Here is a 56,158-nt window from a genome sequence, read left to right on the forward strand (position 1 = left end):
TCCGAGCGCAAATGCGGCCGTCGGCGGTCCGCCGCGGTGCGTCGGTCACTCGAGCGGAGCCAACTGCCCCGCGGTGGGCTCCGATCAGCAGAACCAGGACTCGGTGAGGCGCGGGACGCGCCGGCGGTCCGGAGAGAGCACGCGGACGTGGCCGTCGGGGAGCCCCGCCGCCGCGAGCGCGAGCGACCGCACGCGCGCGATCGTGGCGAGCGCTGGCTCGCCCGCCCCGACGCCGGCCTCGACCGCCGCCGCGACCCGCGTCTGCAGCGCGTCCATCCGCGGATCGGGGTGGCGCCACCGCCAGGTGAGCGCGGCGGGGTCGAGCCCGTCGAACGGGATCGTCGGATCGCCCTCGAGCAGCGACCCGGGCGGCACGAGCAGCCGGATCGTGAGCTGGACGGGGTCGAGGTTCTCGAGCCAGGCGCGCGCCTCGAGCAGCTCGAGGAGCTCGAGGTAGTCGTCGAGCGTCGCCCAGGGGGTGAACGGCAGGAGCGAGGGGCGCAGGGGCACGCCGGCCGCGTCGGCGAGATCGAACGCGGCGAGCGCGTCGGCGCGGGTGTGACCCTTCGCGAGCCTGGCGAGCACCTCGTCGGAGAGCGACTCCACGGCGGAGGTGACGAAGAGCGCGCCGAGGCCGGCGAGCTCGCCGAGCGCGTCCCCCGCGCGGAGGAGGTGCTCGACCTTCGCGGTGAAGTCGAACGTGAGGGCCGGGAACCGGGCGTGCATCGCGCGCGCGACGCGGAGGGCGTGCTCCGGGCCGTTCAGGAAGTCGGGGTCGCCGAAGGTGACGTGCTCGACGCCGCGCGCCACCTGCTGGGCGACGTCCTCCACGACGGCGTCGACGGGAACCGCGAAGAACCGCCCGTCGTAGACGGCCGGGAGCGGACAGTGCCGGCAGCGGTGCTTGCAGCCGCGGCTCGCCTCCGCGTAGCCGGCGAGCCGGAGCGAGCCGTCCGCGGCGGCGAGCCGGGCGTAGCGCTCGGCCGGCGGGAGCCCCTCGCGGCTCGGGATGGGGTAGTCGAGCCGGCGCCGGAGGGCGGCGGCGCCGCCGCGCTGGACGAACCGCGCGAGCGGCTCCCCCCGCTCGACCGCGCGGGCGAGCGAGACGAGCTCCTCGTCGGACTCGCCGCCGAGCACCGCGGCGGCGCCGGCGGCGAGGAGGAGGTCGGCGTGGAGGGGCGCGTACACGCCGTGGAAGCAGAGGACGGCCTCCGGCGCGAGGGTCCGGATCCGCGCCGCGGCCTGCAGGCCGAGCCGGAGGGCGGTGTGCATCGGGACCGACAGGGCGACGAGCCGTGCGCGCCGCACGCGGCTCGGGTCGAGCGGCTCGACTGCCAGATCGAGCGCCGCGGGGGAGAACCCGGCGCGCTCCAGGAACGCCTTCGGGAGCGCCACGCCGTGGGGCGCGTGCCCGAGCTCGTAGGTGGAGACGAGGAGGATGTCGCCGGGGGATCGCACGCGAGGAGGCCCGCCGGAGCCCTCGGGGCCCGCCGACGGGCGCTAGCCCTTGGAGCGGGGGGGGCGGTAGTCGGGCGGGAGCTGCGCGCCCTCGCTGAAGAAGAACTGCTCCGCCTGCTGGTACAGGATCTCCTGCGAGCGCGGATCGGCGGGAGAGAGCCGGTACTCGTTCATGATCATCTTGAAGTGCTCGAGCCAGAGCTTCCAGGCGTCCTGCGAGACCGAGTCGTAGATCCGCTGCCCGAGCTCGTTCGGGAACGGCTTGAAGGTGAGCCCCGGCAGCTCCTTGCCGAGCTTCTTGCACATCACCATGCGAGCCATTCCGTCTCCCTTTTCCGGTGGGTTCGTGGACCGTAAGAGGCTGGGAACATAAGCGATCTCCCGGTGGGATGCACGCCCGCGCGCTCCGGGGCGTGTACCGGGCCTCACCGGAACGCACCGCGGCCCCGGCCGAGCGCCCGATTGGCGCTCGGCCGGAGCCGCGGGAAGGCGACCGTCTTCAGGAGAGCAGAGAGGTCGGCGAGACGGCCAGCGCCTTTGCGAGCGACTCGAGCGTGTCGAGCGGCGGCGTGCGCTGCCCGCGCTCGAGCATGGAGATGTAGGAGACCGAGAGGCCTGCCTTGGCGGCGAGGGCCTCCTGGGAGAGCTTGCGGCGGAGCCGCTCGCTCTTGAGGTTCACGGCGAACTTGTCTGCGAGACCAGGCATCTATGCGACTCCTGCGAGCTGCCCCCGGAGGTGAGTTGCGGATTCCGCAACGCCGAATGGCGCGTTCCGCAGCGTCAGCCATACCATTCCACGCCGAGTCTGGCCAGCGTCGTTCCCACGCATAGTGTGTCCGTGTACTTGCGGCTCCCGGAGCGGCGGCGCTCCCGGAGTCACGGACGGCCGAGGCGAACGCGCCGCGCCGCGCGGTCTCTCGCGAGCGACCCGCGGTGCGTGCACGCGCACCGGAAGACGCGGAGCGCCTCGCCTGCCGCTCGAGCGCGGCCGGACCTCCCCCATCATGGCTCCGGGGGAGCCTGTAGCAGCACGGCCTCGATCTCGGTGCCGCGGGCCAGCCGCGCGCGGCCGGCGGGGAGCACCGCGAGCGCGTCGTGCCCCGCGACCGAGGTCAGGTGGCCGGAGAGCTGCGTCGGGAGCGGCTCGACCACGAGGCCGGTCCGGCTCCGCCGCACGCGGGCGCGGACGAACACCGCCAGCTCCGCCGGCTTCTCCTGCGCGACCGCGAGGCGCGCGGGGACGGTGACGCGGCCGGTGCCCGCGAGCCCGGCGAGCGCGCGGAGCGCCGGACGGGCGAACAGCTCGAAGGTGACGAGCGCGCTCGCCGGGTTGCCGGGGAGCCCGAAGACCGCGGTCCGCTCCCAGCGACCGAAGGTGAACGGCTTGCCGGGGCGCATCGCGACCTTCCAGAAGTCGAGCCGGGCGCCGGCCCGCACGAGCGCGTCGCGGACGAGATCGCGCGTCCCGACCGACACGCCACCCGTGGTGACGAGCGCGTCGAGCCCGCGCGCCGCCTCCAGCGCGCGCGCCAGGGTCTCCGGGTCGTCGCCCGCGATGGGCAGGAGCACGGGATCCCCGCCCGCCTCTCTCACCGCCGCGGCCAGCGCGGGGCCGTTCGACTCGTGGATCTGCCCAGGGCCTGGGACCCTGCCGGCGGGCACGACCTCGTCGCCCGTCGGCAGGATCGCCACCCGCGGCCGTCGCCGGACCGCGAGCTCGGTGCGGCCGAGGCCGGCCGCGAGCCCGATGACGCCCGCGTCGATGACGGCCCCCGCGGCCAGGGCGACCGCGCCGGCGGCCACGTCGGAGCCGGCGCGGCGCACGAAGCGGCCGGCCTCGGCGGCGCGCCGGAAGGCCGCCGGACCGCGACCGGCGCGGCGGACCTCCTCCTGCATCTCGACGGCGTCGGCGCCCTCGGGCAGGGGCGCGCCGGTGAAGATCCGGCAGCAGCTCCCGGGGGGCAGCGGCGCCGGCGCCGGCCGGCCGGCGTACACCTCGAACGCCACGGGGAGCCTCGCGCCCGCGCGCGGCGCGTCGGCGGCGCGCAGCGCGTACCCGTCCATCGTCGCGGCGTCGAACCCGGGGACGTCGCGGGCGGCGGTGAGCTCCTCGGCGAGGGCGCGGCCGAGCGCGTCGGCGAGCGGTACGCGCTCGGCGGCGAGGGGGGCGACGTCGGAGAGCGCGGCGAGGATACGGGCGCGGGCGGCGGCGGGCGTGAGCACGACCGCGTTATACCGCGCCGGCGCCCTTCTTCCCGCCGTGCGCGCCTCGCCGCGCGTGTACACTCCCGCGCCATGACGTGTCCCTCCTGTGGCGCCGCCGCGTCGAGCGGTGCCTACTGCTCAGCGTGCGGCGCGCGCCTGGCCCCCGTGTCCACGGTCGGCGAGGGCGCCGTGCTGACGACGACCACGGCCGGGTCCGCCTTGCGTTACCAGCTCGTCGGCGGCAGCGCCTTCGCCGCGGCGCGCGTGGAGCTCGCGCCCGACCAGGCGATCCGGGCCGAGGCCGGCGCGATGGTGTCGATGAGCGGCAACGTCGACCTCCAGTCGCAGCTGCAGGGCGGGCTGCTCGGCGCGCTCAAGCGGGTGGTGTCGCGCGAGTCGCTGTTCGTCTCCACGTTCACCGCGCAGGGCGGCGCGGGCGAGGTCATCCTGGCGCCCCCGGTGCCGGGCGACCTCGTGGGCGTCGAGCTCGCCGGCCGCGCGCTCCTCGTGCAGTCGTCCTCCTGGCTCGCCTCGGAGCCGGAGGTCCAGCTCGACACCGAGTTCGCCGGCTTCCGCGGGCTGTTCGCCGGCGAGGGGCTCTTCTTCATCCGCGCGTCGGGGCAGGGCACCGTCCTGCTCTCGTCGTTCGGCGCCATCGTGCGCCGGCCGCTGCCGGCCGGCGCGCGGTACGTGGTGGACACCGGGCACGTGGTGGCGTTCGACGCGCGCATGCCGTTCCAGGTGCGCAAGGCGAGCCGCCGCGGGTGGATGCGCTCGCTGCTCTCGGGCGAGGCGCTCGTGGCGGAGTTCACCGGCCCTGGCGAGGTTTACCTGCAGACACGCAACCTGCGCTCCCTCGCGGGCGCGCTCTTCCCGTTCTTCCCGACCCAGCAGAAGGGCGGGGGGCTCGGCCAGCTGTTCGGAGAATAGGCATGGGGCACGAAGGCCAGGAGCGGCGGCGCACGGCGCTCGTCGAGGAGCTGCGTCGCGCGGCGGGAAAGCCGCTCTCCATCCGGGAGCTCATGCAGCGGGCGAGGATCCACCCCGGCGAGCGGACGGACGTGAAGCGGGCGCTGCGCGACCTCACGCGCGAGGGCGTCCTGCTCCGCGACGGGAAGCGCTTCTCGCTGCCCGGCGCACGCCCCGCGGCCGCGCCGGCGGCCGCGCTCGCCCCCGTGGGCGAGCGGCGCGGGATGCGCCGGGCCGGCCGCGGCAACGAGGTGGTGGGCACCCTCAAGAAGCACCGGGACGGCTACGGGTTCGTCGCCAGGATCGACCGCAAGGGCGACGACGTGTTCGTCCCGCCCGGCGAGGCGGCCCAGGCGCTGGACGGCGACCTCGTGCGGGTCGAGATCGTCCCCGCGCGCGGCGGGCGCACCGCCGGGCGGCTCGTCGAGGTGATCGAGCGGCGCCGGCGCCTGCTCATCGGCACCTACCACGCCCGGGGCGCGCGCAGCTTCGTCGTCCCGGCGGACGAGGAGCTGGGCGAGGCGGTGCCGGTGCCGGAGACCGCGGCGGCGCAGGACGGAGACGTCGTGAAGGTCGCGCTCGAGCCCGGGACGGCGCGGCTGCAGGGCGCGGTGGTGGAGGCCATCGGGCGTCCCGGCGAGCCGCGCGTCGAGGTGCTGAAGGTCGCCTACGCGAAGGGCTTCGCCGACGTGTTTCCGGAGCCCGTCCGCGCCGAGGCGGAGGCGACGCCGGATCGGGTCCGCCCCGAGGATCGCCAGGGCCGGCGCGATCTCACCGCCCTCCCGCTCGTCACCATCGACGGCGAGGACGCGCGCGACTTCGACGACGCCGTTCACGTCGAGCGCCTCGAGGGCCGGAAGGGGCTCTACCGGCTGGTCGTCGCCATCGCCGACGTGGCGCACTACGTGCGACCCGGCGCGGCGCTCGACGCCGAGGCGGGGCGGCGCGGGACGAGCGTGTACTTCCCGATGCAGGTGCTGCCGATGCTGCCGGAGCGGCTCTCGAACGGCATCTGCTCGCTCAACCCCGACGTGGACCGCCTGTGCATGGTGGCGGACCTCGTGGTGGACGAGCACGGCGAGACCCGCTCGGCCGAGGTGTACGAGGGCGTGATGCGGAGCGCCGCGCGCTGCACGTACACCGAGGTGGCGAACGTCGTCGCGGGCCAGTCGGTCCCCGGCCGCGATCGCTTCCGGGAGCGGTTCCTGCTCATGGCGGAGCTGCAGGAGAAGCTCACCGCGATGCGCGGCCGCCGCGGCGCCCTGGACTTCGACCTGCCCGAGGCGAAGATCGTGCTCGGCGAGGGCGGCGAGGTCGTCGCCATCGAGAAGCGCCCCCGCAACCGCGCGCACCGGATCGTCGAGGAGTTCATGCTCGCGGCGAACGAGGCCGTCGCGCGCTGGTTCGGCTCGCGCGAGCTGCCCACCATCTACCGGATCCACGACGTGCCGGACGAGGAGAAGCTCCAGGCCTTCCTGGACCTCGCCGAGTCGCACGGCTTCGAGGTGCCGGAGGTGCCGGGCCCGCGCGCGCTGAACGCGCTCCTCGGGCGGTTCCAGGGCCACGCGCAGCAGCGCGCGCTGAACCAGCTCCTGCTGCGCGCGATGATGCAGGCGGTCTACGCCACCGAGAACATCGGCCACTACGGGCTCGCCGCCCAGCACTACCTGCACTTCACCTCGCCCATCCGCCGCTACCCGGACCTCGTCGTGCACCGGCTCCTGAAGGAGGAGTGGGCGCGGCGGCAGGGGCAGCCGGTGCGCGAGCCGTCGCCCGCGGCCCTGGCGGAGATGGCGGCGGTCTCCTCGGAGCGCGAGCGCGCGGCGATGGAGGCGGAGCGGGACATCGCCGCCTTCTACGCGGCGCTGTTCATGAAAGACAAGGTCGGCGAGCGCTACGAGGGCGTGATCTCTGCCGTCGTCGAGTTCGGGCTGTTCGTCGAGCTGAAGCGCTGGTTCGTGGAGGGGCTCGTGCGCCTCGAGGACCTCGGGGGCGCGCCGGAGCTCGACACCGAGCTGCACGCGCTCGTGGATCGCACCACGGGTCGCGCCTTCCGCGTGGGCGACGAGGTCACCGTCGACGTGGTCTCCGCGAGCCCGATCCGCCGCCGCATCGAGCTGAAGCTCGTCGAGGAGGCGAAGGCCATCGGGAAGCCCGCGGCGAAGGGTCGGCGGCGGCGCGAGGCGGAGCCGGTCCTCGCAGAGGCGGGGCCGGAGGAGGCCGATGCCCGGGGAGCCCGCGCCCCGCGACGCGGGAAGCCCGCCCCGGCGAGCGCGCCGCCAGCGGCCGGTCGCCGGCAGCGCAGCGGCGAGGGGCATCGCGAGCACGGGGTGAAGCAGGGACCGCGGGCGCGCACCGGCGGAGGGCGGGAGCAGCAGGGCGAGCGGCGTGGCCGGGGAGGAGAGGGGCGCGGCCGCGGAGGTGAGGGGCGCGGTCGCGGAGGAGGAGAGGGGCGCGGTCGGGGAGGAGAGGCGCGCGGTCGCCGAGGTGAGGGGCGCGGTCGGGGAGGAGAGGCGCGCGGTCGGGGAGGAGAGGCGCGCGGTCGGGGGCCGTCCGAGCGAGCCGGGGGTGCGCCGGGCAAGGTCGGCTCGCGCCGCGGTCCTCCCGGCAGGAAGGGTGGAGCCGGGAAGGGGGCCGCGAAGCCGTCCAAGGGTGCCAAGGGCCGGGGCGGCGGGCGGCGCCGGCGGGGGCGGTAGAGCGCTCGGCTCGCCGCAGGGCGGCGACACGTCAAGCCGAAGGCGGCTTCCCGCGAAGCGCGGCGAGGAAGCGTCGCGCCTCCTCGAGCGGGCCGGGGCCGTGCCCGAGGTGCGGCTCCGCCTCGGCGCGCGGGACGAGGCGCACGTCGCCCGGCGCCTCCGGGTCGAACGCGACCGCGAGGTGCCGCGCGGAGAGCGCCCGGAAGAAGGGCTCCCACCCGCAGCGGCCGGAGACGTCGCCGTGCCCCACCAGGAGCGGCGTGCCGTCGCGCACCGCCGGCGAGAGGCGGCTCCGCCCTGCGGCGTGGATGATCTCGCCCCGGTCGACGGTCGTACGCATCGGGACCTCCGCGCGGGATCTGCCGCGGCTCGCCGGCGCCTGCAATCGCCCTGCGGGGGCTGCGCGCCAGGCGCGTTCCTGTTACTCACGTAGCGTGACGCTCGGCGACGGCTTCCTCGTGACCGCCTCGGCCGCCGCCGCCGGCCTCATCAACGCGGTCGCGGGCGGCGGGACGCTCCTCACCTTCCCGGCGCTGCTCGCGGCAGGGCTCGGCCCCGTCCACGCCAACGCGACGAGCACGGTCGCGCTGTGGCCAGGGCAGCTCTCCTCGGTCTGGGCCTACCGCCGCCACGTCGGCGAGGAGCGGCGGCGCGCCGTGGTGCTCGGCGTACCGGCCGTGCTCGGCGGCGCCATCGGCTCGACGCTGCTCCTCGCGCTCCCCGAGACGGCGTTCGCGGCGGTGGTCCCCTGGCTCATCCTGTTCGCCTGCGCGCTGCTGGCGCTGCAGCGACCCATCGGGCTGTTCGTGCGGGGGCACGCGGTGGGGAATCACCCCGTGGCGCACTGGGTGATCCAGCTGCTCATCTCGATCTACGGCGGCTACTTCGGCGCGGGCATCGGCATCCTGATGCTCGCCGCGATGGGCATCCTCGTGCCGTCCTCGATGCAGCACGCCAACGCGCTCAAGGTGCTGCTCGCTCTCCTCACGAACGGGGTGGCGACCCTGCTCTTCGCCGCCAGCGGGAAGGTCGATCTGCGCGTCGCGGCGCTGATGGCGGTGGCGTCGCTGGCGGGCGGCTGGATCGGCGCGCTGCTGGCGCAGCGGCTGCCCCCCGCCGGGATGCGCGCGTTCGCCATCGCCGTCGGCCTGTTCGCGGCGGGGAAGATGTTCTTCCGGTAGGGGCGGACTCGACCCCGACCCCGACCTTGTCATTCATCACATCGGCACGCCCCGGGCTCGGGACGAGGTGCCGACCGCGCGACCGCGGTGGGCACGCGAGAGGGAGCAGTACGAGCGAAAAGATGCGGGCACGAGGGGCCGGAGAGGCGGCGTCGCCGCGCGTCCGCCGCGTCGCCGCGCCGCGCTGCGGTCGGCTTAGCTCTCGTTCCGCCGTCAGCGGTCACGTTGCCCACAAGCCCTGCTGAATGGCAGCTGGGGCGGTGCCGGCATGCCCCGTCCGCTCGGAGACGCTCTCACGCCGGAAGCGATCCATGTGCTCGCGCCCGTAGGTCTGTTCGGCGTGCAACAGGTTGTGCGACTTGCAGGCGACTCGGAGGTTCTCGACCGTCGAGGGTCCGCCCAGGGCCTGCGGGTGGATGTGGTCGAGCTCCAGCTGCCAGCGGCTGTTGCAGCGCCGCCCGTCCGGAGCGACCCAGGCGCAGCGTCCGCCGTCGCGCTTCCAGACCTCGCGCCGCACTATCGCCGGGATCGTGCTCGTGGGCGCGGCGGACTCGGCGGAGGGACGTGGCTCCCGGTCGGTCCCCCGCTGCCGCTGCGGCGCGACCGCGCCCTTGCGCCTGCCGTGCTTCTCGATGGCGCAGCGGATGGCCTCCCGGAGCACCCCCGCGAGATCGCCGTCCGGGAACTTGTGCGAGAGCAGCGCGGTGAGCGTCTCGAGGTCCTCCTTGCAGGCCCGGTCGATGGTGACCCGCAGCGACCAGCCGCTCTCGCTCACCGCACGGGTGACCGCCCGCGTCCTCTGGCGAGACGGGTCGGACGGCGCGGGCATCGTGGCGGGGGACACCCCGGCAGCAGCGGCCGACGACGGCGGCGCGAGCGGCGACTCCTGCGGCTCGGCAGGTCCGGCATCCACTGCCGCCAGCGGCAGCGCCGGGGCGCTCGCGGCTGCAGCGCGGTCGGGCAGCTTGCGCAGGCCCGCCCGCGGAGCGGTGCGCGCCTGGAGCGAGGCGACGAGGTGATCCACCTCCGCCTTGGTGCGGTACGCGGCCCGGCCGACGAGGTCGGGCAGGTTCTCCTCGGTCAGCACCTGGCCGAGCAGCTGGACGGTGGAGATGCAAAGGCGGCCATCTCGCAGGGCGTCCTCGAGGCTGGGGAACCGGCGCAGCACCCGCATCGCCTGGATGCGTCGCCCGGCCGCGCCCTCGCGCAGGTGGAGCACCTCCAGGCAATACGCCCAGAGCGAGGGGTAGCCGGCGTCCACGTACGCGCGGCGGCGATCGAACACCTCGAGGTGGAGGAGGAACTCGACCTGGACGTCGCGCTCCTGGCCTGCGAGCTCGCGCAGGCGCTGGGCGAGGAGGGTCGAGTCGAGGGCGGAAGGGGCGATCGCGGGCATGGTGCACCTCCTGTGCACCCTTCGTAACACGCGATGTGCGGCTCGCCTGGAACGCACCAGGCTCGCGCCTGCGCTGCGTTCCGGCCCCGCCCCTTCGCCGTCCATGCGGCGCGCCGGACGCGCACGGCGCGGCCTGCCTGCGCTCGCGAGGTACGTGCTCTCGACGTACCGCGGACGTCGAAGCGCGCTTCGCCTCGAACCTCGTCAAGAGGGCGACGTTCACCCACCGCAACTGGGACTCGCGGGGCTCGCAAGAGCTGTCGCTGGAGATAGCAGGGACTATTAGTGAATGCCGCTAGACGGTTGCGCGACCTTCCTCGGACCTGCTCCGCCCGCTCCCCAGTCCTCGCGTCGACGGCGACGAAGACCCGCCCGTGCGATGCGCGAGGCGCGCCGGGAACCGAGCGCCTCTCCCCTCGATGCCCGAGCCCTCTGCGTCGAGCGGCGGCACACAACCCCGCGCGCGCGCGTGCTGTCGCCGTGGGATGTGACGAATGAAGAGACCCCGACCCCGACCTTGTCATTCATCACATCGGCTCGTCCTGGACTCGGGACGAGGTGCCGACCGCGCGACCGCGGTGGGCACGCGAGAGGGAGCAGTACGCGCGAGCGAAAGGCGGGCGGAGTCGCCGCGCTCCGCCGCGTCGCCGCCTTTTCCTACGGCGCGCGCGCCGAGAAATGAATGAGCGCCTCGAGCGCGTTGGTCGTCGTCAGGATACCGACGAGGTCGCCGCGGTCGTCCACCACGATGACGCCGTTCAGCTTCCGGTCGTGGAGGAGCTTCGCCGCCTCCGAGAGCGGTGTCCCGACCTTGACCGCGTGCGGGCTCGGGTTCATCGCCGCGGTCACGGGCGTCTTCGAGAGCAGGTAGTGGAGCTCCCACTGGTCGAGACTCGTCGCCTTCGCCGGCATGTAGCCGAGCAGCATCTTCTCCGTGACGAGGCCGACGAGCTTGCCGCCCTTCATCACCGGCAGGCGCCGGATGTTCTTCTCTCGCAGGAGGTGGATCGCCTCCACGATCGACGCGTCGTCCCCGATGGTGATCGGGTTCCGCGTCATCCAGTCGCCGACCGTGAGCTTCGTGTCCGCCATGATCACATCCCCAGGAAGGCCTTCTTCACGTGCGCGTTGTCGAGCAGCTCGGCCCCGGTGCCGGAGAGTACCACCCGGCCCGTCTCGAGCACGTAGGCCCGATGGGAGATGCGCAGCGACTGGAACACGTTCTGCTCGACGAGGAGGATGGTCGTCCCCTGACGGTTGATCTCCTTGATGATCTCGAAGATGTTCCGCACGAGCAGCGGCGACAGCCCGAGCGAGGGCTCGTCGAGGAGCAGGACGCGGGGGTTGCCCATGAGCCCGCGGCCGATCGCCAGCATCTGCTGCTCTCCGCCGGACATCGTGCCGCCGAGCTGGCTCTTGCGCTCCGCGAGGCGCGGGAAGAGCGAGAACACCCGCTCCATGTTGCGCTCGCGGTCCTTGCGCGTGGCCTTCACGAACGAGCCCATGCGCAGGTTCTCGGTGACCGTCATCTCCGGGAAGATGCGGCGCGCCTCCGGCACCTGCACGATCCCCAGCTCCACCACCTTGTGGGAGGGGACGTGCGAGAGCTCGTGACCCTCGAACATGATGGACCCGTCCGTCGGGCGGACGAGGCGGGAGACGTTCTTCAGGATGGTCGACTTGCCGGCGCCGTTCGAGCCGACCACCGTGACGATCTCGCCCTGCTTCACCTCGAGGTCGACGTCCCAGAGGACCTGCAGGTCGCCGTAGGCGAAGTTGAGCTTGCGGATCTGCAGCATGGGGTCTCCCGTCACTCGACCCGCTCGCCCAGATAGGCGGCGATGACGTCGGGGTTGTCGGCGATCTCGCGGGGCCCGCCCTCGGCGAGCTTCTCGCCCGAGTTCAGGACCACGATGCGGTCGGAGATCCGCATGATGGCCTTCATGTCGTGCTCGATGACCATCTGCGTGAGCCCGCGCTTCTTGAGCTCGAGGATGAGCTGGATGATCTCCTCCGACTCGGCGGGGTTGAGGCCGCCCATCACCTCGTCGAGGAGCAGGAGCTCGGGCTTCGTGGCGAGGGCGCGCGCGACCTCCAGCTTCTTGCGGTCGCCGATGGGGAGCCCGCCCGCGGGGAACTCCGGCTTGTGCTCCATGCGGACGACCTTGAGCTGCTCCATCGCGAGCTCGCGCGCGACCTTCAGGCTCGAGGTGCGGGCGAGGGCGCCGACCATCACGTTGTCCAGCACCGAGAGCTTCGCGAGCGGACGGACCTTCTGCCAGGTCCGCACCATGCCGAGCCGGCAGACCTGATCCGGCTGGAGCCCGTTCAGCCGCGTGCCCTTGAACGTCACCTCGCCCTTCGAGGGCGGGTAGTAGCCGGTGATGCAGTTGAAGAGGGTGGTCTTGCCCGCGCCGTTCGGGCCGATGAGGCCCATGATCATCCCCTGCTCCATGGAGAAGGAGACGTCGGAGTTCGCCGCGAGCCCGCCGAAGAACTTGGAGACGTGCTTGATTTCGAGGATCGCCATGGTCGCCTCCGTCAGGCCGTCGCGGCCGGCTCGGTCCGTCCCCGCGCGGCCGTGCGGCGCACGCGCGCCGCGATGCGCCGGATCACGCCGAGCACGCCCTCGGGGGCGAAGAGGATCACGATCACCACGAGGATGCCGTACACGAGCAGGTGCGCGTTGGAGAGGTTCGCCTCGACGAACCGCACGAACCCGGAGTCCGAGGAGAGGATCCCGAGCTGAACGAGCCCCTTGGGGTTGCGGAGCACCTCGGAGAGGGGGACGAGGACCATGGCGCCGATGACCGGCCCGAGGATCGTCCCGATCCCGCCGATGATGCAGATGAGGACGAACTGCACCGAGACGTCGAGGCCGAACACCGTGTTCGGGTCGATGAACTTCACGAACATCGCGTAGAAGCCACCCGCCCACGCGGTGAACGCCGCGGAGATGGCGAGGGCCACGTTCTTGTAGAAGGCCGGGTTGATGCCGAGCGAGTGCGCCGCGTCCTGGTCCTCGCGGATCGCCTGGAAGTAGTACCCGAGCTTCGAGTGCTGGACGAGGTAGTTCGCCACGATGGTGATCACCGCGAGCCCGAGCGCGGCGAAGTAGAACGGCCGCTTCGTGAAGAACTCGATCTCGGTCGCGCCGATCTTCAGGGCAGGGATGTCCGACAGCAGGAAGCCCTCGGCGCCGCGCGTGAAGTCCTTGAAGTGGAGGGCCGCGAGCCGGATGATCTCGGCCACCGAGATGGAGGCGAGCACGAAGTACGGGCCGCGCAGGCGGAACGTGATGCTGCCGATGACGAGCGACAGCGCCACCGCCGCCGCGATCGCCGCCCAGATCCCGATCCAGGGGGCGATCTTGTTCAGCTCGAGCAGCATCGTCGTGACGTAGGCGCCGATGCCGAAGTACGCGGCGTGGCCCACCGAGTACTGGCCGGCGTAGCCGCCGACGACGTTCCAGGCCTGGCCCTGGATGATGGCGAGGAACAGCACGACGCCCATGTGCAGGACGTACGGCTTCTTCACGAAGCTCGGGAACGCCCACAGCGCCGCGACCGCGGCGACGAACAGGACGAGCCCGAGGACGGAGAAGCCGCGCGGTGCGCGGGAGAGCAGAGGAGGCCTATCCATGGAGTGCTCCCTTAGGCCCGGGTCTTCCCGAGGAGGCCGGACGGCTTGAACAGGAGGAGGCCGAGGAACAGCACGAAGGTGACGAGCTCCTTCAGGCCCGACGCGATGTACACCGCCGAGAGCGACTCGGTGACTCCGATGATGAGGCCGCCGAGCGTCGCGCCGATGACGCTGCCCATGCCGCCCAGCACCACGATCACGAACGCCTTCAGCGTGAACGCGCTGCCGACCTGGGGGAAGATGTAGTAGGTGGGCGAGATGAGCGCGCCCGCCACCCCGGCGAGCGCGGACCCCAGGCCGAACGCCAGCACCGACATCGCCTTCACGTTGATGCCCATGAGCTGCGCCGCGTCGCGGTCCTGCGCGGTGGCGCGGATCGCCTGGCCGGTGTCCGTCTTGAGGAGGAACCAGTAGAGCGCGCCGGTGATCGCCGCGGTGATGAGGAAGGCGTAGAGCAGCGGCTGCGAGATCGAGATCCCGCCCACGGAGAAGCTCGAGGACGAGTAGGAGGTGGTCAGGATCCGGTAGTCGGACGTGAAGGCCAGCATGATCGAGTTCGACATGATGAGGCCGAGCCCGATCGTGAGCAGGATCTGGTTCTGCGGGAGCGCGTTGAGCACGCGGTTGATGATCGTCTTCTGCAGGAACGCGCCCCACAGGAACAGGAGCGGGGCGGTGATCACGATCGAGAGGAACGGATCGATCCCGAGCCAGGAGAAGACGATCCAGGTCGCGTACATCCCCAGCATGAGCAGCTCGCCTTGCGCGAAGTTGATGATGCGCATGACGCCGAAGATGATCGTGAGACCGATCCCGATGAGCGCGTAGACGCCGCCCACGAGGATCCCGCTGATCACCGATTGCATGAACACGGTCATTCGGCTGGCTCCGCGATGCTCCGTTCGAGGGTGAGACACGGACGAGAAGGCGGGCGAGCGTACCCAAACAGGCGCGCCGACTTCAATATCCGTCGGCTCGCCGCGCGCCGAAAATTCGCGACCGGCGCTCGGCGGAAGGTGACCGGCGCCGGAAAACGACGGGGCGGCGGGCCCGCGTCCGGCCCGCCGCCCCGAGAGCTTCAGCTTCGCCAGGCGCGGCTCGTGCCGCGCCGCGGCGGGACGATCACTTCCAGGTGAACGGGAAGACCGCCTTCTTCTTCGCGAGCTGCTTCGGGTAGACGGTCACCGACTTGCCGCCCTGGTACTGGATGACCGGCATGATGAGCTTGTTCTGGTTCGTGAACCCCTCGTAATCCTGGAAGTCCACCTCGCCCATGATGCCGGTCCACTTGCCGGCCTTGAGCTCCTCCTGGATCTTCTTGCGGTCGCCGCCCGCCTTCTGCGCCGCCTCGCCGACGACCATCATGGCCGCGTACGCGCAGGCCGCGTGATAGGTCGGCTTCTTGCCGTACTTCTGGCGATAGCGGTTCGCGAACTCCTCCGCCCCCGGCGTGCTCTCCGGCGTCCACTGGGTCACCGAGAAGACGAGGTTGGAGATGTCCTTCTCGCTCTCGAACTGTGCGGTGTCGAACCCGGCGCCGCCGCCGAGGAACGCCTGCGGCTTCAGGCCGACCTCGCGCGACTGCCGCATGAGCAGGATGGCGTCCGCGACGTAGGACACCATGAAGACGAGGTCGGGGTTCGCCGCCTTGACCTTCGTGAGGGTCGAGCGGTAGTCCGGCGCGCCCTTCTGGTAGGCCTCGTCCCCGACGACCTTGAGGCCCTTCTTCTGCGCGTAGTCCTTCCCCGCGGTCGCCACGGAGGTCCCGAAGTCGGTGGACTCGTAGATGAAGGCGATCGTCTTCGGCTTGCCGAACTCGAGCGCCGCGTCGAGGAGCGACTGCGCGTACTGGTGCGCCGGCGCGTTGAGCCGGAAGACCCAGTCGTACCCCTGGCGCGTGATCTCCTCCTTCGCGGCCGCGGGCACGACCTGGGGCACCTTGTACTGGTTCGCGAGCTTCGCGACCGCGTTCGCCGTCGCCGAGGTGTAGGGGCCGACCACCGCCGCGACCTCGTCACCCGTCGCGAGCTGCTCCATCGCGCTCATCGACACCTGGGGCTTGCCGGTGTCGTCCTGCTTGATGAGCTGTACGTTCACGCCCTTCTTCTTGAGATCCTCGACGGCCATGTCGACGCCGTTCGTGAGGTTCTCGCCGATGGGGGCCTCGGGGCCGGTGATGGAGTTGATGAACCCGATCTTCACCTGCGCCTGGCCCGCGCCCGGAAGGGCGAGGCTGAGCGCGGCGAGGGCCGGGGCGAGCATCTTCTTCATGTGCCGCTCCTTGCGAGAGGGTGAAACCCTTTGACGTACGAAGGCGTCCGCGGAATTCAACCTCCGCGGACGCCCCCGATGTGACCCCGACTAGAACTTCAGCTGCGAGGAGACCGCGATCTGGCTGGCGTCGAAGTCGGCGCCGTTGCCGTACGTGGTCTCGGTCCGCATGAACTCCACGCCGAACCGCCAGGCCTTCCCGGCGTTCACGAGCGCGCCGAAGGCGAGCTGCGTGTTCTCCTCGCGGGCGGTCGCGGCGGTGACGAACTCCGGCTCGTCGCTCTCGGCCGAGCCGTAACCGGCGGTGAGCCAGAGGTACGGGACCGGCTTGATGATGGCCTGCGCCCACCAGCCCTTCGTGTCGAGCGCCTCACGCGCCCCCGCGTCGCCGCGGGTGCTCGGGTCCGGGGCGTTGTACGTATCGCTCGCGCCGGAGCCCATGTAGTACTCGCCCTTCGCCGCCAGGAACTGCGTCAGGTTCAGCTCGGCGTCGACGCCGAACATCCAGGTGTCGAGCTCGTCGTCCGTGCCGCCCGTGGCGTTCAGGTACTTCCGCTCCTGCCGGTGGTAGCTCACGCCCACCGTGCCGCCCATGTCCGGGGCGAACTTCGCGTTCACGGCCGCGCGCGCCTCGAGGTCCGGCACGCCGGAGGCGTTGCCGGGGCCGAAGTCGGTGCCGTGCGGCCCGTCGCCGTCGGTGAAGCCGTCGGCCGGCGAGAGCACCGCGCCCTGGAGCGTCAGGCCCATGTCACCGAACTTCCCGTTGAACGTGGCGCGCACCTGGGGAGAGCGGCGCCACAGGTTGCCGGCCTGCCAGAAGAGCGGATCCGCGACCCAGGCCAGCGACTCCGCGAAGAGCGGGTTCACGAGGCCGTACTCCTGGCCGGCGAGGACGGCGAACGAGGAGCCGTTCGCGAACTTCCAGCTCGCCGTGGCCGCGGCGAGGCGGAGCCGCATGACGCCGTTGTACCAGTTGGTGCTCGCCGCGTTCGCGCCGGCGATGTGACCGGCCTTGAAGTCGAACTCGATGACGCCGGACAGGTCGGCGCCGGTGAGCATGGTGTCCTTGCCGCCGAGCCGCACGCCGAAGCGGGACTGGCGCGCGCTCATCAGGAACGCCTCGCCGGTGTCCAGCGACGACGCCTGGCCCGGGTAGTCCTTGGTCGCGAACGCGTCCAGGTCGTAGAACGCGTTCAGCAGCACGAAGCCGTACGGGGTGACCTTGATCGCGTCGTCTGCGGGCTTCGTCGCCGGGACCTTCTCGGCGACGGGGGCACCGGCGGGCGCCGCCTGCTCGGCGGGCTTCGCCGGCTCGGCGGGCGTGGTCTGCGCGAGCGCCGAGAGCGGCAGCGCGAGCGCGAGGCCTGCAGCGACCAGCTTCTTGAAAGCCTTCATGCAGTTCCTCCGGAAATCGACTTGCTTTGCGTTTTGCGCGAGAGCCCGGGCCGGTTCAGCGGGGAGCGCCAGCTCGGACGAGTGCCTCCTCTCTACCACACCGTGCGGACCGCCGAGCGCAGAAAAGTTCGCTAGCCCCGCAGGAATTGCGGACTCGTGAAGACGGGTTCGGCGGTCCCTCGCACGAACGAGGCAAACGCTGGCCCTGGATCGACCGGGCGCCCGCACGGCCGGAGCTCCCGCCGTCGCGCGCGATTTGCGTGCGCGGGCGCACGCCTGGCAGCGGCGCTAGCGCCGGAGGCTGACGACCGTCACCGCGTCGCCGCCCTCGTGCCGGTCGCCGGCGCGGAAGGCGCCGACGTAGGGCGAGGCGGAGAGGTGATCGCGCAGCGCCTGCTTCAGCGCGCCGGTGCCGTGGCCGTGGAGGATGAGGCAGTCGGCCTCGCCGTCCGAGTAGAGGCGATCGAGGAATCGCTCCACCTCCCGGAGCAGCTCCTCGACGCGCAGGCCGCGCACGTCGAGCCGCCGCTCGAGGCCGGGCGGCGCGCTCGGGCGGGCCTCCGAGGCCGCCTGGAGCTTCTCCGAGCGCGAGCGCCCGAGCTTCGCCGCGTCCTTCGCCTTGCCGAGGAGCGGCACGAGATCCGCGACCGGCCGGCGGACCTTCAGCGGCCCGGCCCGCACGAGCGCGTCCTTGCCGTCCACCTCGACCACCTCGCCCTCCTGGCCGAGCGAGACGATCCGCACGCGCACGCCCGGCCTCACCTCGCCGCCCGGGAGCGCCTCCGCGCCGGCGTCGGCGCGCGCCTGCGTCGCCTTCGCCGCCTGGGCGACCGTCGCGCGCCAGGCGTCGAGCTGGCGGGCGGCGTCGGTCGCCGCCTTCACGGTGGGCCGCGCCTGCAGGCCGGCGAGCAGCTCCGCCACCTCCGCGCGCGCGGCCTCGAGCTCGTCCGCGAGCGCCTCGCCCATGCGCGCCGCCGCCTCGCGCTGGGCGCGCCGCGCGACCTCCTCGGCGGCCCGGGCGCGCTCCTCGGCCTTCCGCGCCGCGTCCCGCGCGCTCTCCGCGGCGCGCCGCTCCTCCGCGAGCCGCGCGCGCTCGTCGTCGAGGGCGCGGAGCGCCTGCCCGAGCGCGCCGCCGTGCCCGGTGAGCGCCGCCCGCGCCCGCTCGACGAGCGGCGCCGGCAGGCCCACCCGCGCGGCGACCTCGATCGCCGACGAGCTGCCCGGGCTCCCGAGGTGCAGCTGGTAGGTGGGCGCGAGCCGCTCGGCGTCGAAGCCGACGCGGGCGTTCGCGTAGCGCGGGTCCGTGAGAGCGAGCGCCTTCAGCTCGTCGAGGTGCGTGGTCACGAGCACCGCCGCGCCGCGCTCGACCAGGGACTCCAGGATCGCCGCGGCGAGGGCCGCCCCCTCGCGCGGATCGGTGTCGGCGGCGATCTCGTCCACGAGGATGAGGGAGCCGGGCACCGCGCCCGCGAGCATCTCCTTCACGGCCGCGAGGTGGGCGGTGAAGGTGGAGAGGTCCTTCGCGAGATCGCCCCGCTCGTCCACCGCCGCCTTCACCTCCAGGAAGAACGGCAGCCGCGACCCCTCGGCGGCCGCGACCGGCAGGCCGGCGCGGAGCATGAGCGCGGACAGCCCGACCGCGGTGATGGCGACCGTCTTCCCGCCGCCGTTCGGCCCCGACACGATGAGCGCGCGCGCGGGCGCGTCGAGCCGGACGTGGCTCGGGACCACCTTCTTGCCCTGGAGGACGAGCAGGGGATGGCGGAGCGACAGCAGCTCGAAGCCGGCGCCAGCGCCGCCCACCCTGAGCCCGTCGAAGGGGGAGAGCACCTCGGGGGCGTGCGCGTCGAGATCGGAGGCGAGCAGCGCCGAGCCCTCGAGCACGTCGAGCGCGGCCAGGATCCCGAGGTCGCGGGCGAGCGCGCCCGAGTCGGCCATGAGCGCGCCGGTGAGCTCGCGCAGGATGCGCTGCTCCTCCTCGGCGGCGACGGCGTTCGCGATCGAGAGCTCGTTGCCGAGCTCGACCATCGAATCCGGCTCGACGAAGAGCGTCTGGCCGGACTGCGAGGCGTTGTGGACGATGCCGGGGACGGCGCGGCGCGCGCTCGCGAGCACCGGGAGGACGTAGCGCTCGTTGCGGATGGTGAAGTAGGTGTCGCGCAGGTGGCGCTGCATGTCCGCGTCCGCGAGGAGCGTCTCGACCTGGGCCTTGAGCGCGCGGTGGAGGCCGCGGGATCGCTCGCGGGCCTGGGCGAGCTCCGCGCTCGCCCGGTCCGAGATCGCGCCCGAGGGCTCGATGGCGCGCTCGATCCGATCGGCGAGCGCCGCCGAGGGCGACAGCGGCTCCGCGAGCGCCCACAGCCGCGGCGTCTCCGACGCCCGGGCCTCGAGCAGGCCCCGGGTCCGGGCGGCGGCGCGTGCGAGCGCGGCGCACTCGCGCAGCGCGAGCGGCTCGAGGACGCCCCCCTTGCTCGCCCGCTCGAGGTGCCCCTCCACGTCGCCGACGCCCCCGAGCGGCAGCGCGAGGGCGAGCTCCGACAGTCGCCGCGCCTCTCCCACCAAGGCGAGCGCCTCGCGCGCGGCCTCCGCGGTCGGCTGGAAGGGGAGGGCGAGCGCCCGGTTGCGGCCCGCCGGCAGCCGGCAGCGGGCCGCGAGGGCGTTGAGGATCTCGGGCCAGCCGAGCTCTCGTTGCGTGCGGTCGGTCATCGGTCGGTGCTCCACTTACCCGTTCCGGGCGCGACGCGCCACCGACCGGATTACCGGCGCGTCCGCGTGGTTATATGACCTCGTGAAGCGCCTGCCCCTCGCCTCGTCCATCGCGCTGGTCGCGCTGCTGCTCGCCTGCGCCTCGACTCCCCCCCTGCCGTCCGGGCCCCTGCCCGCCGCCGCGGTCCCGGCCGCCGTCCCGCTGCCGGGCTCCGACGCGCTCCTCGCCGAGGGTCGTGCCCTGCGCGAGGCGGGCGACGTGGCCGGCGCGGTGGCCCGGCTCGAGGAGGCGCACGCCGCCGCGCCAGCGCGCGACGACGTCCGGATCGAGCTCGCCGAGCTGCTCGTCGCGGACGGCAAGGAGCTCGACCGCGCCGGGGCGGTCCTCGCCGGCGTGCGCCGGAGGACCGTGGACGCGCGATGGGACCTCGCGAGCGCTGGCCTCGCGGAGCTGCGCGGCGACGACGAGGCGGCCCAGGCGGCTTACGGGCGCGCCCTCATGGTCCGCGAGGATCCCGACGTGCGCCTCCGCCGCGCGCGCGCGCTCGAGCGGCTCGGACGCGTCGCCGACGCGGCGCAGGAGCTGGAGCGGGCACGCTCCTCCCGGCCTCGCGACACGGTCGTGAGGGCACGCCTGGCGGAGCTGTACGAGGCGGCGGGTCGCCTCACCGAGGCCGAGACCGAGCTGCTCGGCGTGGCGCGCGCGGCGCCCGAGCGGTCGGCAGGGTGGACCCAGCTCGCGCGCTTCTACGAGCGCAACGGCCGGACCGCCGACGCCGAGAAGGCCGACGCGAAGGCGCGGGCGACGGGGCGGCCGGGCCGGAACCTCAGGCCGCTGCTGCCTTCCCGCCGGTGAGCCTCGCACGGCGTCGTGGCAGCCCGGCTCCCGCTCCCGATGGGGGCGGTCGCCTCAAGGCTCGTTCAGAATGCCGGGGACCGAGCCAGGCGAGCGAAACGCGAGCAACGCAGCGATGCGACGCGGATCGTTCGCCGCGGCGACGGGACCGGCGTTCTGCGGCCCTCATCGCCTGAAGCGCTCGGCCAGCCAGGCGACCGCGAACGACCGCGGGATCCCAGCGGCGAGACTCCCGGCGAGGATCCCGAGGGGCGCCGACAGATAGATGAGCGCCAGCAACCCGCCCGACAGCCCCCACAGCGCGGAGAGGAGCAGGCCGAGGCCCCGCACCCGCCGAGCGGCGTCGTCCAGGGCGGCCGCGAGCGTGGCCGTGATGAGGCCGTTCACCGAGGAGGCCGCGATCGCCACGGCGATCGAGACGGCGGTGCGGTCGATCGCGACGATGTCCCGGAACGGGCCCGCCACGTAATCCACCAGGAGGTAGGGGGGGGTGGTCCAGGGCAGCCGGGTCGACAGCACGTCGAAAGCGAGGTGCGCGGCCGCCGCGATCACGGCGGTGACGGGCACCCTGGTGCGGAGGGTCCGCTCGGACATCCGCGCGTGCTTAGCAAAATCCGGCCACTGGGCGCCAGCGGACCGAGCGGGCCCACCGCCGGGGCCGGTTGGCCGGCTCGGGAGCGGGTGTCTACGTTGGCCAGAGGAGGAAGTCCTCGTGCCTCACTCTGGTCCGACCGTCTCACGAGGCCACCTGCGCCTGGCCAGCGCCCCCGCACCGCATCGCGTCGAAGGGCGCGCGGTCCTGCTCGTCCGTGCCGCCGGGGCGGCGCTCGCGCTGCTCTGGCTCACAGCCGCGGCGTGGATCTCCGCAGCCCTCGCCCTCGCGCCGCTGGCGTGGCGCCGCGCGCCGCTCGGAAGACGCGTGCGCCCCATCCCGCCGCGCGAGGCGCGCGTCATCCCGTTCCAGCCACGCCGCCAGGCGCTGACGCGCTGAGCGGCTCCGCCCCAGGAGGCGGCCCTTGCGCATCGGCGTCGTCACCGAGGAGTACTACCCCAGCCTCGGCGGCATCCCCGAGCACGTCCACAACTTCGCGCGCGAGGCCCGCCGCCTCGGGCACACGGTCAAGATCGTCACGAGCGTGATGCCGGACGTGGCGAAGGGCGCGCCGCCTCCCACGGAAGCCCAGTCCTCTGACGTGCTGCGGGTAGGGGCGAGCCGGCCGCTCGCCCAGCGCGGCGCGGTCGGGCGGGTGACGGGCGGGACGGGCGTGGGGGCAGCCCTGCGCGACCTCTTCGCGCGCGAGCGGTTCGACGTGGTCCACGTGCACGCGCCCCTCTCGCCGGTCCTCCCGCTGCTCGCGATCCACCACGCGACCGGGCCGGTCGTCGGCACCTTCCACCCCGGCGCGCGCCCCGGGCTCCTGTTCCGGCTCGCGCGCGGCGTGCTCCAGCGGTACGTGGATCGGCTGGACGCGACGATCGCCGTGTCGCGGGCCGCGCTGGCGCCTTACGGCGATCGGCTCGGCGCGGACGTCCGGATGATCCCGCACGGCGTGGACTACGACCGGCTCTCGCGCGGACGGAGGCTGCGTCGCTTCGACGACGGCAAGCTGAACGTGCTGTGGCTCGGGCGCGTCGAGCCGCGGAACGGGCTCGACTGCATGATCGGCGCCTTCCACCGGGCCTGGCGGCAGATCGACGCGCGGCTGATCGTGGTCGGCGACGGGCCCGGGCTCGCCCGCGCTCGCGCGCGCCTGCCGCGCGAGCTGGAGGAGGACGTGGTCTTCGTGGGCCGCGTCCAGGACGAGCGGCCGGACTGGTACGCCACGGCCGACGTCTTCTGCGCGCCGTCGCAGGCCCCGAGCGCCGGGGTGACGCTCCTCGAGGCGATGGCGGCCGGCAAGCCGGTCCTCGCCTCCGACGTCGAGGGGTACCGCGAGATCGTGCAGCACGGGCGGGAGGGCGAGATCCTGCCCGCGACCGACGAGGCGGCCTGGGCGCGGGCCCTGCTGCGCCTCGCGCGGGAGCCCGCTCGCGGCGCGGCGTACGGCGAGCGCGGGCGTGTGACCGCGCAGCGGTTCGCCTGGCCGTCCGTCGCGCGCGAGGTGCTCGGGGTGTACCGCGCGATCGGCGTCCGCGGGTGAATCCCCGGAGCGCCCTTTCGCTCCGGCGGATCCGCGGCTAGTCTGTCGCGCCGTGTCCGCCCTCTGGCAGCGCCTCCGCGGCATCGCCGCCACGCCCGAAGGGCGCCCCGGACGCCAGCGGCTGCTCCGGCTCGCCGGCCTCGCGATCATCGCGGCGTTCGGCGCCGTGGCGCTCGCGCGGGTCGACCTGCGCGAGGTCCTCCGCAGCCTCGCCTCCGCGCGGCCCGAGGCCTTGCTCCTCGCCATGGGCGCGAACGTGCTGTCGCAGTGGCTGCACGCCGGCCGCTGGGCCGCGGTGGTGCGGCCGCCCGGCGTTCGGGTCCGGGCGCGCGACGCGTTCGGGCCCCTCGTCGCCGGCTACGCGGTCGGCGTCGCCGTGCCGGCGCGCGCCGGCGACTTCGTCCGGTCGCACCTCCTCGCCCGCCGGACCGGCCTCGCCACCACCTCGGTGCTCGCCGCGGCGATCCTCGACTACGTGGTCGGGACGGCCACCCTCGTGCCGCTCATCGCCGGGCTCGCCTTCGCCGCGCCGCTCCCGCCGTGGGCGCGCCAGGCGCTGCTCGCGTTCGCGGTCATCGCAGGAGCGGGGCTCGCCGCCTCGTGGCTCGCGCGGCCGCGCGCCGGTCACGACGCCTCGGGCCGGGGGCTCGCCGGCCTGTGGGCCCGGCTGCGGGCGGGTCTCGGCGCCGCGCACGAGCCGCGCGCCCTCGGCAAGTCGTTCGCGTGGGGGCTCGCCGGGTGGGGGGCGGAGCTCCTCGTGGCCTGGTTCTCGCTGGTGTCGCTCGGCCTGCCGGCGACGCTCCAGCTCGCGGGTCTCCTCGTCGTCGCCACCACGGCCGCGAACGTGATCTCGCTCTCGCCCGGCAACGCCGGTCCGTTCGAGGCCGCCGCCGCGCTCGTGGTGGCCGGCGTGGGCGTCGCCGCCGCGCCGGCGCTCGCGTTCGCGCTCCTCTATCACGCGGCCCACCTCGCCCCGATGTTCGCCCTGGGCGCGATGGCGCTCGTGCGCGAGGCGCGCGATCCCCGCCGATCGCGGCTCGGCGAGGGCGCGGAGCCCCGTGACGCGAGCGCGCCCGGCGCCACCGGGAACTGAGCCCAGCCCGAGGGAGCTTCCATGCCTCGCCGCGCGAACGCCCGCCGGAAAGCCGCCGCCCCCCGGGGGGCCGAGCGCGGACGCGCGCGCGCGGCCGTGGTTCGCTCCGGCCTCGACGTGCTCGCCCGCGGCCGCTTCCGGGCGCTGCGGGGACGGCGGGTCGGCCTCGTCTGCAACCCCACGGCGGTCACGGCCGAGCTCGTGCACGCGGCGGACCTGCTCCACGGCGCGTCCGGCGTCGAGCTCGCCGCGCTGTTCGGCCCCGAGCACGGCGTCCGGGGCGACGCGCAGTACATGGCGGCGGTCGGGGGCGAGCGCGACCCGCGCACCGGCGTCGCGGTCCACTCGCTCTACGGCGAGACCCCCGAGTCGCTGAAGCCGTCTCCCGAGGCCCTCGACGGGCTCGACGCGCTCGTCTTCGACATCCAGGACGTCGGCGCCCGCTACTACACGTACCAGGCGACGATGATGCTCTGCATGGAGGCGGCCGCCGACGCGCGGGTGCCGTTCGTCGTGCTCGACCGGCCGAATCCGATCGGCGGTGTGCTGGTCGAGGGGCCGCGCCTCACGCCGGGGTTCGAGAGCTTCTGCGGCCTGCACGACCTCGCGCCGCGCCACGGCATGACCGTCGCCGAGCTCGCGCTGCTGTTCCGCGCGGAGCGGAGGCTCGACCTCGAGCTCGAGCTCGTGGCCTGCGAGGGCTGGCGGCGGGAGAGGTCGTTCCGCGAGACGGGGCTCCCCTGGGTGTTCCCGTCGCCGAACATGCCGACGCCGGAGGCGGCGCTCGTGTACCCGGGCATGTGCCTCCTCGAGGGGACGAACCTCTCCGAGGCGCGGGGCACCACCCGCCCCTTCGAGCTGTTCGGGGCGCCCTGGCTCGACGCGCCCCGGCTCGTCGCCGACCTCGCGCGCGAGCGGCTCCCCGGCGTCCGCTTCCGCCCGGCGAGCTTCGTGCCGACCTGGGACAAGCACACGGGCGTCCGGTGCCACGGCGTCGAGCTGTTCGTCACGGACGCCGAGCGCTTCCGGCCGTTCCGGACCGGCCTCGCCTGCGTGCTCCACGCGCGGGCCCAGGATCCCGCGCGGTTCGCCTGGCGCACCGAGCCGTACGAGTTCGTCGCCGGCGTGCCCGCCTTCGACCTGCTCTGCGGCTCGGCGCGAGAGCGCGAGGGGATCGAGGCGGGGGCCACGCTGGCGGAGCTCGCGCGGGCGTTCGCGCCGGAGGAGCGCTCCTTCGCGCGGCGGCGGGCGCCCTACCTCCGGTACGCGGGCTGAGGGCCGTGAATCAGTCCCCGGACCGAGCCAGGCGGACGAGACGCGAGCAGCGCGAGGCGCGACGACCGAGCATACCCGTAGGGTATGTGAGGGAGGAGCAACGAAGCGATGCGACGCGGATCGGCCGCCGCGGCGATGGGAGGGGACTGTTTCACGGCCCTGGGGTAGGCTCCGCCGGCTGGGAAATGCTGTGGAGGAGGCGTCTCCTTGAGGATCGGGCTCGCAAGCGACACTCACGGCAACCTCGACGCGCTCGCGCGCGCCTTCGAGCGCTTCGAGCGCGCCGGCGCGGAGCAGGTCTTCTTCCTGGGCGGGCGGCACGCGGACGTGGACGGCGTGCTGGCCCGGCGCCGGCGCGGCACGCCCGATCCCATCGCCGCGCGCATCGTGCGCGTCGCGAGCCGGGCTTGCCCGGAGGGCGTGAGCGGCGAGGTCCCCCGCACTCACGTCGATCTCGTCGAGGGGCGCATCTGCTGCCTGGTCCACGACAAGGCGGACCTCTCGCGGGACGACATCGCGAACGCCTCCGTCTTCTTCCACGGCAACAGCGCGCGCGCCGGCATCGTGCAGATCGGGCCGCGCTGCTTCGTGACGCCGGGGCACCTCCGCGGCGACGCGCCCCCGGACGCGCCGGCCACCTTCGCGATCGCCGAGCTCACGGACCGCGACGTCGTCCTCACCGTCTATTCGGCCGGCGGCGCGGAGCTGCGCACCGAGCGCTGCGCGCCCACGGCGCAGGGCCGGATGTCGGTGAAGTGATGGCGCGGCGGACGCCGGGCGGCGCGCGCGCGCGCGCGGGCGGAGGGCGAGCGGTCGCGATCCTCGGCGGCTCCTTCAACCCGCCGCACGTGGCCCACCTCATGGCGGCGTACTGGGCGCTCGCGACGCAGGACGTCTCGGAGGTCTGGCTCCTCCCCTCGTACCAGCACCCGTTCGGCAAGGCGCTCGCGCCGTTCGACGACCGGGTCCGGATGTGCGAGCTCGCCGCGCGCGCGATCCGCGGCGTGGCCGTGTGCACCGCCGAGGCCGAGCTCGCCGGCGATCCGCTGGTGGGGAAGACCGCGCGCACCCTCGAGCACCTCCACGCGAAGCATCCGGATCACCGCTTCACGCTCGTGGTCGGCGCGGACATCCTGCCGGACACGGACAAGTGGTACCGCTGGGACCGCGTCCAGGAGCTGGCGCGCGTGGTGGTGGTGGGGAGGGAGGGGTACCCGCCGGTGCCGGGAGCCCCCACGCTGCCGGCCATCTCGTCCACCCTGGTGCGCGAGCGGCTCGCCCGGGGGGAGGACGTCTCGGGGCTCGTCGCGCGGAGCGTGCGGGAGTACGTCGAGCAGCGCGGGCTGTATCGCTAGGGCGCCGCGCGCTCTCTCGGCCTCGTGCGGGGGCGGCGTTCACGCGAGGAGCGTTGCGGCGGCGGGCGGCGCCGTCAAACTGGCGCGCATGGGCGAATCCCTCCGCACCCGCGTCGAACGCCTCGGCTTCAACCTGTTCCCCGCCTACCGGGGGAGCGGCGGCCGGGTGACGTTCATCGCGCACGACTGGCGCGAGGTGCGGGTGGAGCTGCCGCTCTCGCGCCGCACGCGCAACTACGTGGGCACCATCTTCGGCGGCTCGATCTACGCCGCCGTCGATCCCATCTACATGCTCATGCTCATCCGGTGCCTGGGCGCTGGCTTCGTCGTGTGGGACAAGGCCGCGGCGATCCGGTTCCTGCGGCCGGGCCGCTCCACGCTGCGCGCCACGTTCACGCTGCCGGAGGAGGAGACCGATGCCATCCGGACGGCGCTCGAGGCCGCGCGCTCGGTGGACCGCGTCTATACGGTGCGGCTCGTGGACGGGCAGGGGACCGTCTGCGCCGAGGTCGACAAGACGCTGTATGTCCGCCGGAGGGAGGGCGGCACCGGGCGCTGACGGTCAGGCGCGCGCGGCGCGGTCGAAGCGCAGCCCGCCCGCGGCGTCCACGTCCACGATGGCGACGTCGCCCGGGCCGAGCTCGCCGGCGAGGATCCGCTCCGCGAGCGGGGCCTCCACGAGCCGCTGGATGGCGCCGCGCATCGGGCGCGCGCCGAGCGCCGCGTCGAACCCGCCGTTCTCCACGAGGTGCGCGATCGCCCCGTCGGTGGCCTCGAAGCGGATCCGCCGCTCCGCCTCCAGCCGCCGGGACGAGCCGGCGACGAGGAGGCGCGCGACCTTCGCCACGTCCTCGCGGGACAGGGGCGAGAAGCAGACGCGCTCGTCGAGGCGGTTCCACAGCTCCGGCGGCACGGCGCCGCGCGCGGCCTGCAGGACGCGGTCGGTCCTGGGCTGGACCCGCTCCGCTGCGCCGAACCCCATCGCGCCGGTGGAGGTGCGCGTCGCCTCCTCGGCGCCGAGGTTCGAGGTGAGGACGACGACCGCGTTGGAGAAGTCCACCTGGCGGCCGCGCCCGTCGGTGAGCCGCCCCTCCTCGAGCACCTGCAGGAGCAGCATCTGCACGTCGCGGTGGGCCTTCTCGATCTCGTCGAGCACCACCACGGAGGCCGGGCGGCGGCGGACGGCGTCGGTGAGCTGGCCGCCCTCGCCGTAGCCGACGTAGCCCGGCGCGGCGCCGACCAGGCGCGCGACCCCGGTCGTCTCGGCGCACTCGCTCATGTCGAGCTGGACCAGCGCGTCGGGGGCGCCGTAGAGCGCGTCGGCGAGCGCGCGGGCGAGCTCGGTCTTGCCGACGCCCGTGGGGCCGAGGAAGAGGAACGAGCCCATGGGCCGGCGGGTGGCGAACCCGGCGAAGTTGCGCTTCAGCACCGCCGCGACGCGCGCGATGGCGTCCGCGTGGCCGACCACTCTGTCGCGCAGCGCGACCTCGAGCCCGAGGATCCGCTCCCGGTCGGAGGCGAGCAGGCGGGACTCGGGGATGCCGGCCATCTTCGCGACGGTGCGGGCGACGTCCGCGGCGTCCACCTCGGCCGCGCCCGCGCGCGAGGCGCGGGAGCCGGCGAGATCGAGGGCGCTCACCGCCTTGTCGGGCAGGAAGCGGTCGGTGACGTAGCGGGCGGAGAGGGACGCTGCGGCCTCGAGCGCGCCGTCGGCGAACCGCACCCGGTGGTGCTTCTCGTAGCGCGGCGCGAGGCCGCGCAGGATCGTGACCGTGTCCGCCACGGACGGCTCGCGCACCAGCACCGGCGTGAAGCGGCGCTCGAGCGCGGGATCCTTCTCGATGTGCTGGCGGTACTCGTCGTGCGTGGTGGCGCCGATGCAGGGGAACTCGCCGCGGCCGAGCGCCGCCTTGAGCTCGTTCGCCGCGTCCTGCGGCCCCTCGCCCGCCTGGCCCGCGCCCATGAGCGTGTGGATCTCGTCGATGAAGACCACGACCCGGCCCGCGGCGCGGCGCACCTCCTCCTGGATGCCGAGGAGCTTCTCCGAGAACGCCCCGCGGAGCGACGTGCCCGCCACCACGCTCGCCATGTCGATCTCGACGATCACCCGCTCGCGCGCGGACTGGAGGAGCCGCTGCGCGATCCCCTCGACGATGGCGGTCTTGCCGACGCCGGGCTCGCCGACGAGGAGCGGGTTGTTCGTGCGCCGCTTGCCGAGGACGTCGATCGCCTCCTCGACCTCCTGCTCGCGGCCGACGAGCGGGTCGAGGCGGCCGGCGGCGGCGAGCTCGGTCAGGTTCCGCCCGAGCTGCGAGAGCCAGGGGAGCTCCTTGGGATCGAGCGCGTGCGGGGAGCGGCGCGCGCGGGTCCCTCGACTGCGCGTCTCCGCGTCCGCGGAGACGCTACGCTCGGGATGAGCGGCCTCGGGAGCGTCGGTCGAGGTCGGGGGCGGGGTGGTCCCTCGACTCCGTGTGTCCGCTGCCGCGGACACACCACGCTCGGGATGAACGGCCTCTCCATCCGTCGCGGTCGCGTCTCCGAGCGCCTGCTCGAGGTGGGCGTCGAGCTGGAGGTCCCGGCTCGGGTCGGCCGCGCGAGCGCGCGGCTCGCTCCGCCGCGGGGGCGTGAGGGGCTGCGCCGGCCGCACCTGCACCGGCTGCAGCTCGCGCAGCCGGCGCGGCATGCTGGCGGTGAAGTAGGAGAGGGCGACGTTCCGCAGGGTCGAGAGCTGGAGCCCGCACGCGCCGAGGAGCTGGTGGGCGGCGCTCGCGCGGACGCGCCCCATCGCGATGAGGAGGTGCAGGCAGTCGACCTCCTCCGCCCCGACCGACTCCGCCACCTCGCGCGACCGCTCGCGCAGGTCGCGCAGGACGCCCTCCGGCTCCTTCGGCTTGCCGGTCATCGCCGCGAGGAGCCGGTCCTCGTCGATGCCGCGCTCCTTGAGGAGGATCTCCGCCCGGTTCGGCACCGTGAAGAAGGCCAGGAGCTGATGGGCGCTCGTGAGCTTCTGCTTGACGCTCGCCGCGATGTCCGCTGCTTCGGCGATGACCTGCGCCAGCTCCATCGACTCGATGACCGGGGGCATTCGGCGCGACGATGCGATATCGGCCCATAGGGGTCAATTTTCCGGCCGATCCGCTATGTTTCAGGGTCATGCGCCGCCCTCTCGCCGCCGCCGTCCTGCTCCTCGCCGCCTGCCGCACCGCGGCGCCCACGCTCGTCACCGAGCGCCAGCCGCCGCGGGTCCTCGAGGCGCCCCCCGCGCCGGTCCCCGAGCCGCGCGTCGCCCTCGTCCTGGGCGGCGGCGCGGCGCGCGGCTTCGCCCACATCGGCGTCATCCGGGTGCTCGAGCAGGAGCGCATCCCGGTGGACCTCGTCGTCGGCACGAGCGTGGGGAGCCTCATCGGCGCGGTCTACGCGAGCCACAAGGACAGCTTCGAGCTGGAGTGGACCGCCTTCCAGCTCGATCAGGACGACCTCTTCGACTTCGGGATCGTGAACGCCGTGGTCGGGATGGGCTACGCCAAGGGCGAGAAGCTCGAGCGGTTCGTGCGCGAGAGCGTGAAGCAGAGGGACATCGAGCAGCTCCGCGTCCCGTTCGCGGCGGTGGCGACGGACCTGAACTGGGGGCAGCGGGTGGTGCTCGACAAGGGGTCGGTCTCGCGCGCGGTCCGCGCGTCGTCGGCCATCCCGGGCGTGTTCGAGCCCGTGCAGCACCAGGGGAAGCTCCTCGTGGACGGTGGCGTCGTCGACAACATCCCCATCGACGTGGCGAAGGCGAAGGGAGCGGACCTCGTCATCGCCGTGGACATCTCCGCCGACGTCGGGAACACGGACCTCCGCAACGTCGTGGACGTCATGCTCCAGGCGACGAACATCATGTTCGCCGTGAACGTCGGGTTCCGTCGCCAGGGCGCGGACGTCCTCGTGCAGCCGAAGGTCGGGAACCTGGGGATGCTCGACTTCTCGAAGAAGAAGGAGTGCATGCTCGCCGGCATCGAGGCGGCGCGCGAGGCGGTGCCGCGCATCCGCGCCGCCATCGACCAGTGGAAGGCGCGCAAGGCGCTCGAGGGGACGCCGCGAGGGTGAGCTCGCCCGCGGCCCGCGCGTCGCACCCCGGAACGGCTCCCCCTCCGGGAGCGGCGTCCGCGCCGGGCAGCGAGGGTAGGCTCGACGTGGAGGTCCGCCATGTCCGAGGCCAAGGTGCCTGGCTACAGCTCCGACGAGAGGGCGCCGCTGCCGCCGCCGCGCGACCTGCTCATCCGCGCGGAGGATCGCGTCCGGCTCCAGGAGGAGTCCGCTCGCCATCCCTGGAACCCGAGGTCGGAGATCCACGGCTACATGCTCGGGCGGAGGGCGGGGCTCGCGCGCGTCGGCGTGAACCTGCTCCGCGTGCCGCCCGGCAAGGAGTCGTTCGCGTTCCACCGCCACCTGCGGGAGGAGGAGTTCGCGTTCGTCCTGTCCGGCAAGGGCGTCGTGGACGTCGGCGACGAGACCTTCGAGATCGGCCCGGGCGACTTCCTCGGCTTCCCGGCCGGCAGCCACCCGCACAACCTCCGCAACACCGGGAGGGAGGACCTCGTGTATCTCTCGGGCGGCGAGAACCGGAACGCCGAGATCGCCGAGTTCCCGCGCGACGGCAAGGTGATGGTGCGGGTGGGACGCGACGTGACCGTCTACCCGCGGGCGGCCGGGGAGCCGTTCTGGCCGAGGCACGGGGGCGCGGAGGGGAGTGACGACGTCGGGCCGCATGAAGGGTGAGCGTTGACGGCTCCCCTCGCAGCGCTCGTCCTGGCGGTCGCCACGGCGGGGGCCGACCGCGCCGTGGAGCCGAGCCGTCCCGCGCCGCCCGTTCGGCTCCGCGTCGAGGCCGGCCCGGACGGCGCCCCCGTCGCGTTCCGGGAGGGCGATCCGTCGCCCCTGCGCGGCGTGGCCATCTACCGCGCCGTGCTCCGGCTCGACCTCGTGGAGCGGCACGACCGCGCCCGGATCACCCGGCGGGCGCTCCTCGTGGGCGGCGCGGTCGCGCTCCTCGGAGGCCCCGCGCTCGGCTATGCGTTCGGCTCGGCCGCGGCGCGGCCGACCGTGAACTGCTGGGTGATGGGCGACGACGGCCAGCCGATCCCGCAGTGCCGGCCGAACGCGGACATCGAGCGCGAGAACGACCAGAAGCTGCGCCGCGGGGTGCTCGTGGGCACGGGCGTCGGCGTCGCCCTCTCGGCGCTGCTCGTCACCGCCGGCCTCTCGGTGGACCCGGCCGTCCCGGACCTCGCCGAGGCGCAGGCGCTGGTGGCGCGCTTCAACGCGCGGCTCGAGCGCCCCGCGGGCGTGACGGCGCCGCGGGCGCGGCTGCGGCTCGAGCCGCTCGAGGGCGGCGGGTGGGTCGGGGTGGTGGGGACGTTCTAGGCGTGCGGCCCGCGAGCGCGACCGCGCCCTTCGCCGAGCGCGGGGCGAGCGGATCCATGTCTGCTCCGCTCGCGATGCCCCTCGACGACGGCTTCGGGGAGCCGCGCGCGGGATCCGGTCCGCCGTGAGGCCGCGCTCGAGGCCGAGCACCCTGGACCGCGCCGTCCACCTGGGTTAAGGAGCCGCCGATGCCCGCGCGCTCCCGCTTCGACGCCGACTACTTCCGCCGCTTCTACGACGGACCCGGCAAGACCCACTCCGCCGCCGAGATCGGGCGGCTCGCGTGCGGGGTCGACGGGCTCGCCGCCTGGCTGGGCGTCGAGATCCGCTCCGTGCTCGACGTCGGCGCCGGGACGGGCCTGTGGCGGACCTGGTTCCGCAAGCACCGCCCCGGCGTGCGCTACCGCTCGATCGACGTCTCGCCCTTCGCCTGCGAGCGCTACGGCCACGAGCTGCGCGACATCGCGCGGTGGCGCTCCCGCGAGCGCTTCGACCTCGTGGTGTGCCACAGCGTGCTGCAGTACCTCGACGACGCCGCGGCGGCGCAGGCGCTCGAAAACATCGGCCGGATGTGCCGTGGGTTGCTGTACCTCGAGGCCGTGACGAGGAGCGACGTCCCGATCCTGGATCTCGAGAAGTCGGACACGCAGATGCACGTGCGCAGCGGCGCCTGGTACCGGCGCGAGCTCGGGCGTCACTTCTTCCAGATCGGCGCCGGGCTGTGGGGATCGCGGCGCAGCCCGGTCCAGCTCTTCGATCTGGAGGGCCCGGGGGCGCTCGCGAGCCGCGGCTAGACCGCGCGGGCCGCGCAGGGGCATCCGCCGGAGCGAGCGAAGCGAGCGCCCGGAGCCCCGGCGGCGTCGCCCGTCTGGATCAATCCAGCCCCCGCGCCCACAGCTCGTCCTCGTCGAGCCCGAGGAAGTGCCCCACCTCGTGGACGAGCGTCACGCCGATCTCCTGGATCAGCTCCTCCCGGCTGCGCGCGAAGCGCTCCAGGTTCTTCTGGAAGAGGACGATGGCGGACGGGAGGTGGCTCCAGGGATCCATGGAGACCTTCTGGCCGTACGGTGCGCCGCGGAAGAGGCCGAGGATGGCGGGAGAGAGGGGCGGGTCGGAGGCGAGGAGATCGTCGGAGGTGGGCAGGTCCTCCACGGTGATGGCGACGTTCGCGAGGTAGCGCCGGACCTGCTCCGGGATCTCCGCGAGCGCGTCCTCCACCGCGCGCTCGAACTCCGCGGGCGTGAGCGCGATCGGCTCGGGGAAGGCCTTCGGGTCGAGCCGGTGGGCGCGGGCGAAGCGGCGGCGCGCCTCGGCGGCGTCGCCGCGGCGCTCGGCGACGAGGCCGAGGTGGTGCTGCGTCCAGGGCTCCTCGGGATCGAGGGCCTCGGCGCGGAGCAGCACCGCGAGCGCCTCGTCGAAGCGGCACAGCTCGTAGAGCGCGAACCCCTGCTCCACCCGCACCTCGACCGAGTCGGGCAGCGCGTCCTCCGCCTCGGTGAGCCGCGCGAGGGCGGCGCGCGACTCGCCGAGCTGGTTCAGGCCCGCGCCCTCCAGCCAGGCGAACTCGCCCGCGAGGGCGGGATCGCCGGCCTTCCTCGCGAGCTTCGCCCCGCGCCGCGCCAGGACGAGGCCACGCTCCACGAGCTCGCGATCGGTGTCCTCCTCCTGGAGGACGTTCACGTGGAAGTCGGCCGCGCCGAACAGCAGGTCGAGGTCGTCCTTGCCCACCGCCAGCGCGGCGTCGTACGCCGCGCGCGCCTCGTCGAGCCGGCCCAGCTCGGCGAGCGCCGCGGCCCGGTACTGCAGCGCGCCCACCGAGCGTGGCGACGCGCGGAGCGCTTCCTCGGCGTGCGCCAGCGCGTCCTCGAAGCGGGCGTCCTCGAAGGCCTCGCCGGCGGCCTCCACGAGCGCCTCCCCGGGATCCGGGCGGGCAGGTGGCATCTCAGCGCTCCTCTCGGCGGCACGTCATCGGGGCCGGCCTATCGGTCGCTCCGGCCGTTGTCAAACCCGGCTCGCCCCGCGTGGGGCGGCCGGCGGACCGGCTCCGTTCACGATGAGCGCGTCTGCGGCGGGGCCCGGGAGCCCGCTTGACCGGGGTCCTCGCGCGGTTATCTTAGCGGCCGCTCCGGGCGACTGCCAGCGCGCAGACCGGGCGAACAAATCGAAACCACGAGGATTTTCGACAAAGGAGCCTTCGCCATGCCGGCCAAGGAGATCGCATTCCACCAGGGGGCCCGCGAAGCCATCCTCCGCGGCGTCCAAACGCTCGCCGAGGCTGTCGCCGTGACCCTCGGCCCCAAGGGCCGCAACGTCGTCATCGAGAAGAGCTTCGGCTCGCCGACCATCACCAAGGACGGCGTCACGGTCGCGAAGGAGATCGAGGTCGAGAACAAGTTCGAGAACATGGGCGCGCAGATGGTCCGCGAGGTCGCGTCCCAGACCTCGGACAAGGCGGGCGACGGCACCACCACCGCCACCGTGCTCGCGCGCGCCCTCTTCGAGGAGGGCCTGAAGCTCGTGGCGGCGGGCCACAACCCGATGGACCTCAAGCGCGGCATCGACCGGGCCGTCGAGGTGATCGTCGCCGAGCTGAAGAAGCTCTCGAAGCCCACGCAGGGGAAGAAGGACATCGCCCAGGTCGGCACCATCTCCGCGAACGGCGACGAGACGATCGGCAACATCATCGCCGAGGCGATGGAGAAGGTGGGCAAGGAGGGCGTCATCACGGTCGAGGAGGCGAAGGGCCTCGAGACGACGCTCGACGTGGTCGAGGGCATGCAGTTCGACCGCGGCTACTCCTCCCCCTACTTCGTCACGAACCCGGATCGCATGGAGGCCGTGCTCGAGGATCCGTTCATCCTCATCACCGAGAAGAAGATCTCGGCGATGGCCGACCTCATCCCGGTGCTCGAGCAGGTCGCCCGCTCCGGCAAGCCGCTCCTCATCGTCGCCGAGGACGTGGAGGGCGAGGCGCTCGCGACGCTCGTCGTGAACAAGCTGCGCGGCACGCTCCACGTGTGCGCGGTGAAGGCGCCCGGCTTCGGCGACCGCCGCAAGGAGATGCTGAAGGACATCGCGACGCTCACCGGCGGCAACGTGGTCGCCGAGGAGCTCGGCATCAAGCTCGAGCAGCTCACCGTGAAGGATCTCGGGCGCGCGAAGCGCATCACGATCGACAAGGAGAACACCACGATCGTGGACGGCGAGGGGAAGCGCGAGGACATCGAGGCGCGCATCAAGCAGATCCGCGCGCAGATCGAGGAGACCACGAGCGACTACGATCGCGAGAAGCTGCAGGAGCGGCTCGCGAAGCTCGTGGGCGGCGTCGCCGTGATCAACGTCGGCGCGGCCACCGAGACCGAGATGAAGGAGAAGAAGGCCCGCGTCGAGGACGCGCTCCACGCGACCCGCGCGGCCGTCGAGGAGGGCATCGTCCCCGGCGGCGGCGTCGCCTACCTCCGCGCGCTGCAGGCGCTGAAGAAGCTCGAGGTGCCCGAGGGCGATCAGCGCTTCGGCGTGGCGATCGTGCAGAAGGCGCTCGAGTACCCGGCGCGCCGCATCGCCGAGAACGCCGGCTGGGACGGCGCGGTGGTCGTCTCGAGGATCAACGACGGCAAGGCGGCCCACGGCTTCAACGCCGCGAGCGAGGTGTTCGAGGATCTCGAGAAGGCGGGAGTCATCGATCCGACCAAGGTGTCCCGCACCGCGCTCCAGAACGCCGCGTCCGTCGCGAGCCTCCTCCTCACCACCGAGGCGATGGTGGCCGAGAAGCCGAAGAAGAAGGGCGCGCCCGCCGGCGGCGGCATGGGCGGCATGGGCGGCATGGACGAGATGGATTACTGACGCGCGCGCGCCGGTGACCGTCGCACCACGGCGGAGGCCACCCGGCCTCCGCCGTCTCTTTTCGCGCGCTGGTCAGCGGCGTCCCCCCATGCCGCCGCCTGGCCCAGTGCCACCGCCGTGCATCGGACCCGTGCCGCCGCCGTACGGCCCCGGACCCGTGCCATCGCCGTACGGCCCCGGCCCCATGCCATCGCCGCAGAACCCGCCTGGCCCGGTGCCCGCAGCCCCCGTCCCAGCCGGGCAGTCCCCGATCGCGACGCAGTCCCCGTACCAATCGCACCGCCATGTCTGCATCGACGCGATCTCGGCGGACTGCGCCTCGATGATCGACGCGCAGAGATCCGTGAGCTCCTGGTGCGTCGCGTGCGCGAGGCACCCCTGGCTCATGTGCACGGCCTGCTGGTGGTGGGGGATCATCTCCTCGAGGAACGCCACCTCGAAGGCGTCTCCCCGGAGCCCCGACAGGTCGGCGTCGCCCCGCATCATCATCCCGCCGGATCCCGCCTCGTACGTGACGCCGTACCAATCGGCGAGCCACTCGGTCATCGACGCAATCTCCGCGGTCTGCGTCGTGATGACATCGCCGCAGAGCTCGAGCAGCTCGGGGTGATACGCGGCCCCTGGCTGGACGCAGGCCATGCCCATCTCGACCGCCATCGCGTGGTGATCGATCATCTGCGTCATCCACATCACCTCGAACCCGGAGCGGTTTCCCGTCGGCAAACCGGGTCCGGGGCCCTGCGCGGATTCGGCGTCGGTCGCCGGGGGAGCCTCGCCTCCGCAAGCCACTGCGGTGAGCACCGCCCCGGCCAAGATCATCGTGTTGCGATTCATCGCGTGTCCTCCGCTGTAGGACCCCCACTCTGGGCTGGTTGGGTATGGGTCAGGGCTGCCCCATGCACGTCGGCCCCAACTTGGCCGCGGCCGATCCGGGGGTTGCTTGCGACAGATTGTCGCGCCCCGCGCGCACGCCGCGGACCTCGCGGAAGCACACGCCGGCGCAGGGATCCGGTGCCGCGACCGTCGCGGGGGTGGGGACGAAGCCCCACGAAGCGCTCCGCCCGGCGCGCCGGAGCGGGCGCGCAGCCTTGACGCTCCGCGGCGAGGTCGGTATGTACCCAAATCAACGGACGCGCCGCCTGAGAGAGCACGCGTCCGGATGACGAGGGCAACCGCTACTACGTGCTGAAACGGGCGGAACCCGGGTGTCGTCGTCAGCGGGGCCAAGGACGAGAGTCCTTGGCCCCGTTCTTTTTCTCTCCCGCGTCAGGCGAACGAGTCCGCCGCCCGCGCATCCCGAGCGTAGGGCCCGCGGCCCGGGGGCCGGAGTCGAAGGACGCAGGCGGGCCTCGTGCGCCGCTCTACGCCCGCTCTCGCTCCCGCTCCCCCACCGGCACCGGCGGCAAGTCCTTCGACGCCATGTAGACCACGTTCCGGTTGGAGCGCTTGCCGCGGTACATGGCGCGATCCGCGAGGTCGAGCAGCTCGGCCTTGGCGCTCGCGTGCTCGGGGAAGCTGGCGAGGCCGATGGAGGCGGTGACGCGCACGCGCTGCCCCTCGCGCGACAGGAAGCGGTGGTCCTCGATGGCGCGGCGGATCCGCTCCGCCACCTTGAGGGCGCCCCCCGAGTCGATGCCGGAGAGGATGACGACGTACTCGTCGCCGCCGTAGCGGACGATGACGTCCTCCTCGCGCACGCAGGAGCGCAGGACCCGCCCCACCTCCACGAGCAGGCGCGAGCCGGACAGGTGCCCGTGCTGGTCGTTCACGGCCTTGAAGTGGTCGAGGTCCATGAACAGGACCGAGAACGCGCGGCCGCCGCCCAGCTCGCGCTGCAGCGCGACCTCCAGGTACCGCGTGTTGTAGAGGTGGGTGAGGTCGTCGAGGTAGGCGAGGTGCTCGACCTTGCGGAGCCGGCCGAGGTTCGTGAGGGCGAGGCCGAGGTGGCGCGCGAGGAAGGCGGCGCCCTCGGCGCAGTCCTCCGAGAGGGGGCCGGGCACCACCACCGCCGCGGCGCCCAGCACCTCGCCGTCGTCCGCCACCGGCAGGCACACCACGCGCCGGTGCGCGGTGGGCCCGACGCCGGCGGGCGCGCGGGCCTCGACGGCGCGCTCGCGCCCCAGCTCGGCGAGCGCGGGCCGCACCGCCTCCAGCACCGCCCGGGCCTCCTCGGGCTCGAGGCCGTGCGCGCCGGCGACGCTCCAGCCGCCCGCCACCGGCTCGAGGAGCGCGCAGGCGGGGGTCACGCACTGCGCGGAGAGGGCGGCGAGCGCCATGGGCACGAGCCGCTCGCGGTCGAGCGTCCCCGCGATGCGCTGCCCGGTCTCGAACAGCCGCAGGTGCTCGCGCAGCGAGCGGTTCTCGGCGAGCACCTCGCGCATCGACAGGCAGCGCTGCACCGCCACCTGGAGCTGCTCGGGCGTGACGGGCTTCACGAGGTAGTCGCTCGCGCCCGCGCGCATCGCGCGCACCGCGGTGTCCACCTTGTCGAGCGCCGTGACGACGACGACGCCGATGCCCGGGTCGAGCTGCTTCGCGGCGTCGAGGAGCTCGAGGCCGTCCTTGTCGCCGGGGAGGATGACGTCGGTGAGGAGGACGTCGAAGCGGCGCCGCGCGAGCTGCGCCAGCGCGGTGTCCGCGCCGTCCGCGACCTCCACGTCGTAGCCCGCCGCGCGCAGGTAGTCGCCGTAGACGGTACGCGCGAACCGCTCGTCGTCGACGAGGAGGACGGCGTTTCCCATGGCCGGCCATCGTATCATGGCGTCCGTGGGCTCCCTCGCGTCCGACGGCAAGGCGCTGATCTTCTCCGCGGGCGGGGTGCGCCTCGCGCTCCGGCTCTCGCACGTGCGCGAGCTCCTCGCCGTGCCGCCCGACGCGGGAGAGGTGAGCGTCCGCGGCGAGCCGGTGCCGACCGCCTTCGTGTCCACGGTGCTCGGCCTCCCCGCCGGCCCCTCGCCCTACGCGCTCCTCACCGAGGACCCCGCGCGCGCCGCGCTGCGCGTCGAGGCGCTGCACGGGATCGTCGATCTCGCCGAGGCGGAGGTGTTCCAGCTCCCCGCGCGCACGCCGCTGCCGCAGCCGGCGCCGTTCGCGGGCGCGATCGTGGCGCGGGGCGAGCTGGCGCTCGAGCTCGCCGTCTCCACGCTCGGCTTCGCACCGCTCGAGCCCGCCGAGGAGCTGCCGGAGCCGCCGCCCGACGCCGCGCTCGGCGCCGGGGCGGAGCGCGAGCTTCGCTTCGCCCGCGGCGGCCGCACCTACGCCGTCCCGCTGTCGCTGCTCGTCCAGATCCTCGAGGCGCCGGAGGTCGCGCGCGTGCCGCTCACGCCGCAGTCGCACCGCGGCCTCCTCCACCACGCGCGCGCGCTCCACCCGGTCGTCGACGTCGGCGTCCTCTACGGCGACGCGCCGGGGGAGGGGAGGACCGTGCTGCTCGTGGACGCGGGCGGCGCCGGGGTGGGCGTCGTCGCCGATCGCGTGCTCGGTGTCGCCGAGGGTGAGGCGGAGGTCACCCGGCCACCGTGGGACGCGCTCTTCGGCGTGTAGCCGAGGGGGCCGACCGGCGCCGGTGTGGGCCTCGCGGGATCACCTCCAGGCGCCCGTAAAGCCTCGCGAACGTTGACATTCGGGCGATCGCGGCGTTACTGGTTACGGTCTTCCTCCCCTCCGCTCCCCCGGGATCCCCGATGCCCAAGAACCTGCTCCTCGCGGACGACTCGATCACGATCCAGAAGGTCGTGGGCATCACCTTCGCGAACGAGGACTACCAGGTCGTCGCGGTGGGGAACGGGGAGGACGCCGTCCTGCGGGCGCGCGAGCTGAAGCCGGACGTCATCCTCGCCGACGTCGTCATGCCGAAGCGCAACGGCTACGAGGTGTGCGAGGCGGTGAAGGCGGATCCGGCGCTGGCGCACATCCCGGTGATCCTGCTCGCCGGCACGTTCGAGGCGTTCGACGAGGCGCGCGCTCGCGGCGCGCGCGCCGACGGGCACATCGCGAAGCCCTTCGAGAGCCAGGCGCTCATCAACAAGGTGCGCGAGCTGGTCGAGGGGAAGGCGGCGGCGGCGGCCGCGCCCCAGGCTCCGCGCCCGTTCGCGTCCGCCGCCGCGCCCCGGCCCGCCGCTCCGTCGCCCGGCGCGCCCGCCCCTGCGTCGACCCGCCCGACGGCGCCCGGCGCCATCCCTCCCGGCGCGCGTCCGGGCGGACCGATCCCCGCGCCCGGCGCCCGTCCGTCGGCACCCGGCTATCCGCCCGCAGGCGTGCCCCGGCCCGGGATGGCCGCGCCGCCCGCCGGAGCGCGGCCCGCCGGACCTTTCCCCGGCCCCGCCGCCCAGGCGCGTCCCGGAGTGCCCGGCCCCGGCGTTCCGCCGGGCGCTCGACCCGGCGCGTTCCCGTCCGGCGCCGTCCCCGGTGCGCGTCCCGGAGCGATGCCCCCGGGCGCGGTCCCGGCTCCCGGCGCCTTCCGGCCCGCGGCGCCGGGGGTGCCTCCGCCCGGCGCCCGCCCCACGGCACCCTTCCCCGGCGCGCCGGCGCCGCAGGCCCGCCCCGCCGCGCCCGTCCAGCCGGTGCGTCCGGCGGCGCCGGCCGCGCCCCTGCCGCAGCAGGCGCGCCCCGCGCCCGCCGTGCAGCCTCCGGTCCAGGCCCCTGCGGCGCGCAAGGATCCCTTCGGCTTCGGCACGCCCGCCCCCCCGCCGCCCGCAGCCCGCGACGACGACTGGAGCGACGTGGACATGGGCGAGGCGGCGGGTGCGCCGTCGGTGGGGGCGCCGTTCGTCCGCGCGGCGGCGCCCGCGCCGCTCGCGCTGCCGCCCGAGAGCGCCGCGCCCGAGCTGGCGCCGATGCACGAGTTCGTACCGCCCGCGGCGGCCACCGGCCACGCGCCCGCCGCGGCCGCCCCGGCCGACGGCGGCGAGGCGGTGCTCCGCGACGCGCTCTCGAAGGCCTCGCGCGAGGTGATCGAGCGCGTCGTATGGGAGGTGGTACCCGAGCTCGCGGAGACCATCATCCGCGAGAACCTCGACCGCCTCGTGAAGTCGCGCCAGGGCTAGACCGGGCGCATCCCTCCCACCGCACCTTCCTTGACCTCCGGTCCGCACGCCGGGCCGCAGGGCGAATCGAGACGTCATGGAGAACGACAACCGCACCGAGCTCGCGAAGGGCTACGAGCACCGCGAGGTCGAGGCACGCTGGTATCCCTTCTGGCTCGAGCGCGGCTACTTCCACGGCGACGAGCACGACCGCAGCCGGCCGCCGTTCTCGATCGTGCTGCCGCCGCCGAACGTCACCGGGTCGCTGCACCTCGGCCACGCGCTGACCGCGACCCTGCAGGACGTGCTCATCCGCTGGAAGCGCATGAGCGGCTTCAACACCCTCTGGCTCCCCGGCACCGACCACGCCGGCATCGCGACGCAGATGATCGTCGAGAAGGAGCTGAGGAAGACCGAGAAGCTGAGCCGCCACGACCTCGGGCGCGAGGAGTTCCTGAAGCGCGTGTGGGCGTGGAAGGAGCGCTACGGCTCGCGCATCGGAGAGCAGCACCAGGCGCTCGGCGCGTCCCTCGACTGGGAGCGCGAGCGCTTCACCATGGACGAGCGGTCCTCGCGCGCCGTGCGCGAGGTCTTCGTGCGCCTCCACGAGGAGGGGCTCGTCTACCGCGAGAAGAAGCTCATCAACTGGTGCCCCGACTGCCACACCGCGCTCTCCGACCTCGAGGTCGAGCACGAGGAGGCCCACGCGGGCGAGCTCTGGTCCTTCGCCTATCCGCTCGTCGATCCCGTCGGCGGGCTGAGCGAGATCGTGGTGGCGACCACGCGGCCCGAGACGATGCTGGGCGACACCGCCGTCGCGGTCCACCCCGACGACGAGCGCTACCGCGCGCTCGTCGGCCGGAAGGTCCGCCACCCCATCCTCGACCGGGAGCTCCCGATCGTCGCCGACGCGATCCTCGTCGATCCCAAGTTCGGCACGGGCGCGGTGAAGGTCACGCCGGCGCACGACTTCAACGACTTCGAGGTCGGCAAGCGCCACGGGCTCGAGCAGATCACCGTCATCGGCCCCGACGGGCGGATGACCGAGGCGGCCGGACCGCTCGCCGGCAGGGACCGCTTCGAGGCGCGCCCGGAGGTGAAGCGGATCATCGCCGAGCAGGGGCTCGACCGGGGGACGAAGCCGCACCTGCTCCCGCTCGGCCGCTGCCAGCGCTCGCAGACCGTCCTCGAGCCGCTCCTCTCCGACCAGTGGTACGTGAGGATCGAGCCGCTCGCGCGCCCCGCGATCGAGGCGGTGGAGCAGGGCCGGACGCGCTTCATCCCGGAGCAGTGGACGAACACGTACATGGCGTGGATGCGCAACATCCACGACTGGTGCATCAGCCGCCAGCTCTGGTGGGGCCACCAGATCCCGGCCTGGTACTGCCCCGACGGCCACGTCACCGTCGCGCGGGAGACCCCGTCCGCCTGCCGGATCTGCGCGAGCGCCGAGCTGCGCCAGGACGAGGACGTGCTCGACACCTGGTTCTCCTCGGCGCTGTGGCCGTTCTCGACCATGGGCTGGCCCGAGGACACCGACACGCTGCGGACCTTCTACCCGACCTCCGTCATGGAGACGGGCCACGACATCATCTTCTTCTGGGTCGCCCGGATGATGATGATGGGCATCCACTTCATGGGCGAGGTGCCTTTCCGGACGGTGTACCTGCACCCGATGGTGCGGGACGAGAAGGGCCAGAAGATGTCGAAGACGAAGGGGAACGTCATCGACCCCCTCGTCATCACCGAGCAGTACGGCGCCGACGCCCTGCGCTTCACGCTCGCCGCGCTCACCGCGCAGGGCCGCGACATCAAGCTCGCGAAGGACCGCATCGAGGGCTATCGCGCGTTCGCGAACAAGCTCTGGAACGCGACGCGCTTCGCGCTCATGAACCTCGAGGGCCACGTCCACCAGGCGGTCGATCCGACGAAGCTCGCGATGACGCCGGCGGACCGCTGGATCCTCGCGCGCACGCAGCGCGCGGTGAACGACACCGTCACGGCGCTCGAGGGGCTCCGCTTCAACGAGGCGGCGAACACGGTCTACCAGTTCGTGTGGGGCGAGCTCTGCGACTGGTACATCGAGCTCGCGAAGGAGGCGCTCTACGGCGACGACGCCGGCAAGAAGGCCGCGGCGCAGGCGACGCTCACCCACGCGCTCAAGACCGCGCTGCTGCTCCTCCATCCGTTCATGCCGTTCATCACCGAGGAGCTCTGGCACGTGCTCCGCGCGCGCGTGCGCGCCGAGGGGTGGCCGGACTCGATCCTCGCCGGCCGCTACCCGCACGTCGGCGAGGTCGACGAGGAGGCCGAGGCCGCGTTCGGCCCGGTGATCGGCATCGTGGACGCCATCCGCAACATCCGCGGCGAGATGAACGTTCCGTTCAAGGTGGTCCTCGAGGACGTGGAGATCGGCTCGCTCGCGCCGGAGGCCGAGGCGACCGTGCGTGAAGAGCTCGGCCGCGTGCACCGGCTCGCCAACGTGAAGGACGCGCGCGTGCTCTCCGACGGGGCGGCCCCCGCCAAGCGCGGGCAGAGCGCGGTCGCGGTCGGCGCCGGCTTCGAGGTGCGCGTCGGTCTCGCCGGCGCGGTCGACGTCGCGGCGGAGTCGACCAGAATCGACAAGGAAATCGGCAAGTTGGACCAGGATCTCGCGTCCGTCTCGAGGAAGCTGGAGAATCCGAGCTTCGTCGCGAAGGCGCCGCCGGAGGTGGTCGAGAAGGACCGCGCTCGGCTCGTCGAGCTGCGCGAAAAAAAGCACAAGCTCGAGGCGCATCGTGCAATGCTCTCGGGCTCGGAACCGGTTTCCACGAGGAGGCAAACCATGGAGAACCAGAACGAGCAGAAGCCCACGACCGAGGAGACGACGCCGGCGCCGGCGGCGGCGGTGCAGGAGGCCGCGGGCCAGGTGCAGACGGCCGTCGCCGGGGCGGTCGAGAAGGTCGTCGCCACGGCCACCGAGATCGCGAAGGCCGCGTCGAACGCGGTGGTCTCCGGGATCGAGGGGCTCCGCAAGGAGCGCAAGCCGGCGCGGCGTCCGGCGCGCAAGGCGGCGGCGAAGCCCGCGCGCGGCGCGAAGAAGGTGGCGAAGAAGGCCGCCGCCAAGAAGGTGCCCGCCAGGAAGGCTCCCGCGAGGAAGGCGGCGGCGCGCGGCGGCAAGAAGACGGCGGCCAAGCGCGTGGCGAAGGCGCCGGTGCGCAAGACCGCCGCGAAGAAGGGCGCCCGCAAGGCGGCGGCGCGGCGCGGCAAGAAGTAGCTTCGGGGATGCCCCGGCTCTCGGCCCACGCGGAGCGCCTCGTCGAGCTCGCGCTGGAGGAGGACCTCCTCCTCGGCGACGTGACCAGCGAGGCCACGATCGACCCGGCGGCGAAGGGGGAGGGGAAGTTCCTCGTGAAGGAGGAGCTGACCCTCGCCGGGACCGCCGTCGCCGTCCGGGTCTTCGAGCAGCTCGGCGCGGCGTGCCGGTTCGACCGGGCGGATGGTGCGCGCGCTGCGCGCGGCGAGGTGGTCGGGGTCGCCACCGGGTCCGTGCGCGCCCTCCTCGCCGCCGAGCGGACCGCGCTCAACTTCCTGCAGCGACTCTCCGGGGTGGCGACCGCGACGCGGCGCTGCGCCGACGCCCTCGCCGCGGGCGGCGGGCGGACGCGGCTCCTCGACACGCGCAAGACGACGCCGGGCTGGCGCATGCTCGAGAAGGCGGCGGTGCGCGCCGGCGGCGGCAAGAACCACCGCTTCGCGCTCGGCGACGGCATCCTCATCAAGGACAATCACGTCGCGGCGTGCGGCGGCGTCGCCGAGGCCGTGCGCCGCGCCCGCGCCGAGGCGGGGGCCATGCTCAAGATCGAGGTCGAGGTGGTGGACCTCGCCGGCCTCGAGGCCGCCATCGCCGCCGCGGCCGACATCGTCCTGCTCGACAACATGGACGAATCGACCATGGCGGAGGCGGTGCGGCTCGCGCGCGGGCGCGTCCTGCTCGAGGCGAGCGGGAACATGACCCTGGAGCGGCTCCCCCGGGTGGCCGCCACCGGCGTCGACTTCGTCTCGATGGGCGCCATCACGCACTCGGCGCGGGCGGTGGACATCTCGTTCGAGCTGACGCCCTCGGGGTGACCGGGAGATCGCGATGGCGGAGACCTCGAGCAGCGAGGAGCTCGTCCTCGCCTTCCTCGCGGAGGCGGGCGACGAGTTCGTCTCCGGCGAGGCGATCTCCGGCAAGCTCGGGCTCACCCGGGCGGCGGTCTGGAAGCACGTGAACGCGCTGCGCGCCGCCGGGTACCGCATCGACGCGCTGCCCGCGCGCGGCTACCGGCTCGCCGAGGTACCCGACCGGCTCACCGCGCTCGAGCTTCGCCCGCTGCTCGACACCCACGATCTGGGCCGGGAGCTGCACTGCTACGACGAGCTCGGCTCGACCAACGACCGCGCGAAGGAGCTCGCCGACGCGGGCGCGGAGCACGGCGAGGTCGTGGTGGCGGAGGCGCAGACCGCCGGCCGCGGACGCCGCGGGCGCGAGTGGGTGTCGCCCCCCCGGCGCAACCTGTACTTCTCGGTCGTGCTCCGCCCCGACCTCCCGCCCGCGCGCGCGGCCGAGCTGACGCTCGTCGCCTCCATCGCGGTGTGCGACGCGGCGCGTCAGGCCGGGGTGGCCGCCGGCATCAAGTGGCCGAACGACGTGCTCGTCGGCGGGAAGAAGCTCGCAGGGATCCTCACCGAGCTCGCGGCCGAGCCGGACCGGGTGCACTGGGTGGTGATCGGCGTCGGCGTGAACGTGAACGCGCGCGCAGAGGACTTCCCGGAGGAGCTCCGCGGCGACGCCACGAGCCTCCTCATCGAGCGGCGCCGCCCCGTACCCCGCGCGCTCTTCGCGGCCGCCTGCCTGACCGGGCTCGAGGGCTGGCTCGACCGTCACGCGGAGGAGGGATTCGGCACCATCCGCGACGCCTGGCGCGAGCGGTCCGTGACCCTCGGGCGCGAGGTGGTGGTGCGGACGGAGGGGCGCGAGATCGCGGGCGTCGCGGAGGACATCGACGCCCAGGGGGCGCTCCTCGTGCGCGGCCGCGCCGGCGTGGAGCGGATCCTGGCAGGGGACGTCACCCTGCTCCGCCCGCGATAGCGGCCGATAGAGCGACACCGGGCAGCGCACCCGCGTTGACCCAGGCGGGGAGGCGACGCTAGGCTCCGGCCGTGCTGCTCGCCATCGACGTCGGCAACACCAACACCGTGCTCGGCGCCTACGAGGGCCCGTCGCTCCGCCAGCACTGGCGGATCGAGACGAGCCACACGCGGACCTACGACGAGTACGGCATCCTCGTCCGCCAGCTGTTCCAGGTCGCCGGCCTCGACCCCGCCGCGGTGACCGCGGTCGCCGTCTCGAGCGTCGTCCCGCCCCTCGCCTTCACCCTGGAGCAGATGTCGCTCCGCTACTTCAAGGTGAAGCCGCTCTTCGTCGGCCCGGGCGTGAAGACCGGGATGTCGATCCTCTACGAGAACCCCCGCGAGGTCGGCGCGGACCGGGTGGTGAACGCGGTCGCGGCCTTCGAGCGCTGGCGGTGCGGCCTCATCGTGGTGGACTTCGGGACCGCCACCACCTTCGACGCGGTCTCGCCGAAGGGCGAGTACCTGGGCGGCGCGATCTGCCCGGGCATCGCCATCTCGATGGACGCGCTGTTCCGCCACGCCTCCAAGCTCCCGCGGGTGGAGTTCCAGAGGCCGCCGCACGTGATCGGCAAGAACACCGTGGCGTCGATCCAGAGCGGGCTCGTGTACGGCTACGTCGGCCTCGTGGACGGCATCTGCGCGCGCATGGCGGACGAGCTGGGCTTCGCGCCCAAGGTGGTCGCCACGGGCGGGCTCGCCGCGCTCATCGCCGGGGTGTCGAAGACCGTCTCCGAGGTGGACGAGCACCTCACCCTGGACGGGCTCCGCCTGCTCCACGAGCGAAACCGGTGAGCGAGGCCTCCCCCGCGCCGTCCGCGCCTCTGCCCCCGGGCGATCCGGACCTCGACGAGGGGCTCTCCGCCTTCGCCGCCCGCGATCCGGAGGCCGCGCACGCCGCCTTCGGGCGGGCGTACCGCCGCGACTCGCGCTCGCCGCGGGCGATGTCCTGGTACGGCGTCACCCTGGTGCTCGTCGAGCGGAACTCGAACCTCGGCGTCGCCCTCTGCGACCAGGCCGTCCGCGCGGCGGGCCCGGACCCCGAGCTCCTGCTCAACCTGGCGCGGGTGCACCTCGCCTTGAATCAGCGCGAGCGCTCGGTGCGCGCCATCTCCCGCGGCCTCGAGCTGTGGCCGCGCGACGCGCGGCTGCTCGCGGCGCGCGACGCGCTCGGCACCCGCAGCGCGCCCGTCCTGCCGTTCCTCTCGCGCTCCAACCCGCTCAACCGGACGCTCGGCAAGCTGCGCCACCGCTGGCGCCAGCGCCGCGCGCCGGCGTACGAGCTCTCCCCCCTCGCGCTCGGCCTCCCCGGCGACGCGCCGGGGCCCTAGGAGCCTCATGCCGGGCTGTCCGCTTCCGCTCGACACGCTCCCGAAGCCGCTGCAGAAGCACGCGGACGAGAAGGCGCCGCCGCCGCTCCGGATGATGGGCGCGAAGGGGCTCGTCCCCGCGGTCGCGCCGGCCGACCTCGTCACGCTGCTCTGGTTCCTGTCCTTCGACGGCGACGCGGCGGTCGCCGGCGCCGCGGTGAAGACCGCGGAGGGGCTGCCCGACAAGCTCTGGAGCGCCGCGCTCCGCGCGGAGGGCGTCCCCGGGGACGTCCTCGACTGGCTCGCCGACCGGTTCGCGGGCAAGGACCCCGCGCTCGAGCTCGTGCTCCTGAACCCGGCGACGCCGGACGCGACCTTCGCCCGGCTCGCCTCGTCCGTCTCGCAGAAGCTCGCCGACATCGTCCGCCAGAACGAGCTGCGCCTCCTGCGCTGCGACGACGTCATCCGGGCGCTGTGCCGGAACCCGAACGCGCTCGCCTCCACCCTGGACGGCGCCTGCGACTTCTGCGTCCGGAACGGCCTCACGCTCCTCGACGTGCCGCAGCTCGTGGCGGCCCACGTGCGGATCCACCGCGTCGACCCGACCGTCCGCCAGGCCGCGCCGGTCGAGACCGCCGCCGCGCTCATGAGCGACTACGGGGCGGAGCTCGCCCAGGAGCGGCCGGAGGGCGCGCCCCCGCCGGCCGACGCGGCCGAGGACGCGACGAAGAGGCTCAACATCACGCAGCGGGTCATGCGGATGTCGGTGGCCGAGAAGATCAAGCTCGCGACCCTCGGCAACAAGGAGGCGCGCACGCTCCTCCTCCGCGACTCGAACAAGCTGGTCTCCATGGCGGCCGCCACGAGCCCGCGCATCACCGACGGCGAGATCCTCGGCCTCGCCAACTCGCGCACCGTGAACGCCGACGTGCTCCGGTACATCTACTCGAACCGGGAGTTCACGCGGACCTACGCGATCAAGATCTCGCTCGTGAAGAACCCGAAGGTCCCGCTACCGACCGCGCTGAAGATGATGTACACGCTGCAGGAGAAGGACATCAAGGAGCTCGCCCGCGACCGGAACGTGCCGCAGACGATCCAGGCGCAGGCGAAGGCCCTCATGATGAAGAAGGAGGCCGCCGCGCGCGGCCCCACGATGGGGAAGCACTGACGCGCGCCGCCCGCGGGTGGCCGGACCGATCCGAATGAAGCCGCCGACGCAGGCGCCCCCGGGCGCACCCCCGGCCGCGCCCGCAGCTGCGCCCGTGCGGGTGGGGCGCGCGCTCTGGCTGTCGGGCGCGACCATGATCTCGCGCGTCCTCGGGCTGGCGCGCGATCAGCTCTTCGCCATCCTCATCGGCGCGAATCGGTACTCGGACGCCTTCGTGGTGGCCTTCCGGATCCCCAACCTCCTGCGCGATCTCTTCGCGGAGGGGGCGCTCTCCTCGGCGTTCGTCCCCGCGTTCGCCGACGCCCACCGCAACCGCGGCCGCGACGCCGCGTACCGGCTCGCCAACGCGGTGGTCGGGGTGGTGCTCGTGGCGGTGGGCGTCCTCACCGCGCTGGGCGTCGTCTTCGCGGACGGGCTCGTGGCGGCGATCGCGCCGGGGCTCGAGTCGCCCGGCCTCGCCGCGCTGCTCGCGCGCATCATGATGCCGTTCCTGCTCCTCGTGTCGCTCGCCGCGGTCGCGATGGGGATGCTGAACGCGCAGAGCCGCTTCGGCGCCCCGGCCATCGCGCCCGCGCTGTTCAACGTGGGCTCGCTCGCGGTGGGCCTCGGGCTGTGGGCGTCGGGCTGGCCGCCCGAGCGCGCGGTGGTGGGCTGGGCGGTGGGGACGATGGTGGGCGGGGTCCTGCAGCTCGGCGCGCAGCTCCCCGCGCTGCACGCGCTCGGCTTCCGGGCGCGGCCGGTCCTCTCCCGCGAGGCGCTCCGTGACCCGGGCATGCGGCGCATCGGCAGGCTCATGGGCGCCGCCGTCGTGGGGCTCTCGGCGACGCAGGTGAACATCCTCGTGAACACCATCTTCGCCTCGCACCAGGTGGGCGCGAACACCTGGCTGCAGATGGCGTTCCGGCTCATGCAGCTGCCGCTCGGCGTCTTCGGGGTGGCCATCGCCACGGTCGCGGGGGCGGGGGTCGCGCAGCGCGCCGCCGCGCGGGACATGCCGGCGGTGAAGGCGACGCTCGGGGCGGCGATGCGGCACGTGGCGTTCCTGAACGTGCCCTCGGCGGTGGGGCTCGCGGTGCTCGCCGGGCCCATCATCTCGATGATCTACGAGCACGGCCGCTTCGGGCCGGAGGACACCGCCGCCACCGCGCAGGCGCTGGTCTTCTACGCCGTCGGCCTCTACGCCTACTCGGGGGTGAAGGTGTTCGCCCCCGCCTTCTACGCGCTCGACGAGGCGCGCGTGCCGGTCGTCGGCAGCGTGCTCGGCATGGCCTCCAACGTGGCGCTCAACGTGACGCTCTGGCCCGTGCTGGGGTTCCGCGGCGTCGCGCTCGGCACGTCGCTCGCCGCCGGCGTGAACTTCCTCGTCCTCGCGCTGGTCTGGAGGCGGCGCCACGGCGGGCTCGGCGGCGCCGGCATCGTGGCGCAGCTCGGGCGCGTGATGGCGGCGACGGTCGTGCTCGGGTTCGCCGCCTGGGCGGCCCTGCGGGGGCTCCAGCGCGTGCTCCCCCACGACGGCGGCCTGGCCCGCCAGCTCGCCCTCGGGCTCCTCCCGGTCCTGGCGGGCGGCCTCGCCTACCTGGCCGCCGCGCGAGCGCTGGGCATCTCCGAGCTGACCGAGCTGCTCGGCGCCGTTCGACGGCGGCGCGCCCGCCGATCCTGATCCGGGACCGCCCCCGCCGCCCTCGCGGCGCGAGCCGGTGGGCCCATGGGTGGCCGCCGGGGACCCGCCTCCTCCCACGACGCCCGTCCGGACCGCCGGCTTCGCCTCCGAGGGGCTTTGGCGCGCCCGACGCGTTGCCTACCTTCCCACAGGGAACCCTTCAACCCCGTGAGGTCGGCACATGGAGAACGGCGGCGGCGTCTCGCAGGTGAAGCAGAGCGCGGGAGACATCGCGCAGGACATGCAGGACCGGATCGAGGAGCTCCGCGGCTACGCGGAGGACGCCGGCGAGGTGATCCGCAACTTCGCGCGGGAGCGGCCGGTCGCGGCGTGCGCCATCGCCGCCGGGATCGGGTTCCTGCTCGGTCGGCTCATGTCGCGGACGTGAGCGGGGCGCGGACTCGGATGGACCATCGAGGGACGAGGGAGGTGAGGGGTATGGCGGCGATGGACGACATGGGCGAGGTCGGCGAGACGCTGAAGTCGGTCACGGAGCAGGCGCGCGAGGCGGTCACGCGCTTCGCGCAGGAGATCCAGCTCGAGCGGCGCATGCAGGAGAACCCGATCGCCGTCCTGGGGGCCGCGGCTGCCGCGGGCTTCGTGCTCGGCGGCGGGCTCTGGCCGCTCATGCGCCCGTTCGTGAAGGCCGCGGCGCGCACGGCGCTCTCGCCCACGAACCTGCTCGCCATCGGCGCCGCGTTCGGCGCGATGCGCGCCGCGAGCGGGCAGGACGAGATGCCGCAGGGAATCCCTGCACCCGACACGCACTAGGGAAACCGCGTGACGTCGCGAGACCGGGTCTCTGCGCGAACTCGGTTGGGGTCGTGGGTTGACCGTCCGGAACGGCGATCACACCCTAGGCGCTCGCGAACCATGAGGTGACCCAGAGATGATGGACGTGACGCGCGGCGCACGTGGCGAGCTGGTCATCCGCATCGCCGGAACGTTCGATGGGATGGCCGCGTCCCGCCTCGCCGGCTGGCTCGGCGAGATCTCCAGCGACGACGAGCTCGTCGTCGACTTCTCGCAGGTCCGCGACTGCCACGACCTCGGCCTCGCGGCCGTGGCGTGCGACCTCGCCCAGCGCGGTCCACACCTCCAGCTGCGCGGGCTCACGCGGCACCAGCAGCGGATGCTCCGCTACTTCGGGCTCGACCTCGAGCCCGGCGAGCTCCAGGGAGAGGAAGAGGCGCTCGGGTGAGCGGAGCCCGCCCGGTCTGAGCCGCAGCGGCGATTCAGGCTAGGTGGTCTCCGCCTCAGGGGCGCGGCGGCGGCGTCGCCGCCCTCGGCTCGCGCGCGCCGAGCGTGTCCTGCGGCGCCTCCTCGTCGAGGAGCTGCGCGGCGATGGCGAGCGCCTTTCGCACCTTCTCGCGCACCTTCTCGTCGCCCTTGATCTTCTGGTAGGCGCGCAGCACGCGGTCCTCGTTCTTGGCGTTCGCCGCCTCGAGCTCCTGGACGCGCTTGCGCAGCTCGCCGGTGCGCTTCTCCACCTCGCCGTGCGCGCCCGCGGCCTCCTCGCGCGCGACGAGCAGATCCGCGCGGAGCCCCTCGAGCTCCTGCTCGAGCTGCGCCGCGCGAGCGACCGCGCCTGCCGCCTCGTCGGCCTTCTTCCGCGCCTCGGCCTCGGCGAGGCTCGCCCGCCGCTCCGCGTCCTCTGCGCGGCGGCGCGCCTCGGCGGCGTCCACCTCGGCCCGGCGCGCCCGCGCCGCGAGCCCTTCGAGCTCGCCGCGCGCGCCGGCGAGCGCCACCTCGGACTCGTCCGCGCGCGCGCGAACGTCCTCGAGCTCCCGCTCGAGGCGCGCCGTGTCGCCGTTCGCGCTCGCCCTCGCCTGCCTCGGCGGGTCGTCGTCGAGCAGCGGGATGCCCGCCGCGCGGAGCAGGTCGGCGCTCGCACCGCGCAGCGGGCCGCGGGCCGGCGGCGCCGGCTCGGGCGCGCGGTCCTCTTCCTCCGGGAGCGGCAGCCCGGCCCCCTCGTCGCCGAGCGCGTCGAGCGCGAGCTCGGCGTCGGGCCGATCCTCCTCGTCCCGCTCGGCGGCCAGATCGTCCAGGCCGAGCGGCTCCGAGTCCTCCTGCGCGTCGAGCCCCAGCCCGAGCTCGAGCTCCAGGTCGTCCTCGTCGGCGGCCGCGGCGGCGGACGGAGCGGCGAGCTCCTCGAAGGCGTCGTCGAGCAGGCGCAGCTCGTCGTCCACGCTGCCGGCCGCCCCTCGCCCGCCCGCGATCGGCTCGTCGTCGGGGAGCGCCGACAGGTCGAGCGCAGGCAGGTCCTCGACCGGCTCGGTCGGGAGCGCCTCGAGCCCCATCGAGTCCTCGAGGCTGACGAGCTCTTCCTCCCCGAGGTCGTCGTCGTCGGGGCGGGGGATCTCGTCGTCGACGGGCGGCTCGGCCAGCCCGACGACGCGCTCCACGGCGTCCACGAGCGCCTGCGGCCCGTAGGGCTTGAAGAGGTACTCGTCCGCGCGGACCTTCAGCGCCCGGTGCTTCTCGAACGTCTCCTCGGTCGCCTCGGCGCTGGTCAGGACGAGCGGGATGGCCTTCAGCGACTCGTCCTTCTTGAGCCGCTGGCAGACGAGGTAGCCGCTCATGCCCGGCAGCTCGACGCAGAGGACGATGCCCTGCGGGCTCCACTCGCGCGCGAGGTCGAGCCCGTCCTTCCCGTCGGCGGTGTCGCGGACCTCGAAGCCTCGCGACTCGAGCGCCTGGGTGAGCGCCGACGCGAGGGCGGCGTCGTTCTCGATGAGGAGGATCTTCGTGGGCATCGCGCGTTCCGGGGGGCGGACGGGGGCGCGGCGATGCGGCAACCGCGCGGAAAAGGCTGGGAAACTCTACCCCAGCCCGCGCGCGGGTCAAAATGACGGTCCGGGCGGACGGCTACCGGGCCGCGTCGGCCTGGGCCGTCTGCACGAGCTCGAAGAGCTGGCCCTCGTCGAGATCGGAGACGAGGGAGTAGACGATCTCGTCCTGGCGCCAGACCGCCACGTTGTATCCGCGGGCGGCCGCGATCCGGACCTTGTGCGAGCCGATCTTCACCTCGCGCCCGGACGTGTCGAAGCGGCCGTCGGGGTCGTCCACGATGAACAGGCCGGCCTGGCCGCGCGGGAGCTGGTACCGGATGTACGCCGCCGGCCACGCGCCGATGTGCGAGAGGCGCGCGCCGAGCACCTGCACGCCTGCGGTGCGGAAGCGGGGCGGCGCGGGGTTGAAGTCGAGCTTCCCGGCGAACCAGCCGGGGATGCCGCTCTCCGGATCCGTGAAGGTCACCTCGAGCGGGAGCTCGCGGTGGTGCTTGCGGATGGCGTCCTCGACGAGCGGGCTGTCGCCGTGGCCGAGCGGGTCGAGCCAGAGCACGAGCAGCACGCCCGCGACGCAGGCCGCGAGGGTGGCGAGGGGAACGGGCGAGAGGGCCCGGCGCCAGAGCGGGAGGCGTCTCCGCGCGAGGGACTCCTCGATGCGGGCGCGCAGGGCGGGCGGGGCACGTCCGGCGGGCGAGTCGCTGCCGAGCGCCTCGCGGAGCTTCGCGCGGACGGCGGCGCGGACGCGCGCCTGCCGCTCCACCATCGACCGGCAGCGCGGGCACGCGGTGAGGTGGACGTCCATCTCGGCCCGCTCGCGCTCGTCGAACTCGCGGTCGAGGTACGGATCGACCGAGCGCTCGACGTCGCTGCATTCGAGGGCCGCGATGAGCGTGGGTTCGATCGCCATGGGCGCGTTTCCGCCGGGGAGCCTTACGCCGACTTTCCGCGGCGCTTCCGGTACGTCTCGAGATCGATGCTGCCGTCCTCACCGACCTCCTGCAGCACGCCGGACAGCACCGCGTAGCTCGCCAGCGCCTTCTGGAGCAGGCGGCGCCCGCGGTAGAGCCGGCTCATCACGGTGCCGACGGGGACGTCGAGGATCTCGGCGATCTCCTTGTACGAGAACTCCTGGAGGTCCGCGAGGATCACGACGAGCCGGAAGTCGATGGGGAGCGAGTCGACGGCCTTGAGCACGTCGTCGGACAGCAGCCGGTCGAAGAAGTACTGCTCCGGGTTCGCGGCGAACTCCGCCGCCTCTCTCGACACGAAGCGCTCGTGCACGGCGTCGCGCTCCGAGCCCTCGACGATGTTCCGCTCCTTCACCGATCGCCGGTATCGGTTGATGAAGGTGTTCGTGAGGATCTTGAACAGCCACGCCTTCATGTTCGTTCCGCGCTCGAACTTGTCGAAGAAGCGGTAGGCGCGGAGGAAGGTGTCCTGGACGAGATCCTCGGCGTCACGATCGTTCTTCGTGAGGCGCAGCGCCGCGGAGTAGAGGGGATCGAGGTGCTTGAGCGCGAGCTCCTCGAACTCGCCACGCGTGAGGTCGGTCTGTCTCAGATCGAACATCAGGGGTTCGTCTCTCCCACCGGGGTTCTATTCCGCTCGTCCGTGCACCGCTTCCCTCGTACCACGTACCAGGGAACGAGCAGCCGGTCGAACCGATTCCCGCCGCCCACCCCCGCGCCCGGTCGTCGGGGGGGCCTGCGGTCGAGATGGCGGAAAGGACGTAAGAATTCTAATCGGACCTGTGCGGGGGGCGCATGCCTCCGAGGCGCGATCCAAATCGGAGGCTCGGCCGTGCGGACGCGCTCCCGCGAGCTGGTCCGCGTGGTATGAGGCGGGCCCCTCGCCGTCGAGCCTCTGCCCGGGCGGGGCAGCCCGAGGCGCCCTTACACTATAGAGCCCGATGCCGAAGCTCCTCTTCGCGGACGATCGCGGGAACGTCTACGACCACCCCGAGCTGGACGCGGCCGTCCGCAGCGGTGACGCTGCGACCGGCACGCGCGAGCGGCCGATCGACCTGCCGGAGGGCGCGTCGCTCTGCATGCTCCCGGGGCGCCGCCCGGTCGGGATCGACCCGTCCTCCGGCGCGCTGGTCGTCCTCCACGAGATCAAGCTGGGGCGCAGGCGGGTGAAGCCGCACGCGGTGGGCGCCACCCTGCCGCCCGGATACACCCGGACGTTCCTGCCCGCGGCGGCCCGCGCCGCGCTCCCGACGACAGGGGAGGCGCCGATCCTGCCGCAGTGGGCGTACACCGCCGCGGCGCTCGGTCCGCGCGGGCCGGTCGCCTGGGCGCTGCACACCGATCGCCGAAGCCACTGGAGCCCGACGGCGCACTCGACCGAGGACCTGCCGGAGCTGGTGGAGCGCACCCTCGAGGAGACGGACAACCCGATCTACCGGCAGCTCGCGCGCTGCGCCCTCGAGTGGCGCTGCTTCACCGCGCAGAACACGTTCTACGCGCGCGACGAGGGGGCGATCCCCGCGTCCGCCTCGTGCAACGCCTCCTGCGTGGGCTGCCTCTCCGAGCAGCAGGAAGGGATGCCGCCGTCGAGCCACGAGCGCATCGCCCGCCCCCCGACCGCGGAGGAGATGGCGGAGGTGGCGCTCCGGCACCTCGCCCGCGCGACCGGGCGCATCATGGTGAGCTTCGGGCAGGGGTGCGAGGGGGAGCCGCTCACGCGCTGGAAGGAGATCGAGCGGGCGCTGCGGCGCGTGCGGGCGGAGACGCGCCGCGGCTCCCTGCACGCGAACACGAACGGCTCGCTCCCGGACGCGTTGGGACGCCTGATCGACGCCGGGCTCGACTCGGTGCGGATCTCGACGAACTCGGCCTCGCCGGATCTCTACGCGGCGTACTACCGGCCGAGCGGCTACGGGCTGGCGGACGTGGTCCGCTCGATCCGCGTCGCGAAGGAGAGGGGCGCCTACGTCGCCCTGAACCTGCTCACCTTCCCCGGCGTCACCGACCGCGAGGGCGAGGCGGAGCGGCTCTGCCGGCTGGTCGCGGAGACGGGCGTGGACCAGGTGCAGACGCGGCCGCTGGCGCTCGATCCCGACGTGTACGTCGAGCTCTCGCGCGGCCTGGGCGGCGGCGGGCCGGCCCTCGGGATCCGCCGGCTCGTCGCGGAGCTGAAGCGGGCGCGGCCGGGGCT

General features: G+C 73.6%; 51 protein-coding genes (1 of these 51 only partly in view). 29 read left to right on the forward strand and 22 right to left on the reverse strand.

Features of this window, described 5'->3' with window-relative positions:
- Nucleotides 1-84 precede the first annotated feature (84 nt).
- From ANAE109_RS07340 to glp, 4 genes are all read right to left on the reverse strand, one after another.
- Nucleotides 85-1,458: a CUAEP/CCAEP-tail radical SAM (seleno)protein gene (locus ANAE109_RS07340; protein WP_011985755.1), complete on the reverse strand. Its 1,374-nt coding sequence runs from the start codon at nt 1,456-1,458 to the stop codon at nt 85-87.
- 42 nt (nt 1,459-1,500) lie between these two features.
- Nucleotides 1,501-1,779, reverse strand: coding sequence for an oxidative damage protection protein (locus ANAE109_RS07345; RefSeq protein WP_011985756.1), 279 nt, complete (start codon nt 1,777-1,779; stop codon nt 1,501-1,503).
- 178 nt (nt 1,780-1,957) lie between these two features.
- Complete coding sequence (locus ANAE109_RS07350; RefSeq protein ID WP_011985757.1) at nt 1,958-2,164, reverse strand: helix-turn-helix domain-containing protein; 207 nt, start codon at nt 2,162-2,164, stop codon at nt 1,958-1,960.
- 296 nt (nt 2,165-2,460) lie between these two features.
- On the reverse strand, nt 2,461-3,681 hold the full coding sequence (gene glp, locus ANAE109_RS07355; protein ID WP_011985758.1) for a gephyrin-like molybdotransferase Glp: 1,221 nt from the start codon (nt 3,679-3,681) through the stop codon (nt 2,461-2,463).
- Nucleotides 3,682-3,852: 171 nt separating this feature from the next.
- Here glp and ANAE109_RS07360 point away from each other — a divergent pair, with 171 nt between their 5' ends.
- Nucleotides 3,853-4,593 (forward strand): TIGR00266 family protein, encoded by a 741-nt coding sequence (locus tag ANAE109_RS07360; RefSeq protein ID WP_011985759.1) that lies wholly within the window; start codon nt 3,853-3,855, stop codon nt 4,591-4,593.
- Nucleotides 4,594-4,595: 2 nt separating this feature from the next.
- On the forward strand, nt 4,596-7,328 hold the full coding sequence (gene rnr, locus ANAE109_RS07365; protein ID WP_011985760.1) for a ribonuclease R: 2,733 nt from the start codon (nt 4,596-4,598) through the stop codon (nt 7,326-7,328).
- Nucleotides 7,329-7,359: 31 nt separating this feature from the next.
- On the opposite strand, the gene ANAE109_RS07370 is transcribed toward rnr, so the two are convergent.
- Entirely contained in the window at nt 7,360-7,668 is a 309-nt protein-coding gene (locus tag ANAE109_RS07370; RefSeq protein WP_041448183.1) for a hypothetical protein, read from the reverse strand.
- 94 nt (nt 7,669-7,762) lie between these two features.
- On the opposite strand from ANAE109_RS07370, the gene ANAE109_RS07375 reads away from it, so the two are divergent.
- On the forward strand, nt 7,763-8,509 hold the full coding sequence (locus ANAE109_RS07375) for a sulfite exporter TauE/SafE family protein (RefSeq protein WP_011985761.1): 747 nt from the start codon (nt 7,763-7,765) through the stop codon (nt 8,507-8,509).
- Nucleotides 8,510-8,729: 220 nt separating this feature from the next.
- On the opposite strand, the gene ANAE109_RS07380 is transcribed toward ANAE109_RS07375, so the two are convergent.
- From ANAE109_RS07380 to ANAE109_RS07420, 9 genes are all read right to left on the reverse strand, one after another.
- Nucleotides 8,730-9,905 carry an HNH endonuclease gene (locus ANAE109_RS07380; protein WP_011985762.1) on the reverse strand — a complete coding sequence of 392 codons (1,176 nt, stop codon included), beginning with the start codon at nt 9,903-9,905 and terminating at the stop codon, nt 8,730-8,732.
- Nucleotides 9,906-10,562: 657 nt separating this feature from the next.
- Nucleotides 10,563-10,997 (reverse strand): CBS domain-containing protein, encoded by a 435-nt coding sequence (locus ANAE109_RS07385; RefSeq protein WP_011985763.1) that lies wholly within the window; start codon nt 10,995-10,997, stop codon nt 10,563-10,565.
- A 2-nt stretch (nt 10,998-10,999) separates the two neighbouring features.
- Nucleotides 11,000-11,704, reverse strand: a complete 705-nt coding sequence (locus ANAE109_RS07390; protein WP_011985764.1) for an ABC transporter ATP-binding protein — start codon at nt 11,702-11,704, stop codon at nt 11,000-11,002.
- An 11-nt stretch (nt 11,705-11,715) separates the two neighbouring features.
- A complete protein-coding gene (locus tag ANAE109_RS07395) occupies nt 11,716-12,435 on the reverse strand; it encodes an ABC transporter ATP-binding protein (protein WP_011985765.1) in 720 nt (239 codons plus the stop codon).
- Nucleotides 12,436-12,446: 11 nt separating this feature from the next.
- Nucleotides 12,447-13,547 (reverse strand): branched-chain amino acid ABC transporter permease, encoded by a 1,101-nt coding sequence (locus ANAE109_RS07400; protein ID WP_011985766.1) that lies wholly within the window; start codon nt 13,545-13,547, stop codon nt 12,447-12,449.
- Nucleotides 13,548-13,558: 11 nt separating this feature from the next.
- On the reverse strand, nt 13,559-14,413 hold the full coding sequence (locus tag ANAE109_RS07405) for a branched-chain amino acid ABC transporter permease (protein ID WP_234945267.1): 855 nt from the start codon (nt 14,411-14,413) through the stop codon (nt 13,559-13,561).
- 256 nt (nt 14,414-14,669) lie between these two features.
- Entirely contained in the window at nt 14,670-15,818 is a 1,149-nt protein-coding gene (locus tag ANAE109_RS07410) for an ABC transporter substrate-binding protein (protein ID WP_041448184.1), read from the reverse strand.
- Nucleotides 15,819-15,908: 90 nt separating this feature from the next.
- A complete protein-coding gene (locus ANAE109_RS07415) occupies nt 15,909-17,213 on the reverse strand; it encodes a hypothetical protein (RefSeq protein ID WP_011985769.1) in 1,305 nt (434 codons plus the stop codon).
- A gap of 288 nt (nt 17,214-17,501) precedes the next feature.
- Nucleotides 17,502-19,919 carry an endonuclease MutS2 gene (locus ANAE109_RS07420; protein ID WP_011985770.1) on the reverse strand — a complete coding sequence of 806 codons (2,418 nt, stop codon included), beginning with the start codon at nt 19,917-19,919 and terminating at the stop codon, nt 17,502-17,504.
- Nucleotides 19,920-20,001: 82 nt separating this feature from the next.
- On the opposite strand from ANAE109_RS07420, the gene ANAE109_RS24795 reads away from it, so the two are divergent.
- A complete protein-coding gene (locus tag ANAE109_RS24795; protein ID WP_011985771.1) occupies nt 20,002-20,775 on the forward strand; it encodes a lipopolysaccharide assembly protein LapB in 774 nt (257 codons plus the stop codon).
- A 165-nt stretch (nt 20,776-20,940) separates the two neighbouring features.
- Here ANAE109_RS24795 and ANAE109_RS07430 read toward each other — a convergent pair whose 3' ends face one another.
- Nucleotides 20,941-21,369: a hypothetical protein gene (locus tag ANAE109_RS07430; protein WP_011985772.1), complete on the reverse strand. Its 429-nt coding sequence runs from the start codon at nt 21,367-21,369 to the stop codon at nt 20,941-20,943.
- A gap of 118 nt (nt 21,370-21,487) precedes the next feature.
- Between ANAE109_RS07430 and ANAE109_RS07435 the strand changes: the two genes are divergently transcribed.
- The 7 genes from ANAE109_RS07435 (at nt 21,488) to ANAE109_RS07465 (ending at nt 27,198) form a co-directional block, all read left to right on the forward strand.
- On the forward strand, nt 21,488-21,766 hold the full coding sequence (locus ANAE109_RS07435) for a hypothetical protein (RefSeq protein WP_041448185.1): 279 nt from the start codon (nt 21,488-21,490) through the stop codon (nt 21,764-21,766).
- Between the two features lie 25 nt (nt 21,767-21,791).
- On the forward strand, nt 21,792-22,916 hold the full coding sequence (locus tag ANAE109_RS07440; RefSeq protein ID WP_011985773.1) for a glycosyltransferase family 4 protein: 1,125 nt from the start codon (nt 21,792-21,794) through the stop codon (nt 22,914-22,916).
- A 52-nt stretch (nt 22,917-22,968) separates the two neighbouring features.
- Entirely contained in the window at nt 22,969-24,009 is a 1,041-nt protein-coding gene (locus ANAE109_RS07445) for a lysylphosphatidylglycerol synthase transmembrane domain-containing protein (RefSeq protein WP_011985774.1), read from the forward strand.
- Nucleotides 24,010-24,030: 21 nt separating this feature from the next.
- Nucleotides 24,031-25,284 (forward strand): exo-beta-N-acetylmuramidase NamZ domain-containing protein, encoded by a 1,254-nt coding sequence (locus ANAE109_RS07450; protein WP_011985775.1) that lies wholly within the window; start codon nt 24,031-24,033, stop codon nt 25,282-25,284.
- Nucleotides 25,285-25,491: 207 nt separating this feature from the next.
- Nucleotides 25,492-26,043 (forward strand): metallophosphoesterase, encoded by a 552-nt coding sequence (locus ANAE109_RS07455; RefSeq protein WP_011985776.1) that lies wholly within the window; start codon nt 25,492-25,494, stop codon nt 26,041-26,043.
- Nucleotides 26,043-26,639: a nicotinate (nicotinamide) nucleotide adenylyltransferase gene (gene nadD / locus ANAE109_RS07460; RefSeq protein WP_011985777.1), complete on the forward strand. Its 597-nt coding sequence runs from the start codon at nt 26,043-26,045 to the stop codon at nt 26,637-26,639. The genes ANAE109_RS07455 and nadD overlap by 1 nt, the downstream gene beginning before the upstream one ends.
- An 88-nt stretch (nt 26,640-26,727) precedes the next feature.
- A complete protein-coding gene (locus ANAE109_RS07465; RefSeq protein WP_011985778.1) occupies nt 26,728-27,198 on the forward strand; it encodes a DUF4442 domain-containing protein in 471 nt (156 codons plus the stop codon).
- 3 nt (nt 27,199-27,201) lie between these two features.
- On the opposite strand, the gene ANAE109_RS07470 is transcribed toward ANAE109_RS07465, so the two are convergent.
- Nucleotides 27,202-29,724, reverse strand: a complete 2,523-nt coding sequence (locus tag ANAE109_RS07470) for an AAA family ATPase (RefSeq protein ID WP_011985779.1) — start codon at nt 29,722-29,724, stop codon at nt 27,202-27,204.
- Between the two features lie 68 nt (nt 29,725-29,792).
- On the opposite strand from ANAE109_RS07470, the gene ANAE109_RS07475 reads away from it, so the two are divergent.
- The 4 genes from ANAE109_RS07475 to ANAE109_RS07490 all read left to right on the forward strand — a co-directional run bounded on the left by ANAE109_RS07475 (nt 29,793) and on the right by ANAE109_RS07490 (nt 32,839).
- Nucleotides 29,793-30,728, forward strand: coding sequence for a patatin-like phospholipase family protein (locus tag ANAE109_RS07475; protein ID WP_011985780.1), 936 nt, complete (start codon nt 29,793-29,795; stop codon nt 30,726-30,728).
- A 99-nt stretch (nt 30,729-30,827) separates the two neighbouring features.
- Nucleotides 30,828-31,400 carry a cupin domain-containing protein gene (locus ANAE109_RS07480; protein WP_011985781.1) on the forward strand — a complete coding sequence of 191 codons (573 nt, stop codon included), beginning with the start codon at nt 30,828-30,830 and terminating at the stop codon, nt 31,398-31,400.
- A 3-nt stretch (nt 31,401-31,403) separates the two neighbouring features.
- Nucleotides 31,404-32,045, forward strand: a complete 642-nt coding sequence (locus ANAE109_RS07485; protein ID WP_011985782.1) for a hypothetical protein — start codon at nt 31,404-31,406, stop codon at nt 32,043-32,045.
- Nucleotides 32,046-32,233: 188 nt separating this feature from the next.
- On the forward strand, nt 32,234-32,839 hold the full coding sequence (locus tag ANAE109_RS07490) for a class I SAM-dependent methyltransferase (protein ID WP_011985783.1): 606 nt from the start codon (nt 32,234-32,236) through the stop codon (nt 32,837-32,839).
- A 79-nt stretch (nt 32,840-32,918) separates the two neighbouring features.
- Here the strand turns inward: ANAE109_RS07490 and ANAE109_RS07495 are convergent, their stop codons facing one another.
- Nucleotides 32,919-33,986, reverse strand: a complete 1,068-nt coding sequence (locus ANAE109_RS07495; RefSeq protein WP_011985784.1) for a metallopeptidase family protein — start codon at nt 33,984-33,986, stop codon at nt 32,919-32,921.
- A gap of 258 nt (nt 33,987-34,244) precedes the next feature.
- Between ANAE109_RS07495 and groL the strand changes: the two genes are divergently transcribed.
- Entirely contained in the window at nt 34,245-35,888 is a 1,644-nt protein-coding gene (gene groL, locus ANAE109_RS07500) for a chaperonin GroEL (RefSeq protein WP_011985785.1), read from the forward strand.
- A 72-nt stretch (nt 35,889-35,960) separates the two neighbouring features.
- Here the strand turns inward: groL and ANAE109_RS25990 are convergent, their stop codons facing one another.
- Both ANAE109_RS25990 and ANAE109_RS07510 read right to left on the reverse strand, forming a co-directional pair.
- Nucleotides 35,961-36,572: a DUF305 domain-containing protein gene (locus ANAE109_RS25990; protein WP_158305876.1), complete on the reverse strand. Its 612-nt coding sequence runs from the start codon at nt 36,570-36,572 to the stop codon at nt 35,961-35,963.
- A gap of 677 nt (nt 36,573-37,249) precedes the next feature.
- Nucleotides 37,250-38,629: a diguanylate cyclase gene (locus ANAE109_RS07510; RefSeq protein ID WP_041448186.1), complete on the reverse strand. Its 1,380-nt coding sequence runs from the start codon at nt 38,627-38,629 to the stop codon at nt 37,250-37,252.
- Between ANAE109_RS07510 and ANAE109_RS07515 the strand changes: the two genes are divergently transcribed.
- The 12 genes from ANAE109_RS07515 to ANAE109_RS07570 all read left to right on the forward strand — a co-directional run bounded on the left by ANAE109_RS07515 (nt 38,628) and on the right by ANAE109_RS07570 (nt 51,408).
- On the forward strand, nt 38,628-39,431 hold the full coding sequence (locus tag ANAE109_RS07515; protein WP_234945268.1) for a chemotaxis protein CheW: 804 nt from the start codon (nt 38,628-38,630) through the stop codon (nt 39,429-39,431). The genes ANAE109_RS07510 and ANAE109_RS07515 overlap by 2 nt on opposite strands.
- Nucleotides 39,432-39,571: 140 nt before the next feature.
- Nucleotides 39,572-40,933 (forward strand): response regulator, encoded by a 1,362-nt coding sequence (locus ANAE109_RS07520; protein WP_011985789.1) that lies wholly within the window; start codon nt 39,572-39,574, stop codon nt 40,931-40,933.
- Between the two features lie 76 nt (nt 40,934-41,009).
- Entirely contained in the window at nt 41,010-44,168 is a 3,159-nt protein-coding gene (locus ANAE109_RS07525; RefSeq protein WP_011985790.1) for a valine--tRNA ligase, read from the forward strand.
- Between the two features lie 8 nt (nt 44,169-44,176).
- Entirely contained in the window at nt 44,177-45,022 is an 846-nt protein-coding gene (nadC, locus tag ANAE109_RS07530; protein WP_011985791.1) for a carboxylating nicotinate-nucleotide diphosphorylase, read from the forward strand.
- Nucleotides 45,023-45,035: 13 nt separating this feature from the next.
- Complete coding sequence (locus ANAE109_RS07535; protein WP_011985792.1) at nt 45,036-46,025, forward strand: biotin--[acetyl-CoA-carboxylase] ligase; 990 nt, start codon at nt 45,036-45,038, stop codon at nt 46,023-46,025.
- Between the two features lie 71 nt (nt 46,026-46,096).
- The gene (locus ANAE109_RS07540; RefSeq protein WP_011985793.1) at nt 46,097-46,861 is read left to right on the forward strand and encodes a type III pantothenate kinase; all 765 of its coding nucleotides are present in this window, start codon (nt 46,097-46,099) and stop codon (nt 46,859-46,861) included.
- Complete coding sequence (locus tag ANAE109_RS07545) at nt 46,858-47,397, forward strand: tetratricopeptide repeat protein (protein WP_011985794.1); 540 nt, start codon at nt 46,858-46,860, stop codon at nt 47,395-47,397. Before ANAE109_RS07540 ends, ANAE109_RS07545 begins: the two co-directional genes overlap by 4 nt.
- Nucleotides 47,398-47,404: 7 nt before the next feature.
- A complete protein-coding gene (locus ANAE109_RS07550) occupies nt 47,405-48,547 on the forward strand; it encodes a hypothetical protein (protein ID WP_011985795.1) in 1,143 nt (380 codons plus the stop codon).
- 34 nt (nt 48,548-48,581) lie between these two features.
- On the forward strand, nt 48,582-50,207 hold the full coding sequence (gene murJ, locus ANAE109_RS07555; protein WP_011985796.1) for a murein biosynthesis integral membrane protein MurJ: 1,626 nt from the start codon (nt 48,582-48,584) through the stop codon (nt 50,205-50,207).
- A 181-nt stretch (nt 50,208-50,388) separates the two neighbouring features.
- Nucleotides 50,389-50,595 (forward strand): hypothetical protein, encoded by a 207-nt coding sequence (locus ANAE109_RS07560; RefSeq protein ID WP_011985797.1) that lies wholly within the window; start codon nt 50,389-50,391, stop codon nt 50,593-50,595.
- A 50-nt stretch (nt 50,596-50,645) separates the two neighbouring features.
- Nucleotides 50,646-50,978: a hypothetical protein gene (locus ANAE109_RS07565; RefSeq protein ID WP_011985798.1), complete on the forward strand. Its 333-nt coding sequence runs from the start codon at nt 50,646-50,648 to the stop codon at nt 50,976-50,978.
- 118 nt (nt 50,979-51,096) lie between these two features.
- Complete coding sequence (locus ANAE109_RS07570) at nt 51,097-51,408, forward strand: STAS domain-containing protein (RefSeq protein ID WP_011985799.1); 312 nt, start codon at nt 51,097-51,099, stop codon at nt 51,406-51,408.
- 55 nt (nt 51,409-51,463) lie between these two features.
- Here ANAE109_RS07570 and ANAE109_RS07575 read toward each other — a convergent pair whose 3' ends face one another.
- The 3 genes from ANAE109_RS07575 to ANAE109_RS07585 all read right to left on the reverse strand — a co-directional run bounded on the left by ANAE109_RS07575 (nt 51,464) and on the right by ANAE109_RS07585 (nt 54,568).
- On the reverse strand, nt 51,464-52,963 hold the full coding sequence (locus tag ANAE109_RS07575) for a response regulator transcription factor (RefSeq protein WP_011985800.1): 1,500 nt from the start codon (nt 52,961-52,963) through the stop codon (nt 51,464-51,466).
- A 112-nt stretch (nt 52,964-53,075) separates the two neighbouring features.
- Nucleotides 53,076-53,906 (reverse strand): anti-sigma factor, encoded by an 831-nt coding sequence (locus tag ANAE109_RS07580; protein WP_011985801.1) that lies wholly within the window; start codon nt 53,904-53,906, stop codon nt 53,076-53,078.
- Between the two features lie 23 nt (nt 53,907-53,929).
- Entirely contained in the window at nt 53,930-54,568 is a 639-nt protein-coding gene (locus ANAE109_RS07585; protein ID WP_011985802.1) for a sigma-70 family RNA polymerase sigma factor, read from the reverse strand.
- A 340-nt stretch (nt 54,569-54,908) separates the two neighbouring features.
- Between ANAE109_RS07585 and ANAE109_RS07590 the strand changes: the two genes are divergently transcribed.
- Nucleotides 54,909-56,158: the 5' portion of a radical SAM protein gene (locus ANAE109_RS07590; protein ID WP_011985803.1), read on the forward strand. It continues 85 nt past the right edge of the window; 1,250 of the gene's 1,335 nt are visible here — the first part of the coding sequence; its start codon is at nt 54,909-54,911; its stop codon lies beyond the right edge, outside the window.

This window comes from Anaeromyxobacter sp. Fw109-5, from assembly GCF_000017505.1.
GTDB lineage: Bacteria > Myxococcota > Myxococcia > Myxococcales > Anaeromyxobacteraceae > Anaeromyxobacter.

Coding starts and splice junctions, on each gene's coding strand:
- ANAE109_RS07450 (WP_011985775.1), top strand. CDS start 24,031: ATGCCTCGCCGCGCGAACGCCCGCCGGAAAGCCGCCGCCCCCCGGGGG.
- nadC (WP_011985791.1), top strand. CDS start 44,177: ATGCCCCGGCTCTCGGCCCACGCGGAGCGCCTCGTCGAGCTCGCGCTG.
- murJ (WP_011985796.1), top strand. CDS start 48,582: ATGAAGCCGCCGACGCAGGCGCCCCCGGGCGCACCCCCGGCCGCGCCC.
- ANAE109_RS07575 (WP_011985800.1), bottom strand. CDS start 52,963: ATGCCCACGAAGATCCTCCTCATCGAGAACGACGCCGCCCTCGCGTCG.
- ANAE109_RS07420 (WP_011985770.1), bottom strand. CDS start 19,919: ATGACCGACCGCACGCAACGAGAGCTCGGCTGGCCCGAGATCCTCAAC.
- ANAE109_RS07345 (WP_011985756.1), bottom strand. CDS start 1,779: ATGGCTCGCATGGTGATGTGCAAGAAGCTCGGCAAGGAGCTGCCGGGG.
- ANAE109_RS07430 (WP_011985772.1), bottom strand. CDS start 21,369: ATGTCCGAGCGGACCCTCCGCACCAGGGTGCCCGTCACCGCCGTGATC.
- ANAE109_RS07480 (WP_011985781.1), top strand. CDS start 30,828: ATGTCCGAGGCCAAGGTGCCTGGCTACAGCTCCGACGAGAGGGCGCCG.
- ANAE109_RS07390 (WP_011985764.1), bottom strand. CDS start 11,704: ATGCTGCAGATCCGCAAGCTCAACTTCGCCTACGGCGACCTGCAGGTC.
- ANAE109_RS07350 (WP_011985757.1), bottom strand. CDS start 2,164: ATGCCTGGTCTCGCAGACAAGTTCGCCGTGAACCTCAAGAGCGAGCGG.
- ANAE109_RS07515 (WP_234945268.1), top strand. CDS start 38,628: ATGGCCGGCCATCGTATCATGGCGTCCGTGGGCTCCCTCGCGTCCGAC.
- ANAE109_RS07415 (WP_011985769.1), bottom strand. CDS start 17,213: ATGAAGGCTTTCAAGAAGCTGGTCGCTGCAGGCCTCGCGCTCGCGCTG.
- rnr (WP_011985760.1), top strand. CDS start 4,596: ATGGGGCACGAAGGCCAGGAGCGGCGGCGCACGGCGCTCGTCGAGGAG.
- ANAE109_RS07385 (WP_011985763.1), bottom strand. CDS start 10,997: ATGGCGGACACGAAGCTCACGGTCGGCGACTGGATGACGCGGAACCCG.
- ANAE109_RS07520 (WP_011985789.1), top strand. CDS start 39,572: ATGCCCAAGAACCTGCTCCTCGCGGACGACTCGATCACGATCCAGAAG.
- ANAE109_RS25990 (WP_158305876.1), bottom strand. CDS start 36,572: ATGACGCAGATGATCGATCACCACGCGATGGCGGTCGAGATGGGCATG.
- ANAE109_RS07580 (WP_011985801.1), bottom strand. CDS start 53,906: ATGGCGATCGAACCCACGCTCATCGCGGCCCTCGAATGCAGCGACGTC.
- ANAE109_RS07395 (WP_011985765.1), bottom strand. CDS start 12,435: ATGGCGATCCTCGAAATCAAGCACGTCTCCAAGTTCTTCGGCGGGCTC.
- ANAE109_RS07475 (WP_011985780.1), top strand. CDS start 29,793: ATGCGCCGCCCTCTCGCCGCCGCCGTCCTGCTCCTCGCCGCCTGCCGC.
- nadD (WP_011985777.1), top strand. CDS start 26,043: ATGGCGCGGCGGACGCCGGGCGGCGCGCGCGCGCGCGCGGGCGGAGGG.
- ANAE109_RS07470 (WP_011985779.1), bottom strand. CDS start 29,724: ATGCCCCCGGTCATCGAGTCGATGGAGCTGGCGCAGGTCATCGCCGAA.
- ANAE109_RS07465 (WP_011985778.1), top strand. CDS start 26,728: ATGGGCGAATCCCTCCGCACCCGCGTCGAACGCCTCGGCTTCAACCTG.
- ANAE109_RS07535 (WP_011985792.1), top strand. CDS start 45,036: ATGGCGGAGACCTCGAGCAGCGAGGAGCTCGTCCTCGCCTTCCTCGCG.
- ANAE109_RS07565 (WP_011985798.1), top strand. CDS start 50,646: ATGGCGGCGATGGACGACATGGGCGAGGTCGGCGAGACGCTGAAGTCG.
- ANAE109_RS07490 (WP_011985783.1), top strand. CDS start 32,234: ATGCCCGCGCGCTCCCGCTTCGACGCCGACTACTTCCGCCGCTTCTAC.
- ANAE109_RS07570 (WP_011985799.1), top strand. CDS start 51,097: ATGATGGACGTGACGCGCGGCGCACGTGGCGAGCTGGTCATCCGCATC.
- ANAE109_RS07400 (WP_011985766.1), bottom strand. CDS start 13,547: ATGGATAGGCCTCCTCTGCTCTCCCGCGCACCGCGCGGCTTCTCCGTC.
- ANAE109_RS07410 (WP_041448184.1), bottom strand. CDS start 15,818: ATGAAGAAGATGCTCGCCCCGGCCCTCGCCGCGCTCAGCCTCGCCCTT.
- ANAE109_RS07370 (WP_041448183.1), bottom strand. CDS start 7,668: ATGCGTACGACCGTCGACCGGGGCGAGATCATCCACGCCGCAGGGCGG.
- ANAE109_RS07495 (WP_011985784.1), bottom strand. CDS start 33,986: ATGCCACCTGCCCGCCCGGATCCCGGGGAGGCGCTCGTGGAGGCCGCC.
- ANAE109_RS07550 (WP_011985795.1), top strand. CDS start 47,405: ATGCCGGGCTGTCCGCTTCCGCTCGACACGCTCCCGAAGCCGCTGCAG.
- groL (WP_011985785.1), top strand. CDS start 34,245: ATGCCGGCCAAGGAGATCGCATTCCACCAGGGGGCCCGCGAAGCCATC.
- ANAE109_RS07380 (WP_011985762.1), bottom strand. CDS start 9,905: ATGCCCGCGATCGCCCCTTCCGCCCTCGACTCGACCCTCCTCGCCCAG.
- ANAE109_RS07525 (WP_011985790.1), top strand. CDS start 41,010: ATGGAGAACGACAACCGCACCGAGCTCGCGAAGGGCTACGAGCACCGC.
- ANAE109_RS07405 (WP_234945267.1), bottom strand. CDS start 14,413: ATGCAATCGGTGATCAGCGGGATCCTCGTGGGCGGCGTCTACGCGCTC.
- ANAE109_RS07585 (WP_011985802.1), bottom strand. CDS start 54,568: ATGTTCGATCTGAGACAGACCGACCTCACGCGTGGCGAGTTCGAGGAG.
- ANAE109_RS07510 (WP_041448186.1), bottom strand. CDS start 38,629: ATGGGAAACGCCGTCCTCCTCGTCGACGACGAGCGGTTCGCGCGTACC.
- ANAE109_RS07560 (WP_011985797.1), top strand. CDS start 50,389: ATGGAGAACGGCGGCGGCGTCTCGCAGGTGAAGCAGAGCGCGGGAGAC.